Annotated in this window: 47 protein-coding genes; 29 read left to right on the top strand and 18 right to left on the bottom strand. The window is 36.5% G+C overall.

Features of this window, described 5'->3' with window-relative positions:
- The first annotated feature begins 50 nt into the window (after positions 1-50).
- Both A3EE_RS0104190 and A3EE_RS21775 read left to right on the top strand, forming a co-directional pair.
- On the top strand, positions 51-1,034 hold the full coding sequence (locus A3EE_RS0104190) for a hypothetical protein (RefSeq protein WP_018342185.1): 984 nt from the start codon (positions 51-53) through the stop codon (positions 1,032-1,034).
- Between the two features lie 28 nt (positions 1,035-1,062).
- Positions 1,063-1,380 (top strand): hypothetical protein, encoded by a 318-nt coding sequence (locus A3EE_RS21775; RefSeq protein ID WP_018342184.1) that lies wholly within the window; start codon positions 1,063-1,065, stop codon positions 1,378-1,380.
- 40 nt (positions 1,381-1,420) lie between these two features.
- Here A3EE_RS21775 and gndA read toward each other — a convergent pair whose 3' ends face one another.
- From gndA to A3EE_RS0104155, 6 genes are all read right to left on the bottom strand, one after another.
- On the bottom strand, positions 1,421-3,304 hold the full coding sequence (gene gndA, locus A3EE_RS0104180) for an NADP-dependent phosphogluconate dehydrogenase (protein WP_026209586.1): 1,884 nt from the start codon (positions 3,302-3,304) through the stop codon (positions 1,421-1,423).
- A 40-nt stretch (positions 3,305-3,344) separates the two neighbouring features.
- On the bottom strand, positions 3,345-4,670 hold the full coding sequence (locus A3EE_RS0104175; RefSeq protein ID WP_281166435.1) for a GntP family permease: 1,326 nt from the start codon (positions 4,668-4,670) through the stop codon (positions 3,345-3,347).
- A gap of 22 nt (positions 4,671-4,692) precedes the next feature.
- Positions 4,693-5,571 carry a DUF72 domain-containing protein gene (locus A3EE_RS0104170; protein ID WP_018342181.1) on the bottom strand — a complete coding sequence of 293 codons (879 nt, stop codon included), beginning with the start codon at positions 5,569-5,571 and terminating at the stop codon, positions 4,693-4,695.
- 117 nt (positions 5,572-5,688) lie between these two features.
- Positions 5,689-6,741 carry a M42 family metallopeptidase gene (locus A3EE_RS0104165; protein ID WP_018342180.1) on the bottom strand — a complete coding sequence of 351 codons (1,053 nt, stop codon included), beginning with the start codon at positions 6,739-6,741 and terminating at the stop codon, positions 5,689-5,691.
- Between the two features lie 144 nt (positions 6,742-6,885).
- Positions 6,886-8,298 (bottom strand): pyruvate kinase, encoded by a 1,413-nt coding sequence (gene pyk / locus A3EE_RS0104160; protein WP_018342179.1) that lies wholly within the window; start codon positions 8,296-8,298, stop codon positions 6,886-6,888.
- 8 nt (positions 8,299-8,306) lie between these two features.
- Entirely contained in the window at positions 8,307-8,738 is a 432-nt protein-coding gene (locus A3EE_RS0104155) for an IPExxxVDY family protein (protein ID WP_018342178.1), read from the bottom strand.
- A 215-nt stretch (positions 8,739-8,953) separates the two neighbouring features.
- On the opposite strand from A3EE_RS0104155, the gene A3EE_RS0104150 reads away from it, so the two are divergent.
- From A3EE_RS0104150 to A3EE_RS0104135, 4 genes are read left to right on the top strand one after another with little or no spacing between them, the layout of a single operon-like run.
- A complete protein-coding gene (locus A3EE_RS0104150; RefSeq protein WP_011584784.1) occupies positions 8,954-9,190 on the top strand; it encodes an acyl carrier protein in 237 nt (78 codons plus the stop codon).
- A gap of 40 nt (positions 9,191-9,230) precedes the next feature.
- Positions 9,231-10,478 carry a beta-ketoacyl-ACP synthase II gene (fabF, locus tag A3EE_RS0104145; protein WP_018342177.1) on the top strand — a complete coding sequence of 416 codons (1,248 nt, stop codon included), beginning with the start codon at positions 9,231-9,233 and terminating at the stop codon, positions 10,476-10,478.
- 11 nt (positions 10,479-10,489) lie between these two features.
- Positions 10,490-11,227, top strand: coding sequence for a ribonuclease III (gene rnc / locus A3EE_RS0104140; RefSeq protein WP_018342176.1), 738 nt, complete (start codon positions 10,490-10,492; stop codon positions 11,225-11,227).
- A gap of 8 nt (positions 11,228-11,235) precedes the next feature.
- On the top strand, positions 11,236-12,300 hold the full coding sequence (locus A3EE_RS0104135) for a DUF4421 family protein (protein ID WP_018342175.1): 1,065 nt from the start codon (positions 11,236-11,238) through the stop codon (positions 12,298-12,300).
- An 11-nt stretch (positions 12,301-12,311) separates the two neighbouring features.
- On the opposite strand, the gene A3EE_RS0104130 is transcribed toward A3EE_RS0104135, so the two are convergent.
- A complete protein-coding gene (locus A3EE_RS0104130; protein WP_018342174.1) occupies positions 12,312-12,527 on the bottom strand; it encodes a hypothetical protein in 216 nt (71 codons plus the stop codon).
- Between the two features lie 96 nt (positions 12,528-12,623).
- On the opposite strand from A3EE_RS0104130, the gene A3EE_RS0104125 reads away from it, so the two are divergent.
- Both A3EE_RS0104125 and A3EE_RS0104120 read left to right on the top strand, forming a co-directional pair.
- Positions 12,624-13,886 (top strand): M48 family metallopeptidase, encoded by a 1,263-nt coding sequence (locus A3EE_RS0104125; RefSeq protein WP_018342173.1) that lies wholly within the window; start codon positions 12,624-12,626, stop codon positions 13,884-13,886.
- Between the two features lie 313 nt (positions 13,887-14,199).
- Positions 14,200-17,652 (top strand): transglutaminase family protein, encoded by a 3,453-nt coding sequence (locus tag A3EE_RS0104120; RefSeq protein ID WP_018342172.1) that lies wholly within the window; start codon positions 14,200-14,202, stop codon positions 17,650-17,652.
- Between the two features lie 85 nt (positions 17,653-17,737).
- On the opposite strand, the gene lpxB is transcribed toward A3EE_RS0104120, so the two are convergent.
- From lpxB to A3EE_RS0104100, 4 genes are read right to left on the bottom strand one after another with little or no spacing between them, the layout of a single operon-like run.
- Positions 17,738-18,865: a lipid-A-disaccharide synthase gene (gene lpxB / locus A3EE_RS0104115; RefSeq protein ID WP_018342171.1), complete on the bottom strand. Its 1,128-nt coding sequence runs from the start codon at positions 18,863-18,865 to the stop codon at positions 17,738-17,740.
- Between the two features lie 50 nt (positions 18,866-18,915).
- On the bottom strand, positions 18,916-19,338 hold the full coding sequence (locus A3EE_RS0104110; RefSeq protein ID WP_026209585.1) for a 6-pyruvoyl trahydropterin synthase family protein: 423 nt from the start codon (positions 19,336-19,338) through the stop codon (positions 18,916-18,918).
- 51 nt (positions 19,339-19,389) lie between these two features.
- Positions 19,390-20,388: a FecCD family ABC transporter permease gene (locus A3EE_RS0104105; protein ID WP_018342169.1), complete on the bottom strand. Its 999-nt coding sequence runs from the start codon at positions 20,386-20,388 to the stop codon at positions 19,390-19,392.
- A complete protein-coding gene (locus A3EE_RS0104100; protein WP_018342168.1) occupies positions 20,385-21,254 on the bottom strand; it encodes an ABC transporter substrate-binding protein in 870 nt (289 codons plus the stop codon). The genes A3EE_RS0104105 and A3EE_RS0104100 overlap by 4 nt, the downstream gene beginning before the upstream one ends.
- A 58-nt stretch (positions 21,255-21,312) precedes the next feature.
- Between A3EE_RS0104100 and rfaD the strand changes: the two genes are divergently transcribed.
- From rfaD to A3EE_RS0104085, 3 genes are all read left to right on the top strand, one after another.
- Positions 21,313-22,278, top strand: coding sequence for an ADP-glyceromanno-heptose 6-epimerase (rfaD, locus tag A3EE_RS0104095; protein ID WP_026209584.1), 966 nt, complete (start codon positions 21,313-21,315; stop codon positions 22,276-22,278).
- Between the two features lie 72 nt (positions 22,279-22,350).
- Complete coding sequence (locus A3EE_RS0104090) at positions 22,351-22,731, top strand: hypothetical protein (protein ID WP_018342166.1); 381 nt, start codon at positions 22,351-22,353, stop codon at positions 22,729-22,731.
- Positions 22,732-22,792: 61 nt separating this feature from the next.
- Entirely contained in the window at positions 22,793-23,152 is a 360-nt protein-coding gene (locus tag A3EE_RS0104085; protein WP_018342165.1) for a hypothetical protein, read from the top strand.
- A gap of 84 nt (positions 23,153-23,236) precedes the next feature.
- On the opposite strand, the gene A3EE_RS0104080 is transcribed toward A3EE_RS0104085, so the two are convergent.
- Positions 23,237-23,719, bottom strand: coding sequence for a hypothetical protein (locus tag A3EE_RS0104080; RefSeq protein ID WP_018342164.1), 483 nt, complete (start codon positions 23,717-23,719; stop codon positions 23,237-23,239).
- 179 nt (positions 23,720-23,898) lie between these two features.
- Complete coding sequence (locus A3EE_RS0104075) at positions 23,899-25,203, bottom strand: hemolysin family protein (RefSeq protein WP_018342163.1); 1,305 nt, start codon at positions 25,201-25,203, stop codon at positions 23,899-23,901.
- 269 nt (positions 25,204-25,472) lie between these two features.
- On the opposite strand from A3EE_RS0104075, the gene A3EE_RS0104070 reads away from it, so the two are divergent.
- From A3EE_RS0104070 to A3EE_RS0103995, 16 genes are all read left to right on the top strand, one after another.
- Positions 25,473-25,853 carry an NADH-quinone oxidoreductase subunit A gene (locus tag A3EE_RS0104070; protein WP_018342162.1) on the top strand — a complete coding sequence of 127 codons (381 nt, stop codon included), beginning with the start codon at positions 25,473-25,475 and terminating at the stop codon, positions 25,851-25,853.
- A 47-nt stretch (positions 25,854-25,900) separates the two neighbouring features.
- Positions 25,901-26,446, top strand: a complete 546-nt coding sequence (locus A3EE_RS0104065; RefSeq protein WP_018342161.1) for an NADH-quinone oxidoreductase subunit B — start codon at positions 25,901-25,903, stop codon at positions 26,444-26,446.
- A 13-nt stretch (positions 26,447-26,459) separates the two neighbouring features.
- Complete coding sequence (locus tag A3EE_RS0104060; RefSeq protein WP_018342160.1) at positions 26,460-26,963, top strand: NADH-quinone oxidoreductase subunit C; 504 nt, start codon at positions 26,460-26,462, stop codon at positions 26,961-26,963.
- A gap of 11 nt (positions 26,964-26,974) precedes the next feature.
- Positions 26,975-28,195: an NADH-quinone oxidoreductase subunit D gene (locus A3EE_RS0104055; protein ID WP_018342159.1), complete on the top strand. Its 1,221-nt coding sequence runs from the start codon at positions 26,975-26,977 to the stop codon at positions 28,193-28,195.
- 12 nt (positions 28,196-28,207) lie between these two features.
- Entirely contained in the window at positions 28,208-28,741 is a 534-nt protein-coding gene (locus A3EE_RS0104050; protein WP_018342158.1) for an NADH-quinone oxidoreductase subunit NuoE family protein, read from the top strand.
- Positions 28,741-30,087 carry an NADH-quinone oxidoreductase subunit NuoF gene (gene nuoF / locus A3EE_RS0104045; protein ID WP_018342157.1) on the top strand — a complete coding sequence of 449 codons (1,347 nt, stop codon included), beginning with the start codon at positions 28,741-28,743 and terminating at the stop codon, positions 30,085-30,087. The genes A3EE_RS0104050 and nuoF overlap by 1 nt, the downstream gene beginning before the upstream one ends.
- 16 nt (positions 30,088-30,103) lie before the next feature.
- Positions 30,104-31,075 carry an NADH-quinone oxidoreductase subunit G gene (locus tag A3EE_RS0104040; protein WP_018342156.1) on the top strand — a complete coding sequence of 324 codons (972 nt, stop codon included), beginning with the start codon at positions 30,104-30,106 and terminating at the stop codon, positions 31,073-31,075.
- Entirely contained in the window at positions 31,059-32,090 is a 1,032-nt protein-coding gene (gene nuoH, locus A3EE_RS0104035; protein ID WP_018342155.1) for an NADH-quinone oxidoreductase subunit NuoH, read from the top strand. The genes A3EE_RS0104040 and nuoH overlap by 17 nt, the downstream gene beginning before the upstream one ends.
- Before the next feature lie 7 nt (positions 32,091-32,097).
- Complete coding sequence (locus A3EE_RS0104030) at positions 32,098-32,625, top strand: NuoI/complex I 23 kDa subunit family protein (protein WP_018342154.1); 528 nt, start codon at positions 32,098-32,100, stop codon at positions 32,623-32,625.
- Positions 32,626-32,627: 2 nt separating this feature from the next.
- Positions 32,628-33,137: an NADH-quinone oxidoreductase subunit J family protein gene (locus A3EE_RS0104025; protein ID WP_026209582.1), complete on the top strand. Its 510-nt coding sequence runs from the start codon at positions 32,628-32,630 to the stop codon at positions 33,135-33,137.
- Between the two features lie 14 nt (positions 33,138-33,151).
- Positions 33,152-33,445: an NADH-quinone oxidoreductase subunit NuoK gene (gene nuoK / locus A3EE_RS0104020; protein WP_026209581.1), complete on the top strand. Its 294-nt coding sequence runs from the start codon at positions 33,152-33,154 to the stop codon at positions 33,443-33,445.
- 19 nt (positions 33,446-33,464) lie between these two features.
- Positions 33,465-35,372 carry an NADH-quinone oxidoreductase subunit L gene (gene nuoL / locus A3EE_RS0104015; protein ID WP_018342151.1) on the top strand — a complete coding sequence of 636 codons (1,908 nt, stop codon included), beginning with the start codon at positions 33,465-33,467 and terminating at the stop codon, positions 35,370-35,372.
- A gap of 14 nt (positions 35,373-35,386) precedes the next feature.
- Positions 35,387-36,850 (top strand): complex I subunit 4 family protein, encoded by a 1,464-nt coding sequence (locus A3EE_RS0104010; RefSeq protein WP_018342150.1) that lies wholly within the window; start codon positions 35,387-35,389, stop codon positions 36,848-36,850.
- Between the two features lie 18 nt (positions 36,851-36,868).
- Positions 36,869-38,245, top strand: a complete 1,377-nt coding sequence (locus A3EE_RS0104005) for an NADH-quinone oxidoreductase subunit N (protein WP_026209580.1) — start codon at positions 36,869-36,871, stop codon at positions 38,243-38,245.
- Positions 38,245-38,895 (top strand): DedA family protein, encoded by a 651-nt coding sequence (locus tag A3EE_RS0104000; RefSeq protein WP_018342148.1) that lies wholly within the window; start codon positions 38,245-38,247, stop codon positions 38,893-38,895. Before A3EE_RS0104005 ends, A3EE_RS0104000 begins: the two co-directional genes overlap by 1 nt.
- Positions 38,896-39,014: 119 nt before the next feature.
- Positions 39,015-39,950, top strand: a complete 936-nt coding sequence (locus A3EE_RS0103995) for a TerC family protein (protein WP_018342147.1) — start codon at positions 39,015-39,017, stop codon at positions 39,948-39,950.
- Between the two features lie 76 nt (positions 39,951-40,026).
- Here A3EE_RS0103995 and dacB read toward each other — a convergent pair whose 3' ends face one another.
- Positions 40,027-41,502 (bottom strand): D-alanyl-D-alanine carboxypeptidase/D-alanyl-D-alanine endopeptidase, encoded by a 1,476-nt coding sequence (gene dacB / locus A3EE_RS0103990; protein WP_018342146.1) that lies wholly within the window; start codon positions 41,500-41,502, stop codon positions 40,027-40,029.
- Positions 41,503-42,015, bottom strand: coding sequence for a type 1 glutamine amidotransferase domain-containing protein (locus A3EE_RS0103985; RefSeq protein WP_018342145.1), 513 nt, complete (start codon positions 42,013-42,015; stop codon positions 41,503-41,505). It abuts the gene before it with no gap.
- 111 nt (positions 42,016-42,126) lie between these two features.
- On the opposite strand from A3EE_RS0103985, the gene A3EE_RS0103980 reads away from it, so the two are divergent.
- Positions 42,127-42,717 carry a hypothetical protein gene (locus A3EE_RS0103980; protein WP_018342144.1) on the top strand — a complete coding sequence of 197 codons (591 nt, stop codon included), beginning with the start codon at positions 42,127-42,129 and terminating at the stop codon, positions 42,715-42,717.
- A gap of 138 nt (positions 42,718-42,855) precedes the next feature.
- Here A3EE_RS0103980 and A3EE_RS0103975 read toward each other — a convergent pair whose 3' ends face one another.
- The 3 genes from A3EE_RS0103975 to A3EE_RS0103965 are packed head-to-tail and all read right to left on the bottom strand — an operon-like array spanning position 42,856 to position 45,232.
- The gene (locus A3EE_RS0103975) at positions 42,856-43,491 is read right to left on the bottom strand and encodes a bifunctional nuclease family protein (protein ID WP_018342143.1); all 636 of its coding nucleotides are present in this window, start codon (positions 43,489-43,491) and stop codon (positions 42,856-42,858) included.
- Positions 43,492-43,502: 11 nt separating this feature from the next.
- A complete protein-coding gene (locus A3EE_RS0103970) occupies positions 43,503-44,468 on the bottom strand; it encodes an electron transfer flavoprotein subunit alpha/FixB family protein (protein ID WP_018342142.1) in 966 nt (321 codons plus the stop codon).
- 32 nt (positions 44,469-44,500) lie between these two features.
- A complete protein-coding gene (locus tag A3EE_RS0103965; RefSeq protein WP_018342141.1) occupies positions 44,501-45,232 on the bottom strand; it encodes an electron transfer flavoprotein subunit beta/FixA family protein in 732 nt (243 codons plus the stop codon).
- 177 nt (positions 45,233-45,409) lie between these two features.
- Between A3EE_RS0103965 and A3EE_RS0103960 the strand changes: the two genes are divergently transcribed.
- Positions 45,410-45,727, top strand: a complete 318-nt coding sequence (locus A3EE_RS0103960; protein WP_018342140.1) for a tetratricopeptide repeat protein — start codon at positions 45,410-45,412, stop codon at positions 45,725-45,727.
- The last annotated feature ends 180 nt before the right edge of the window (positions 45,728-45,907 follow it).

Genomic DNA, 45,907 nt, shown 5'->3' with positions numbered 1-45,907 from the left:
TTCATAATTCATAATTCATAATTCATAATTCATAATTCATAATTACAAAAGTGAGTTCACTCCAACATATACCTTCTGCCAACAACGAGCAGCAGCCGATCAATCTGAAGATTCAAGAGGTTAAGCTGCTACAGGAAGAATTAAAACACTTACAAAAAGCCATTCCAGAAGCGATCACGCTCTATCAAAAAACTGTATCTCCTATTGCTGAAAGAATCCGTTTGCTACAAAAAGAGAAACTCATTTCCCTTGATATATACATTCATGAAATCAAATTCTCTAAGCGGGAACTTGAAATTGTTGATGTATATATGTATTCAGAGATCGAACAATGGATCTACGAAAACGGAAACGATAAAGAGTTAGAAGACCTTTTCAGTGCATACGCACACATGCCTTTTGAGGAACATGTCAGAAAAACAAACACTCCATTCCAGGATTTTTTTTCAGATGAATCAAATTTTAGTAATGATACTGAACCACAGCCAAATTATAAAAAGAAAAGTGCTGCCGAACGAACAGCTGATAAAGAAAAAGTGCTGCAAGAAGAACATCGAAAAAAATCAATCCGTGCAATATACATTGATTTAATAAAAACCTTCCATCCGGATACCGAGCAAGACGCCGATAAAAAATCAGAGAAAGAAGAAATCAGTAAAAAAATAACGGAAGCTTATGGTAATAATGATTTGTATACATTATTAAATCTTGAGACACAATTTTTAGAGCAACAAACAAATCGTCTGCAAGGCATGAAGACAGAGACACTAAAAAGTTATCTGGCGATGCTCGACAATCAGATCAAGGAATTAAAGCAAAGTATACGGGAATATAAAAGCGACCACGATGCTTTATTTATTGAAATGAGTAAACCTAATGCCAAGCCCGAAAAGCAACTTAGAAAAATAAAAAAAGAACTACAGGAAGGTATTCAGATTTTGAGTCAGCAGATCATCATTCTTCAACATGTAGATCCAGGCATTAAATCGGACCTGTTATTTGAAATGGAACGACAGATTAGCAAAGTGCGATAATTACACTAGTATATTAAACGCCAGACTTATGTTTCGAAAATATAAATGGACAATTTGTTTTATTGTCCTCACTCCTGTTTTAATTATTGCATGTTTTTTCCTGTTAGGTGGAGGCCATGGATGGATAGAACCAACAATTATCCTTTTTCCATTTGCAACCATTCAATTCATTCGATCAAGTACAATAGATTTAGGATTTCTTCTTGCAGGCTTTTTTCAATATCCCTTATATGGATTATTGATCGATTCATTTCAAAAAAAGAATATTACCAAAATACTACTAATAACTCTGCATGTTATACTGATATTGGTATCATACCAATTCATTCCCAAGCATTTCCAATAATTAATTACAAGGCTTTGCTATAAAAAACAAATTAATAAGCCTACCACTCTGTATGATAGTATTTACCTGTCGAGTCACCAATCTTCTGATACGTATGTGCACCAAAATAATCGCGTTGCGCCTGTATGATATTTGCCGTTGCATAATTACCCATAAGCACATTTAAATAATCAAGTGCTGCCAAATGACTTGGAATGGATAGATCGTATTGCAATGCGCTTACTGCAAACATTTTCAATCCGGATTTTGCAATTTTTAGTTGTTTCAAAACAGTAGCATTCTCAAAAATGTTTGAATCTTTTTTCAAAACTAAAACAAGCTCTTCCATAAAAGCGCTTCGTATGATGCAGCCATTTGTCCAGATGCGGGCAATCTCAGCAAGATTAAGATCCCATGAATATTTTTTCGACGCTTCATCTATTAACATAAAACCTTGCTGGTGATTAACAATCCGTGCAAGCCTATAGGCATCTCTAATTTCGGGCAATGAAATCGTTTCTAAATTATGCTCAGTAGCTTGTTCGCCATTCACACGTATATTTTCTTTGATTGTTGAAACATAACGTGCAAGAAGTGCTGAAGTAATCAGTGTTGCAGGCTGACCCAATTCAGATGCCGCAATGGTTGCCCAGTTACCCGTACCTTTATTTCCTGCTTTATCTAAAATCAAATCGATCAACCATGCATCTCCTTCTTTCTTTACTAAAAGTGCTGCAGTGATTCCCAATAGATAGCTATTTAATTCACTCTTGTCCCACTCGGTAAATACCGCTGCAATCTGAGGAGGCTGCATCTTAACAGCATATCGTAAATACACATATACTTCTGCAATCAATTGCATCTCGGCATATTCAATGCCATTGTGAATCATTTTAACAAAATGTCCCGAGCCATCTATTCCAATATACGTACAGCACGGATCACCTGATTTATCTTTTGCAGCAATCAATGTCAAATATCTTTCAACCAGCTTGTACGCCTCAGCAGGACCGGAAGGCATAATAGATGGGCCTGTGAGCGCACCTTGCTCTCCTCCAGAAACGCCTGTTCCAATAAAATGTATACCTTTTAATTTTAGAAATAGGATACGTCTTTGTGTGTCGCCATAGTATGAATTACCACCATCAATGATGACATCTCCGTTATTCAAATATGGCACCAGCTCATCTATAAACGTATCTGTTTCTTCACCTGCTTTGATCATCAGAAAAATCTTTCGTGGTCTTTCCAATGATTCTGCGAATGACTTCAAATCTTCAAAACCAACAGCTGAGTGCAATTCAGGATATTCAGAAATACTTTTTTCGGCAATCTGTTCTTCAGAACCTTTAATAAAACGATTGTATAAAGAGAGGGATATACCTTTGCCCGCAAAGTTTCTGGCCAGGCTTTTCCCCATTACTCCAAGGCCTACCAATCCAAATTCTGATTTTGTTAGTTTTTTCACAATTGTCTGAATAATAGTGTTCGTATCTAATGCTGTATCTATATAAATCGCAGAATCCGGTTCTTCCAGAATGTCAAATTGAGATTGTAAAAGTTCCGGAGACATAAAATGCCCTTTTCTATTTTTTAATCTCAGATGAATTGTATCAACATCTCCTTTTAAGTAAATCCAGACAACAGCATCTCCAATCTGCTGTGCCACAAGTACACGATATGCTTCCTTCAATGCAGAACAGGCAAACACTGCAGACTGTCCGCTACTGAACAACTCACGTGCTTGCTTATTAATATCTACCAACCAATTGTATCTATCGTCATCTGTAAGCGGAATTCCGGCAGCCATTTTTTCAATATTTGATTCGGGATGAAATGTATCGCCGTCATAAAATTTTGCTCCTAATGTTTCAGCAAATAGTTTACCAATGGTTGTTTTGCCACAACCGGAAACCCCCATAAAAATATATATTCTATTTTCCATTGAACACGTATTCAATTTTCAAATTAAACATTGAGACTCATTATATCCATATGCTTAGCAATAATACACCACCAAGCCCCATAACAGATACGATACTCTCCATAACTGTCCAGGATAAGAACGTATCTTTTATAGATACATTAAAATATTCTTTAAACATCCAGAAGCCGGTATCATTCACATGAGAACAAAAGATGCTTCCTGAGCCGATAGCTAAAATCATAAGATTTGGATCTGCATCAATTTGATTCATGAGTGGTGCAATTATACCTGCAGCCGTTAGTCCTGCAACTGTAGCCGACCCTAGGCATAAGCGGATAATCGCGGCAATCAGCCATCCCAATAGTAGTGGATTTATTTCGAGTGTCTGAAAATAGCTGCCGATAGCAACACTTGCTTCACTGTCAATAAGTATCTGTTTCAATCCGCCTGAAGCTCCTATAATTAAAATAATCATGGCAATATCTTTTATGCCCGATTCATACGTATGCATTATATTCTTAATACTAACACCTTGTTTAATACCTAATGTAATACTTACAACAATCAATGAGATTAGCATTAATATAGATGGTTCTTTTATGAATAATAAAATCTGAGTGCCTGTTTGATTCTTAATAAAAAAAGAAAACAAGAAAGTAGCCAGCAATAAAAACACAGGCAGCAACGCAGAGAAAATACTGTTAAAAACTCCAGGCAATTCATGTGCTGCAACAGTATGCTCTACCAAAGGAAGTTCACCTTCCGATTGAATATTTTTCAATGTTCTGGCAAAGAGAGGACCGGCAATAATGATTGCAGGTATGGCAACAACAATTCCATATAAAAATGTTTTGATCATACTTGCATGAAAGGTACCAACCAATGATGCAGGTGACGGGTGCGGTGGCAACAGACTATGCGCTACAGACAATGCAGCCAGCATGGGAATCCCAACATATACTGCAGGAAGCTTATATCGATACACCAGCGTAAAAACAATTGGTATAACCAACACAAATCCTACATTATAAAATAATGGAATACCTATAATTAAACCTGTTAGAAGCAAACCCCATTGTAGATATTTTTCACCGCAGATATCAATGATCTTATCTGCAATGACCGTTGCGGCTCCGCTTTCTGCAACGAGCTTACCGATCATGGCACCGGCAGTTAATGTTATCAGAATACTGCCCAGCATATCGCCTATGCCTTTTTGAAAAGACTTTACAATCTCATTTAAAGGCATGCCGAATAAAATTCCGGCAAGAATTGTTACAAGAATAAAAGATATAAATGGAGATAATTTTAATATAGCCGTTAAAAAAATTAACGTTCCGATAACTAACAGTAAAATAAAAAGTAGGGACATTTTTTCGGTTATGAATGTATATACTATGATTTTATTATTTTTTCTTTACAGTCTCTGGCACTTTCAACTCAAGTTCAAAGGCCTTATTCATCTTTTCAATAAAATAAGCTGACAACAAAGGTGATTCTAATTCAATATTCTGGTGCACAAAAAAGTATAATTCATTCAATCCTTCTTTACGCCATGTTTTAATACGCTTGATCCAATCATCCAGTCTAGAATAATCGCTTTCATGATTCGCGCCTACATAACGAATAAATGCTTTATCAGAAGTCAGCCGCATATGTATAATATCTCTACGTGCTGCAGTATCTACAACAATAAACGTCTTTTTATATTTAACAAGAAGTGCATGCAACTCATCCTGCACCTTTTTATCAGAATACCATTCTTCGTTGCGCAGTTCTACAGCCAATGGTACTGCCTTCGGGAATTTCTTTAGAAATGTTTCAAGTTTATCAATGTCTTTCGGTTTGAAATTATCGTGCATCTGTAAAAAAGTCATTCCTAGATTTTCTTCAAACAGAACAACAGCATCACAGAACTCTTCAACCACAGCATCCACTCCTACCAAACGTTTAAAATGGCTGATGGTATTCGGAATTTTAGGGAAGAATTTAAATCCTTTTGCAGCTTTCTCTTTCCAGGTTTCTACCTGATCTTTAGAGGGGGATTTATAAAACGTTGCATTTAATTCAATGCTGTTAAACTGTGTTGAATAATAGCTCAACTCATCTTTTGTTCCCTTCGGATAAAAATTTTTCAGATCTGTTTTATTCCACTTTGCACAACCAACATACACCTTAAAGTTCTTATTTGGCTTGGATTCGCCTAATACTTTTTTAGTATCTGCATGATCTTTAGGCAAAGTAAAATCAACCTCTTCAGGCGTATCTGTTTTTCCGAATTGCATAAGCTTTATTTTTGAATTGTACCAATATCCATTCTCTATAAAAGATAGAAAAATATTTTATAAAATTCAGCATTATATAAAAACAAAAAAGGGAAGCTCTCACTTCCCTTTTGAATATTAATGATTCCAACTATACTGATCCAGATTCTCTACAGCAACCTGCAGCAATTGTATACTCAACTCAACATCCTGCTTATTCACCATTTCAATTACCTGGTGAATGTGACGTGTAGGAATGGATATAGCACCTGCAATAGAGCCGTTCTTACCATTGCGTTGTAAAGGCGCAGTATCTGTACCACCAGCTACAAGAATTTCCGGCTGCCACATAATATTTTTGTATTGTGCCTGTTGTTTTAAATAAGCAACCATTCTGTAATCGCAAATGGTTGACGAATCTAAAATCTTAATGGCAGTTCCTTTGCCAAGCTCTGTGCATTTTTCATGTGCGCGTGCTCCTGGTACATCGTATGCAATCGTTGTATCCAATGCAATGGCAAAGTCCGGATTAATGCTATGAGCTGCTACACCTGCTCCGCGCAAGCCTACTTCTTCCTGCACCGTAAATACTGCATAGAAATCGTACGGTACTTCCTGATACTGCAATCTTCTTAATGTTTCAATAAGTATGAACACAGAGATACGATTATCTAATGATTTACAGTTAATGCAATCGCCCATCTCAATTAAAGAACGCTCTCTTGTTACCGTATCTCCAATGCTAATGTATTGTTCAACCTCTTCTTTTTTCATTCCAAGATCTATGAAAAAATCTTCGATCTTCGCAGGCTTATTTTTCTCTTCGGGAGACATAACATGAATAGGCTTAGCCCCCATTACACCTACTAAATCTTTCTTACCATGAACAATCACACGTTGTGCTGTCAACGTTTTCGGATCAAAACCCCCCAAGGTTTGAAAACGAAGAAACCCTTGATCATCGATATGAGATACAATGAAGCCTATCTCATCCATGTGAGCAGCCACCATTACTTTTTTGCTTTCCGGATTACGCACACCTTTTTTCAAGGCAAATACATTACCGATATTATCTACCCACACATGATCAACTAAATGTGTTACTTCTTTCAATACCAAAGCACGTACAGCCTGCTCATAGCCAGGTACACCAGGTGTTTCGCAAATATTTTTTAATAAACCGATATCCATTTATGTAATAAATTTTAAGTAAATATATTTAACGAGATAAAATAAATATAACTGTTCGCAAAATGAAGTTCATATTTATTTTCCTATAAAAAAAGCCCTCTGAAAAATATTCAAAGGGCTTTGATTTATTTTAAGAAAGAATCATTATTCAACAATTCCTAATTTCAAACTATTTGCCAACTGGATATCTGCCATGGGCATTGACGCCGTAGTGACATAGATATCTCCTTTCTTCAAAAGACCATTCGACACTAAACTTTTCTTAACGGCTTCAATCGATTCGTCTGTAGTTGTAAACTTTTCGAATTTAAATGCTCTAACCCCCCAAACCAAATTCATTTGATTCATTAATTGCTCATCGTGAGTAGCAATGTAAATATTTGCTTTAGGTCTATGGCTCGCAATTCTGAATGCTGAATAACCAGACTGAGATAAACCAATAATTGCTTTAGCATTTACTTTATCTGCTAATTCACATGCAGAAGCAATTACACTATCGCTATTATTTTCAATATCGTCGCTTGTAGTCTTATTATAGATATCAGCTTCTTTTTCTACTGCTTGACAAATACGTGTCATTGATTTCACTGTAAGTACAGGATAGCTACCTGAAGCTGTTTCAGCTGACAACATGATTGTATCTGCACCATCAATAATTGCATTCGCAACATCACTTGCTTCAGCACGTGTAGGACGCGCATTAGAAATCATGCTTTCCATCATTTGTGTAGCAACGATTACAGGCTTACCCAATTCGTTACATTTTCTAATGATCATTTTCTGGATCATCGGAACGTCTTCCATTTGAAGCTCAACTCCAAGATCACCACGCGCAACCATGATTGCATCAGATGCATCGATAATTGCATCAATATCTTTAACTGCTTCTGGCTTTTCAACTTTTGCAATTACTTTACAAGCTTTTCCATGTTCTTTAACGATTGCTTTTAATTCATTCAAATCAACAGCGCTACGAACAAAAGATAAGGCGATCCAATCTACATCATTCTTAAGACCGAATAATAAATCTTCTTTATCCTTATCTGTTAATGATGGTTCAGAAACAATCGTGTTTGGCAAGTTAATACCTTTACGAGATTTCAAGATACCGCCATAAATAACTACACATGTAACTTCACCGTTACCTGTTTCTAAAACTTTTAATTCAATGTTACCATCATCAATTAAAATAGCATCGCCTTTTTTAACATCTGAAGTAAGCATTTTATATGAAGTACTAATTTTATCTTTAGTACCCAACATTTTTTCTTTTGTAATAACAATCTTAGCACCTTCTACAAGTTCTACTCCGTTGTTCTCAACTTCGTCTGTACGAATTTTAGGACCTTGTAAATCCTGAAGGATTGCAATGTTAACGCCTTGTTCTTTTCTGATTTCACGAATCGCATTAATCACGCTTTGATGTACGTCATGAGTTCCATGAGAAAAATTCAATCTGAAAATGTTCGCACCAGCTTGAACCAACTCCCACAGTTTTTCCTTCGTGTTACATGCCGGACCTACAGTTGCAATAATCTTTGTTTTCTTGTTTACCATGTTAATACTTAAATAAATATTAGATTATCTTTCGATTTTAATTCACTTACGTCAATTACTTTAATGTATTGAATAGCGGCACAATCCTGCAATTGTTCTTTTATCCATTCCTCATCAAAGATACAGCCTTCATCAAGAATATGAATAAAATAATCATAATCCTTTAACTCCGGAATTAGGTAAGGTTTCGCAATATTAGTAAATTCAATTGATTTATTTTTCAAAAGTCGTATCTGACTATACTCGGTTAAATACAGATACGTGCTAACCAATATGTTACAATCATTTTGAAATTGTAAATTTATATCTTCGGCTTTAATTAAATGAATTTTTAACAATTGATTCATGTTCCAGGCCAGCTTATATTCCTTTGCAGACGATATAATACCGAGCATTTTAAAACTGTAATCAAAGTCAACAACCAGCTTGTTTGTTTTCATTTCTGTCAGACTATTTTCTTAAATATTTAATTCTTTGTGGTAGTGTTAATAACTATCCTGAATATTTTAAATTGTAAGAACACGTAAATTTACAATGAAATAGCCGATTTGGGAATCAAAGTTATCAACTATAAAAAAAGAATACTGGAAATAGTTTGACAAACTAGCATAAAATTCATTTCTTTGCCCCGTGTTTTACTAAAAAATGTAAAAAAATGTCAGAAATCGCACAAAAAGTAAAAAGCATCATCGTTGAGAAATTAGGTGTTGAAGAATCAGAAGTTACTACTGAAGCAAGTTTCACTAATGATCTAGGTGCTGATTCACTAGATACTGTTGAACTTATCATGGAATTTGAAAAAGAGTTTAACATTTCTATCCCAGACGAACAAGCTGAAAACATCACAACTGTTGGTCAGGCTATTGCTTACCTAGAGCAACACGTTAAATAATTTCATCTAAATCATTCATTAAATCCGGTAAATTCATATCATGAATTTAAAAAGAGTTGTTGTAACGGGGTTGGGTTCATTAACACCCATTGGAAATACTGTTCCTGAATATTGGGATTCTCTAATAAAGGGGGTTAGTGGCGCTGCGCTCATTACAAAATTCAATCCGGAAAAACACAAAACTAAGTTTGCGTGTGAAGTTAAAAACTTTAATGTTGAAGACTTCATAGAAAAAAAGGAAGCTCGTAAGATGGATCCTTTTACGCAATATGCAGTTGTTGTGGCCGATGAAGCAATCAAAGACGCTGGTATTACACCAGATCTTGATCATGACAGAATCGGGGTGATTTGGGGAGCCGGCATCGGTGGCCTTAAAACGTTTGAAGATGAAGTAAAGGCATTTGCCTTGGGAGACGGAACACCTCGTTTCAATCCTTTCTTTATCCCTAAAATGATTATTGACATCAGTGCTGGCTACATTTCTATCAGAAATGGTTTTCGTGGGCCAAATTTTTCTACTGTTTCTGCTTGCGCGTCTTCTTCCAACGCAATCCTGGACGCATTTAATTACATCCGTTTAAACAAAGCAAACATTATTATTGCCGGTGGTTCTGAAGCTGCAGTTGTAGAATCAGGTATCGGTGGTTTCAATGCATGTAGAGCTTTATCAGAAAGAAACGATGATCCGGCAACGGCTTCCCGTCCATTTGATAAAGACAGAGATGGTTTTGTAATGGGTGAAGGTGCCGGTGCATTGGTATTAGAAGAATATGAGCATGCAAAAGCTCGTGGAGCAAAAATTTATTGTGAAGTTATCGGCGGCGGTATGTCAGCCGATGCTTATCATTTAACTGCACCGCATCCGGAAGGCTTAGGTGCAAAAAATGTAATGCTTAACGCCATCAGCGATTCTGAAATCGTTAAAGAAGACGTTGACTACATCAATGTTCACGGTACATCTACTCCTTTAGGTGATATCGCTGAAGTAACTGCTATTCAGGCTGTTTTTGGTGAACAAGCTTATAAGCTAAATATCAGTTCAACAAAATCAATGACCGGTCACTTATTAGGTGCCGCCGGTGCAATTGAATCCATTGCAACGATACTTGCAATTCAAAACCAAATTGTTCCTCCTACAATTAATAATCACAACAGAGATGAAGCGTTTGATTCAAGATTGAAACTTACGTTAAACAAAGCTGAAAAACGTGAAATTAAAATTGCGATGTGCAATACATTCGGTTTTGGTGGACATAACTGCTCCATTGTATTCCGTAAAATTGACTGATCGCTTTGTCATTGCTAACTAAGCAACTGAACTTTCTCCGAAATCTCTTTAGATCAAAAGAGGATAAAATCCTCGCCCAAAAGATTCGCTACGTTACTGGTATGTGGCCAGGAAACCTGCATCTTTATCAAATGGCAATTGTGCATACATCTGCCGCTGATGAAAATGAATCAGGTGTAAAAGAATCCTATGAACGACTGGAATATCTCGGAGATTCAATTTTAGGTGCTGTTGTTGCAGAATATCTTTTTAAAAGATTCCCATTCAAAGATGAAGGCTTTCTTACTGAAATAAGGAGCCGAATGGTAAACAGAGAAGTTCTAAACCAGGTTGGTAAAGATCTAGGCCTCTCCGATCTTGTTATTTTTAATGGAAGAAAAGGTAAGCAAGGTCACAAATCACTTTATGGAGACGTTGTTGAAGCATTAGTTGGTGCAATCTATCTGGATAAAGGTTTTTTAAATGCAAAGAAATTTGTCATACGAAAAATTGTAAATAATCAGATCGATGTCGAAACCATCATTCAAAATAATAAAAATTTCAAAAGTATTTTATTAGAGTGGTGTCAAAAAGAAAACAAGAAACTGGAGTTTGTAATTCTGGAAGAAAGTGGACACCGACATCAAAAAGTTTTTAAAGCAGAGGTACGCATCGCTGATGAAAGCAAAGGCGAAGGTATAGGCTTTAGTAAGAAAAAAGCTGAGCAAAGCGCAGCAGAAATCGCTTGTAAAGAATTGGATCTAAAATAACTACTGCCATGCGGGTTGTTTTATTTTTTTCCTCTTTCATTTTTTTTATCACACTTGTTCATGCACAGGAACAAGTAGAATATTCAGCAAGAAAAGTAAAACTAAGAGCGGACACAAACTTTGTTAAAAGTTACAAAAACTATTTAACGGTAGGTTTATTTATTGCTGCTCCAATAAATTTTCTTACAATTACCCCAAAAGATTCTGCAATTAAAAAAAGTACATATAAAACCAACCTTGCAAGTATTATTGGTTTTACTGTAGCATACAAAAGTATTTACGCTGCCATTGGCTTCAGAGCTCCTGTAGAAGCCGACAAATCGAGTACCTATGGAAAAACATATTTCAAAGCTTTTGCAATCGGCACACAAAAAACCCGATTTTCTATTCGCTTTGATTACCGGAAAACAAATGGCTTTTATAACAGCGATTCACTCATTTATAATTCATCTACGAATTCTTCTTCCTATTTAAAACGCGGTGATGTAAATACAAAGCAATACATGCTTTCCGGTTTATATAATTTCAGTTGGAAAAAATACTCCTACCTTTCTTCATTCAACTTTTCTGAACACCAACTCAAAACACGTTTTGGTTTTATTCTGAAATCTTCTTTCAGTTCCAACCAATTAAAATCAGATTCAAGTTTAATCAACTTAACAAACACTTCGTCTGTTTCAGATGGTATTCAACAGTTAAATTATACTTCTTTTGTTATTGGACCTGGCATGGGTTTAAATGTTGTTATCGCTAAACGTATTTATTTTTCCATGATGCTTTTTCTATCCTATGATTTTGTAGGATATAAGTTTATTGACAACAACAACAACGTTATTTATAAAAGCTCAAGTATTACGGCATTCTTTGAAGAAAAAATGGCAGTAGGCTATCATTCAAAACGGTTTTATGCAGGCTTGAAATTTACTGCAGATCAAATACAGGTTCAAACCCGGGATTATAAAGTAGGCAATTTATTCGGTGCATTAACGCTTGATGTTGGTTATCGATTTAATGCACCGGGCATTTTAAAAAAGGTATACGCAAAAACATTTACTAAGTATCTGGGAATGTAACCTAATGGATACTATTCAGATATCTTTCCACTTTCTTCTGAGGAATTTTCGGGCAGATCACTACAACAACTCCCAAAATGTACAGAATCCATCCATTCTTCATCTGTAAGTGTCTCTGTTTTCACCTTCGGAATAGCAATTAGCGGTCCACACCATACACATGGCGATCCATCTCCCATAACTTCTGAGCCTCCGCAAGAAGGACATATATAACCGCAGGTTGGCATGATGTAAGAACTAATTAAAGAGTCATTTAGTTTCAATATACAACTAATACTTTTCTAATAGAATTGTGTTAGTTTTACACTTTAATACATATACTTATGGATGCAATTACTATAAAATACCTGATCATTGGAATACTTGTTTTCGATTTTGTTGTAGAACGTATTTTAGATTACTTAAACATTAATAATTTAAATGCGCCACTACCGGCAAATGTAGCAGGTGTATATGAAACTGCTGAATATGAAAAGTCGCAGGCGTATCAAAAAGAAAAGGAAAAGATAGAACAGATTGAATCCTTCTTTCAATTTGGCTTATATTTAGTATTACTTACACAAGGATATTTAGGTGGTTTATACGATGTTGTAACTGCCCATATAAACCAATCCACTAGCTTAAGTAGTATCAGCTTTTACGCATCCAATCTAATCTTCTTCGGCATTTTATTTATTGCAAGCGATCTGCTCTCTACTCCATTTTCATACTACAATACATTTATTGTTGAAGAAAAATTCGGATTCAATAAAAGTACGATCAAGCTTTTTATAACAGATAAATTAAAAGGTTATGTATTGGCTATTATTATCGGCGGATTGGTAATCAGCTTACTGTTATTTTTAATTCAACAATTAGACACATCCTTCTGGTGGATCTTCTGGATCATTATCAGTGCTTTAATTGTTTGCATGAACATGTTCTATACAAGTCTGCTTTTACCTTTATTCAACAAACTAACACCATTAGGTGAAGGAGAATTAAAGGATGCCATTCAAACATATTGTAGAAAAGAGAACTTTCCCGTTGATAATATCTATATCATGGATGGTTCTAAAAGATCGAATAAAGCCAATGCTTTTTTCTCTGGTTTTGGAAAAAAGAAAAAAATTGTCTTGTTTGATACGTTAGTTGACCAACATTCCATACCTGAACTTATCGCAATACTAGCGCACGAAGCCGGTCACTTCAAAAAGAAACACATCATACAGATGATGGTACTTTCTGTATTTCAAATTGGTGTGTATTTGTTTTTATTATCTCTATTAATCAAAAACGAAAACTTATCTATTGCATTGGGTGCAACAGGTAACAGCATTGCATTAAATCTTATCGGATTCGGCTTACTCTTCTCTCCTGTTTCATCTGTAACGGGAATACTTGTAAATCTTCTTTCAAGAAAAAATGAATACGAAGCAGATGCTTTTGCAGCACAAACATCTAGTGCAGCAGACTTAGGCGTTGCACTTAAAAATCTAAGCAAGAAAAATCTGAGTAATCTTACGCCACACCCGGCCTATGTTTTTTTACATTATTCGCATCCGCCGGTAACACAACGTTTGGATGCAATGGGAATTCATAATTAGTGGCCAGCTGTCAGTAGACAGTACTGAATAAGACAAAAGCAGAAGATTTATTCTTCTGCTTTTTCGTTTATACTATTTATTTTTTCTAGAACATCTTTTCCTTTCAACAAGTAAAGGTTAACCTCCACCCACTACTACAGTTTACTGTGCACTGACAACTGACCACTATTTTGTACTTTTTCACTATTCACCTGCTTTAATTCAATATAATTAAAGAATAGATTATAAAATTCTTGTATTGAAACTTAAAAATGCTTTCTTTATAAAAGTAAAACGAACATTTACGAACAACCCTCCTTTACCCTTTTATCATATGGCAATTAAAGTAGCAATCAATCACAAAACGACCTACACCTACGACAGGCTTGTTACCTTATCACCACATGTGTTCAGACTAAGACCTGCGAGTCATTCGCGTACACACATTGAGGCCTATTCGTTCAAGGTAAGTCCAGATAGTCATTTCATCAATTGGCAACAGGATCCCTTTGGTAATTATCAAGCACGAGTTGTTTTCCCCGAACAGACAAAAGAATTGAGTGTTGAAGTGGAAGTTATTGCCAACATGGTTGTCTTAAATCCCTTTGATTTCTTTGTTGAAGAATATTCGAGCAAATTCCCTTTTGCTTATCAAGGTCAATTAATAAAAGAACTTTCGCCCTACCTTGAAGTTAAAGAAGATGGTCCGCTATTAGATAAGTGGATGGAATCTGTAAGCAGAGAATCTGTTGAGATCGTAGACTTTTTAGTTTACATCAATCAAAAAGTTTATAACGACATTAATTACTCCATTCGTATGGAAGCTGGTGTTCAAACGCCAGATACTACACTCCAATTATTATTAGGATCATGCAGAGACTCTGCATGGTTACTTGTACAAGTGCTTCGCAAGTTAGGATTAGCAGCACGTTTTGTTTCAGGTTACTTAGTACAATTAAAAGCCGACGTTGAAGCACTGGACGGCCCATCAGGACCTGTAGCAGATTTTACAGATCTACATGCGTGGACAGAAGTCTATGTTCCTGGTGCAGGATGGATTGGATTGGATCCAACATCCGGCTTATTTGCAGGTGAAGGACATATCCCATTGGCATGCACACCCGATTATGTAAGTGCTGCGCCCGTTGTGGGTGCAACCAGCATTTGTGAAACAACATTTTCATTTTCAAATACCGTAACACGTATCCACGAAGATCCACGTGTTACAAAACCTTATTCAGAGGAACAGTGGGCTGCAATAAATAGTTTGGGCTTATTTGTTGATGATGAATTATTGCAAGGCGACGCCCGCATGACTATGGGTGGTGAGCCTACATTTGTATCGATCGATGATATGGAGTCCGCACAATGGAACACAGATGCAGACGGCGTAGAGAAACGAATCTTATCACACGAATTACTTTTACGTTTGCGCGCATGTTTCGGCCCTAGTGGTATGATACACTACGGACAAGGAAAGTGGTATCCGGGCGAACCTTTACCTCGTTGGCAATACGGCCTCTTCTGGAGAAAAGATGGATTGCCTATGTGGAAGAATGCAAGTTTACTTGCGCTAGAAAGTTCTACTAAAAAATATACGCATATTGATGCAGAAGCATTCATGCTGGAACTTACGAATTTCTTAGCAGTTCCGGAATCCGATGCATCTCCAGTGTATGAAGATACATTTTATTTCCTATGGACAGAAGGTAAAATACCTGTCAATTTAGATCCATTAAAATTCAATTTAAAAGATCCGATTGAACGCAGAACACTTACACAGCTTTTAGATAAAGGGCTGGACAAACCAGCAGGATTTGTATTGCCGCTTGAATGGAGTTATACAAAATCCGCATGGAAAACATGCAAGTGGAGAATGAAACGTGATCAGATTTTCCTTACGCCAGGAAACTCACCCATTGGATTACGATTGCCGCTTGATGCACTATCTAAGCTTGCGGCAGAATACATGCCGTTTGAAGTAGAACGCAGTTTGTTTGAGAATTTGCCAACGATCCAAAACGACTACTCTTCAACAATCCGTTCCAGATATGGCTCCATCACGGAACACGAAGACACTTTTGTAAGAAGAAAGTATGAAAAAACTGAAGACGAAAATAAAGGTTCAAAACATAAAAAAGTTGAGAAAGTTTTAGAAGAGTCTCAGCCTTTATACTACATTCCTCTTATAAAGACAGCATTGTCTGTTGAAGAACGCAATGGAATTATCTATGTATTTCTTCCTCCATTAAAATACGTTGAACATTATTTAGATTTACTAGCTTCTATTGAAGCGACTGCTGAAAAATTACAGATCCCAGTTCGTATTGAAGGATACGAGCCACCTCGGGACAATCGAGTAGAAAAGTTAGTTGTGACACCAGACCCTGGTGTGATTGAAGTAAACATTCATCCATCAAAAGATTGGAAAGAACTTTCTTATAATTTAGAAGTTCTTTATCAGGAAGCATTTAAATCTCGTTTAGGTACAGAGAAATTTATGCAGGATGGTAAACATACTGGAACAGGTGGCGGTAACCACATCACCATTGGCGGTTCAACACCTGCTGATAGTCCTCTTCTTCGCAGACCGGATCTGCTAAGAAGCATTATAACATTCTGGCAACACCACCCGGGCTTATCATATCTATTCTCAGGCGCATTTATTGGCCCTACAAGTCAAGCACCACGCTTTGATGAAGGCCGTGATGAGAAATTGTATGAGATGGAAATTGCATTCGCTCAAATTCCCAAACATGGTGATGTACCTTTCTGGCTTGTAGATCGTTTGTTCCGCCATTTACTAACGGATATAACAGGCAATACACATAGAGCCGAATTGTGCATTGATAAATTATATTCACCGGATTCATCAAGCGGACGATTAGGTATTCTTGAATTCAGAGCATTTGATATGCCACCTCATAAAGAAATGAGTATGGTGCAAATGTTATTGATTCGCACATTGATTGCCTGGTTCTGGAAAACCCCTTACGAGAAAGAGCTTGTGCCTTGGGGTACAGAGCTGCATGACAAATTCATGCTGCCGCATTTTGTTGAGCAGGACATGAAAGATATCGTTCAGGAATTAAACAATGCAGGCTATCCTTTCCAAATGAGTTGGCTGGCACCTTTCTTCGAATTCAGATTCCCGCATTATGGTACCGTGCACATCAAAGATGTAGAGATTCAAATCCGTATGGGTATAGAGCCTTGGCATGTATTGGGCGAAGAGATGTCGAGCTCAGGAACTTCACGTTATGTAGATTCATCTCTTGAACGTTTGCAGGTTAAGTTAACTAACATGAATGACTCCAGATATATTTTAGCATGTAATGGTTTTAAAGTACCGTTAAAGCCCACACCTGTCAAAGGAGAGTTTGTATGTGGGATCAGATATAGAGCCTGGCAGCCACCTTCTGCTTTGCATCCAACGATTGGTATTGATACTCCGCTCACATTCGATTTGATTGATACATGGAACAGCCGATCCATTGGAGGTTGCACCTATCATGTTGCTCACCCGGGCGGAAGAAGCTATGACACCTTCCCTATTAACAGTTATGAAGCGGAGTCAAGAAGGGTTTCAAGATTCTGGGATACTGCTCATACACAAGATCCCGTTCCTGCAGGTTCATACATAACAAATACTCCCATTGGTCGCTATATGGTTGAAGTCAATCCGAATATTCGTAATTTTGACATTACAAATATTGAAACGAACAAAGCATATCCGAACACCTTAGACATGCGTCAATGTTGGAAAGCAAAAAACAAGAACAGATAATCAGAAATTGATTGTATCGAAAAATGAAAAATCCCTTAATTGAATAAATCAATTGAGGGATTTTTTATTAAATAACTATCAGATATTAAATACTTACTTCAGCTTCCGTTGACATATACGCTGTAATCAACTTTGCTGTCTTATGCGAAACGCCTGTTTCTCCAATTCTTCCTGAAACCTCCTGATATCCTGCAATCATATCTTTTCTGTATTGCGTCTCAGGTATCAGCTGTTCAAGTTCTGCATGTATGTTTTTAATAGTACATTCACCCTGTATTAATTCTTTCACAACAGGCTTGTCTACAATTAAATTTACCAATGATATATATTTAACGCTGAGTAATGATTTTGCAATATGATACGAAATGGAATTCAAACGATAACACACTACCTGCGGCACATTAAACAAACAGGTTTCAAGCGTTGCTGTACCTGAAGCGACTACTGCTGCACGCGAATGAAGCAATAAATCATAGGTCTCATCTGTAACAATTTTAACATTATTTCTTTTGTATGGTTCGTATATTTTTGAATCCAGATTTGAAACGGCTGCAATCACAAACTGTACATTGGGAAAGTCAAAAGCTACCTCTACCATTCGATCCAGAAGCATCGTTACCTCCTGATATCTGCTTCCAGGCAGTATTGCCACCAACTTTTTCTCTGAATTCAATTGATGCTTTTGTAAAAAATTTCCGTTCGGAACAAAATTTGAAATAGCATCCCGAAGAGGATTACCAACATAATCTACTTTGTATTCAAACTGTTCGTAAAACTCTTTTTCAAAAGGAAGAATCACAAACATATGATCAACCAAACGTTTTATTTTATAAGCACGTTTTGTATTCCACGCCCATACTTTGGGAGAGATATAATAAAATACTTTAATATTATTTTCTTTGCAGAAAGAAGCAATCTTCATATTGAATCCTGAAAAATCTACAAGAATAATTGCGTCCGGTTTATACGTCAGTATATCCTTTTTAGTCTCACGAAGGACTTTAGCAATGGTAATTAAATTCATAAACACCTCTACAAATCCCATAAATGCAATGTCTTTATAGTGTGCATACAATTTCATTCCCGCATTTTTTGAAAGATCGCCCCCAATCCCTCTTATTTTAAGTTCTGAATCATTTGCTTTTAATGCTTTAATTAAATTAGAAGCATGCAAATCACCTGAACGTTCACCACATATTAAATAATACTTCATTCTATCGATTTAAAAATTTAAATATTATTTTATTAACCTTATCCGGCAAATTATTCACCAAAATATTCTACATAATTACGAGGAGTTTCATACAATTTAATGCAATGCAACACACCTCTACCATTTGAAAGCTCAGCAATTTCAGGTGCCAATATCTTCCAGAATTCATATGCCAAAATTTCAGTACTTGCCATTTTACCAATCATAAAATCCACATCCAGATTCAAATTTTTATGATCGACCTTATCTGTAATTTCTGTTCTTATTAATTTACTTAATTTTTTCAAATCTATCACAAATCCTGTATCCGGACTTGGTTCGCCTTTTACGGTTACGATCAAATCAAAATTATGTCCATGCCAATTTGCATTCGCACAAGGTCCAAACATCTCAGCATTTTTCTCCTCCGACCAATTCGGATTGTATAATTTATGCGCAGCATTAAAATGCTCTTGTCGTGATACGTATACGATCATACCAGTATTAATTTCGTTGTTACAAATGTAATCATTGAGCCGTTAAGTTTAATAATTATTATCTGCGGTCTTTAATAATAAATACAGGAAAAAAGGTACCCCAACCAACGACATTAATATGCCTGCTGGCACCCCTTGTGGTGGAAAAAGCTGCGTTGAAAGCATTTCACAAAGCATTAAAAACAAGCCGGACAAATAGCACAACCAAAGTATAAATGACTTCGATAATTGAAAATTAAATAACATTCGCGTTATATGTGGCATAACCAATCCAATAAAACCAATAGGGCCAACCATACTTACAGCAACGGCTGTTAAAATGGAAGATAAAAGCAATACAATCACTCTATACCGTTGCACAAATACTCCAAGCCTGTTTGCATTTTCTTCTCCTAGCTCCATTATTTGAAATGGATTAAACATCAGAAAGGTCAACACTGCAATTGGAATTACAATACATGCCATATATACAACCTTACTCCATGAAGCTGTTTGAAACGAGCCGAACGTCCAGAAGATGATATTTTTCCATGATTGATCTTCTCCGGCAACATAGAGCAATAAAGAAAGTAATGAAATTGCTAAACTCGAAATTGCAATACCAACTAAGATCATTCGGTAAGGCACTATTTTACCTTTAACAGTTGCAAGTAACAAAGAGACAATATTTGTACCCAATGCACCGCAAAAAGTCAATGTCAATAACAATCCAAGACTTGAATGATTCGGTGCCAACCATACAAAAAACAATGCTGCAAATAAGGACGCACCTGAAGAACTACCCAGTACATATGGGTCTGCAAGCGGATTACGCACCAACACCTGCATCAAATAACCAGACAAGCCCAAGGCTGCGCCAGTAATAAATGCAAGAAGCAAGCGTGGTAAACGGATCTCAACCCAAACAAGCTGATCCATAGCATCTGAATTATATTGAATTAATGCATCCGGCAAGAGATGTATTTGAGTAATATTCTGAGTTGTTCCTATAGCAATCAACAGGATCAACAATAAACTAGCAGCTATGTATATATATAACTTTTTCATTTACGCATAATTGACTCGAGAGAATCCTTCAACACGGGTAATCGTACACCAGGCCTGCTTAATACCGAATCATCAATTACAAATAATTGATCGTTCTTATATCCCAATGTCTTTTTAAGTATCGGATAGGATTCAAAAAAGAGTTTTTTTTGTTCTTCGGAACTGAATATATACAACTCCGGATTCGCCAGTAAAATATATTCGACATCAACAGTTGGATAAGCGTTCTGGACATCATGAATAATATTTTCACCACCAAGTGATTCACACAGTTCAGACACAAAAGTCAAATTCCCAAATACATAAATAGGGGCTGCTGAAACAACCGCCAAATACTTTTTCTTCTTAATTGTATTAAGAGTATCTATATGTAATTGAGAGAACCATGTTTCCATCTTAACAGAATCGCCCTTTGTAATATCAACCATGGTGCGTAAACTTGATTCAATCTTTTTCAATAGATCATACTCCTGCACAAAAACGGTTTGATGCAGCTGCTCCAGTTTATTAATATCCTGAACGGAAATCATTCCTTTTTTCACTAAAATCAAATCAGGCTTTAAACGAACAATAGCTTCTATATCCAGCGGATAACTGTTCACTGCTGGTTTCTTTTTAACAGATTCAGGATAATCGCACCAAATAGAACGTCCCACTATTTTTGTTGTATCAACAAAGGTATATACCAACTCTGTTATTGAAGGAGTTAAACTAAGTATTCGATTTGGATTAACCGGCACAGAAACATTCCTTCCTAAGTCATCTTTAACGATTCTCGTTTTTATTTCATGTGTTTCAACTACAGTCGAATTGCAGGCAAAACAGAAAATCAGCAACGACAAAAACAAGTACTTGGAATATCTCATAGATTCGGAAATTATTAGTAAATTTAAACCAAATATTTGAATAAAATCGCTAAGTCTTATGATGGTTGTTACCGGTGCTGCAGGATTTGTTGGAAGCTGCTTGATCCAACGATTAAATGAATTAAACTTCAATTTTATTATTGCTGTCGATCATTTTGATAATCCAGAAAAAAAGAAAAATCTCGAGAATAAAAAAATACAGGAATACGTTGACAGAGACCATTTCTTTGAATGGTTAGATAAAAATAACAAACACGTTGAATTTATTTTCCACATTGGTGCACGTACAGATACGACTGAATTTGACAAAGCTATTTTTGACAAGTTAAATGTTGAGTATTCTAAAAAAATATGGAATGCATGCATTGCTTATCAAATCCCATTGATCTACGCATCCTCTGCTGCAACATACGGTAATGGTGAGTTTGGATATGATGACAACGAAGAAATCATACCGAAATTAAAACCGTTGAATCCATATGGTGATTCTAAAAATGATTTTGATATCTGGGCATTACAACAGGAAAAGCAACCGTTTTTCTGGGCAGGTTTAAAATTCTTCAATGTATATGGCCCAAATGAATTCCATAAAGGAAGAATGGCTTCTGTTATTTTTCATGCATACAATCAAATTAAAACTTCAGGTAAAATGAAGTTGTTCCGTTCGCATAACCCAAACTACACGGATGGCGGGCAAATGCGCGACTTTGTATATGTCAAAGACTTATGTAATGTGATCATATTTTTGATGCACCACAGAAAGAATAGCGGCATTTACAACTTAGGTAGCGGCCAAGCCCGTACGTTCTTAGATCTGGTTAAAAATACATTTAAAAATATGAATGTATCTGAAGACATTTCTTTCATTGATACACCGATTGACATTAGAGATAAGTATCAATATTTCACTGAAGCCAATATGAATAAACTTAAAAGTATTGGCTACACAGAAAAATTCCATACACTTGAAGAAGGTATTGAAGACTATGTTAAAAACTATTTAATTGCTGAAAAATATTGGTAATCATATACGACTGGAATGGAAATTAATTCCATTCCAGTAATTTTTTATTATAGTGCTCCCCTTTTCACTTTCATGAAATTAGAATTCTTATACAAAATAAATGAATTTGATGAACACGCTGTTCGGCTCTCAGATTTTGATTCCAGACAAGCAAAAGCATTTAAAGATATACTTTATGATGTTGTCATTAGAAAAAAAACGGCATTAGAAGTTCATGATTTAGAATTTATAGAACCGATAAATTGCTCGTTAACACTGCGTTTATCATTAGAAGATATAGGCATTGAAGAAGTAGTTGGCAAGCATTTTTATTGTGATTTAACCTTAGAAAGCTATAAAAAGATGCATACCTTACTTGAACCATTTTGTAAAAAAGAATCAAAAGGATATCAATGGCTGTATGATGTTGACACGCCAATTGATTTATTATTTTCTGCTGGTGGCGGCATGTGACAATTAATCGTTCGTACTATACATTACTAAATTCCGAACACATTTTGATTAAAAATATACTATGAATAAACTGTTAGCAGGAATTTGTATTGGTATCATATTCGGTTCTTTAGGTGGATACTTTATTGCCAAATCTGAAATATATTCTACTGATTATGTTCGTGTGAAAATAATAAATTCATCAGGAAAGACCGTTAATAAGGTTGTATTGACACATGGAAATGGGACATATGAAATAGTCAACCTATTAGATAAAACAGATACAAAGATTGTTTTTAAAAATCCTGGAGAAGGTACTTATAGCTTGACTGCAACCTTAGAAAATGATTCAACTGTATTATTTAAAGAAGAATATATTGAAGGGGGCTATGAAAGAACGGAAACAATAACAGCAAAAGAAATAAGAACAACTTATAATTAAGAATAGCTTACAATCCTGTAAATTAAAAAGTCTTTCCGTGATGCACGAAAAGACTTTTTATACGGTTAACTTTTTAAAAATATTTTATTGTTTATATACAATAGGAATTTCATTTAATCTACCTTCTGATATTTTAATATTTTTAATTGTGCCATCATTCATAACAACGCGCACACTCATTTCAAAAGTTCCTGAAACAACTTTGTTGTTTTCATCAATTTTCTGAAGCAATACATAACCCGCATCCGGCTTACCAACTATACTTGTTGAAGGATCTTCATAACGAATAAATGCTGCTCTGCTTTGTTGAGTTAAATCAATTTTAGATTCCTGAATCGGATTCATAAAAGTGAATTTTATAAAACGATCATTGCTAAATGACAGTTGGGATTCCCCACCAGTGATTTTTCTGTAGCTTCCTGTAAGGCCTTCAATAACAAATGGCTTTCCATTAATAAAATAAGTAAAAGTACCTTTTTTATTAATCGTAGGATTCTCAGAAATAAATGAACTTGATGTTAAAAATACACTTAATAGTATTCCGATTGCAACAAAATTCTTTACCATTGATTCTTCTGTTTTAAATACTTGCCCTTTGTTATTACGAATATAATAAAAAGAAGTTTAACTATAACAATAATAACAGTACTATTTTTTAATGAAAAAGTACAATATTTTACAAGTAAATAAAAAAGAGATAGTTAACAACTATCTCATAAAGTAATAATTAAGCATTTAAACGGTATTTATTGTTCAGAATCTTCTAGTCTATACAATCTAACCAGTAAAATGCTTTGTTTGGTCTTTTTTAGAATGGTACATTGATACCCTTCAAAAGTTATTTTTTCACTTATATCCGGAATGCGGGAAAATGTTGTAATCAATAAACCAGCAACGGTATCGTATTCTGCCCCTTCCGGCAAAGCAACAGGAAGCAATTCATTTACATCCTGAATACTTGCCTGTGCATTGACAATATATTCGTTTGCTGAAAGTTGTTCAACAACCGGAGCCTCGTCATCATGTTCATCCTGGATCTCACCAACAAGCTCTTCAATAATATCTTCAATTGTTGCAATACCTGAAACGCCGCCGAATTCATCTACAATAATGGCCATATGCAAATGTTTTGCCTGAAGATTTTTCAATAATTCATTTATCTTTTTGGTTTCAGGAACAAAATATGCAGGACGCATTGCCGCCTCAAGATTTATGGCAGTCCCCTTATTCATGATCTTGAGCAAATCTTTTGTATACAATACCCCAATGATGTTATCAATATTGTCTTTATATACAGGAAGCCTGGAATATCCTTCATTAACAATCTTATTTAAGATATATTCCAGAGGCAGATCAATATCAACGGCATTGATACTTGTGCGCGGCGTCATGATCTGTCGAACCGTAACATCAATAAAGCCGAATACATTTTTAATCAGCTGATGTTCACTGGGATTTAATGCACCCGTGTTTTTTCCCTGATCAATTAATAATTCCAATTCGGCAGCAGAATACAATTCCTTCTCACCTACTTGTGAAAAACCACTTATTTTCAGAATAATTGTAGCAAAGCCATTTAATACATATATAAAAGGTCTGAATACAATATAGAATACACGCAACGGATATGCGATACCCAATGTAACGCTTTCTGCACGCTGAATAGCAATGGATTTGGGCGCTAATTCACCAAACACAATATGCATAATTGTGATCAGGGTAAATGAGATACCAAAAGAAATTTCATGGATGTATATTTCGGGAATGCTAATCGAATAAAATGAAAAAAAGCTCATTACCAATGGCATTACAACCCGCTCACCAGCCCAACCAAGCCCGAGACTAGCTAACGTAATACCAAACTGAGTAGCAGAAAGGTACGCATCAAGACTTTTCAAAATCACAAGAGAAACCTGTGCTCTGGAATTTCCAGCTGCTGCTTTAAGCTCTAATTGGGAAGAACGTACTTTAACGATTGCAAATTCAGCCGCAACGAAAAAACCGTTTAATGCAACAAGAAAAAGGGTAATGAAAATGTAGAATAATATCATTTGAAATTCAATAGGATGTTATGTTACACCCTATTAAGAATATTTATATACAAATATACAATTTTATAGATTAATCTGAACGAAATATACAATAGAAAAAAGTCTGGAGAAGCACTTAAGTATAATTCCCATATTATAATTATTATAAATTAGGTGTTGAAAAAAACGGTGTTTAGAACTATTATAAATAAAGTGAAAACCTTTTTTTTTGACTGTTTTTGCATATTTTTGAAAGAATTAACAGAAGTATAGAATAAGGCCAACTTCTTATGAGCGATACATACTACGAATATCTTCCCATTATTCTTCAATTCTTGGTTGCATTAGGTTTTGTAGCCATTACAATTTTATCAAGCTGGATTTTAGGTCCAAAAGTAAAATCAAAACACAAGTTAGATGCATTTGAATCCGGTTTAGATCCAGTTGGAAATGCACGTGTTCAATTCTCTATCAAATATTTTTTAGTTGCAACTTTGTTTGTACTATTTGATGTTGAAGTTATTTTCTTCTATCCATGGGCTGTAAACTTCAATCACTTTGCTGAAGCAGCAAACAAATGGGAAGGATTTATAAAAATGTTATTATTCATGTCTTCTCTACTGATCGGCTTCGTTTACGTTATAAAGAAAAAAGCGTTAGATTGGGAATAAGCGTATCTTAAGAAAAGAATCATAAGCCTCTAAATACCGCATTCGATATGAGTGATATAAAAATAGAAGAAAAGCCAGACGGACTTGAAGGTCCAGGTTTTTTTGCTACATCTTTAGATTCAGTAGTTGGTTTAGCAAGAAAAAACTCTTTGTGGCCATTACCATTCGCAACTTCTTGTTGTGGAATTGAATTCATGGCTACCATGGCTTCAACATATGACATTGCACGTTTCGGTGCTGAGCGTCCAAGCTTCTCTCCACGTCAAGCAGACGTGTTGATGGTTATGGGTACGATCGCAAAAAAAATGGGACCTGTACTACGTCACGTATACGAACAAATGGCAGAGCCTAAATGGGTAATTGCTGTTGGTGCATGCGCATCAAGTGGTGGTATATTTGATACATACAGCGTACTTCAAGGTATTGATAGAATTATACCTGTTGATGTATACGTTCCGGGTTGCCCGCCACGTCCTGAACAAATCATTCAAGGCTTAATGCGTGTACAGGATTTAGCTGCAACAGAATCTCTTCGCAGACGTGAATCACCTGAATACAAAGCATTGCTTGCTAAATACGAGATTGGAGAATAATTCGAACGCGTTTATGGGAACCTTAACAAATCAACACATCATAGACTCTTTGCAAAATCGTTTTGGCGACAAGATCGAAGCAACGGAAGAGTCTTATGGTATGCTTACCATTACTGTAGAAAGAACATACAACATGAATGTGTTGAACTTTCTATACAACGAACCTTCTTTAGGATTCACATTTTTAACTGACCTAACAGGTGTACATTACAATCAGGGAGCAGATTTGCTTGGTGTTGTTTATCACCTTCACAATCTTCCTGAAAATGTTCGTATCCGCGTAAAAGCATTCTTCCCTAAAGCTGATCCGGTAATTGATTCTGCAACTACATTGTTTCAGTCAGCAAACTGGATGGAAAGAGAAACATACGATTTCTTTGGAATTATATTCACGGGACATCCTAACCTGATCCGCATTTTAAATGTAGACGATCTGGGATATCACCCGATGAGAAAAGAATATGCATTGGAAGATCCAACGCGTCACGATAAAGATGATTCTTTCTTTGGTAGATAATTGATATACACATGATCACTACAAACGGAAACAAGCAAGAAATCGACCACATGGATACAGACCATTTAACTACGTTAAATCTTGGTCCTACCCACCCTGCAACACACGGCGTATTTCAGAATATCTTAAAGATGGATGGTGAACGCATCATGGATGCCGTACCAACCGTAGGATATATACATAGAGCATTTGAGAAAATTGCTGAGCGTAGAGCATTCTACCAAATCACAACACTTACCGATCGTATGAACTACTGTTCATCTCCATTGAATAACATGGGATGGCACATGACAGTAGAAAAACTTGCAGGCATTGAATTACCTAAGCGTGTTGAATACATGCGTGTGGTAATTATGGAACTGTCTCGTATTTCAGATCACTTAATCTGTAACTCTATTCTTGGTGTAGATACTGGAGCCTTCACAGGTTTCTTATACATCATGCAAGCACGTGAACAGATCTATGAGATCTATGAAGAAATTTGTGGTGCGCGTTTAACTACCAATATGGGTAGAATCGGCGGTTTTGAAAGAGATTTCAATGACATCGCAATGCGTAAAATCGATAAATTCTTAGCGGAATATCCAGCTGTATTAACTGAGTTTGAAAACCTATTTAACAGAAATAGAATTTTCATGGACAGAACAATCGGCACAGGTGGTATCACTGCTGAGCGTGCATTAAACTATGGCTTCACAGGTCCTAACCTGAGAGCAGCCGGTGTTGATTACGATGTTCGTGTTACATCACCTTACAGTTCTTACCAGGATTTTGATTTTAATATTCCAATCGGAATTAACGGAGATACATACGACCGTTTCATGGTTCGTAATAAAGAAATGTGGGAAAGCTTAAGCATCATCCGTCAAGCGATGGAAAAGATCAAAGCTCTACCTAAAGGTGTATTCCATGCTGAAGTTCCTGACTTCTATCTTCCTCCAAAAGAAGATGTGTATTCTCAAATGGAAGCATTGATTTACCACTTTAAAATTGTAATGGGTGAAACTGAGATCCCTAAAGGTGAAGTATATCATTCAATTGAAGGCGGTAACGGAGAGTTAGGTTTTTACCTTGTAAGCGATGGCTCTAGAGCTCCATACCGTTTACACTTCCGTAGACCTTGCTTTATTTACTATCAGGCATTCCCTGAAATGATCAAAGGTCAGTTAATCTCTGATGCAGTAGTTACAATGAGTAGTCTGAACCTGATTGCAGGTGAAATGGACGCTTAATTATATAAACGGATGGAACAAACACAACATCAATTCCAGTTTTCTGAAAAAAGCCTGAAAAAAGTTCAGGAAATGAAAACACGTTATCCGGAAGGTAAACAAAAATCTGCTTTACTACCTGTCTTGCACATGGCGCAAGACGAATTTGGTGGTTGGCTGAGTGCTCCATTAATGGACTATGTTGCTTCCTTATTAGACATTACTCCTATTGAAGTATATGAAGTAGCATCGTTCTACTCTATGTACAACTTGAAGCCAGTAGGCAAATGCATGTTTGAATTTTGTCAAACAGGTCCATGCTGCTTAAATGGTGTTGAAGAATTAATTGAATACACAGAAGGCAAACTTGGCATCAAAGTAAACCAAACTACTGCCGATGGTAAATATACAATCAAAGCGGTTGAATGTATGGGATCTTGCGGCTCAGCACCAATGGCGCAGATTGGAACGTACTATTATGAAAATTTGACGAAAGAAAAGATCGACAAGATCATCGAAGTATTTGGTCAGCCAGATTTTGATCCATTTAAAAAATACTCTATCTAATGGCTACAAAATTATTACTTGAACACATCAACGTTCCAGGAATTGAAACCTATGATGTTTACCGTTCAAAAGGTGGTTACAGAGCAGTTGAAAAGGCTTTAAAGACAATGTCTCCAGACGATGTGATGGAGGAAGTTAAAAAGTCTGGTCTTCGTGGTCGTGGTGGTGCAGGCTTCCCTACAGGTATGAAGTGGAGTTTCTTAGATCGCAAATCTTCGAACCCGAGATATCTTGTATGTAATGCGGATGAAAGCGAGCCGGGTACGTTCAAAGACAGATACCTGATGGAAAAAAATCCTCATATTTTAATTGAAGGTTTAATTCTATCAAGCTATTCACTTGGTTCAAACAGCACATATATCTACATCCGTGGAGAGTATAAATGGATCGTTGGTATTCTTGAAAAAGCAATTGCTGAAGCAAAGAATGCTGGCTTCCTTGGTAAAAATATTTTAGGTTCAGGATTCAATCTTGAGATCTATGTAAATAATGGTGCAGGTGCTTACATCTGTGGTGAAGAAACTGCACTTATCGAATCATTAGAAGGCAAACGTGGCAACCCGCGTATCAAGCCTCCCTTCCCTGCTATCTCAGGTCTTTACAACTGCCCTACAGTTGTAAACAATGTAGAGACACTTGCTACTGTTACACCGATTATCAATATGGGTGGTGATGAATATGCTAAGTTGGGTATTGGAAAAAGTACAGGTACTAAATTAATCTCTGCATGTGGTCACATCAACAGACCGGGTGTATATGAGATTGATCTTGGCTTACCGGTTGATGAGTTCTTAAACTCGGATGAGTATTGTGGCGGTATCAGAAAAGGTCATGAATTGAAAGCAGTTATTGCAGGAGGTTCATCTGTTCCGATTCTTCCGGCAGAATTGTTCATGAAAAACGCAGCTGGAGAAGCTCGTTTAATGAGTTACGAATCTTTATCAGATGGTGGTTTTGCAACAGGTACCATGTTGGGTTCAGGTGGTTTTATCGCAATGGACGAAACTACATGTATCGTACACAACACTTGGACGCTTGCTCGTTTCTATCACCACGAATCTTGTGGACAATGCAGCCCTTGCCGTGAAGGTACAGGCTGGATGGAAAAAGTATTGCACCGTTTGGAATTCGGTCATGGTCACATGCACGATATTGACCTATTGGTTGAAATTGCAGGCAAGATTGAAGGTAATACAATCTGTCCGTTAGGTGATGCTGCTGCATGGCCAGTAGCTGCTGCTATCCGTCACTTCCGTGATGAATTTGAATACCATGTAACACATGCTTCTAAAGTAAAAGATAGCCGTAAGGCGCATCTTCCTAATTATAAAACTGCAACAGTTTAATTCGAGGCTCACATATATGTCACAACTGTTCAAAATAACAATAGACGGCGAAACAACCGAAGTAGCACCAGGAACAACGATCCTGAATGCTGCCAGACAAATCGGCGGTTCGTTAGTCCCACCTGCAATGTGCTACTACTCGAAGTTAAAAGGTAGTGGTGGTAAATGCAGAACATGTTTGGTTGAAGTTTCTCAAGGATCTGAAAAAGATCCTCGTCCGATGCCTAAGTTGGTTGCTTCCTGCTCTACTCCTATTATGGATGGTATGGTAGTTAAAAACTTAACTTCTCCGAAAGTACTTGAAGCACGTAAAGGTGTTGTAGAATTCTTATTGATCAACCACCCTCTTGATTGCCCGGTGTGTGATCAGGCCGGTGAATGTCATTTACAGGATCTATCCTACGAACATGGTGCTGCACGTTCACGTTACGAAGAAGAGCGTAGGAAATTTGATCGTATTGACATCGGCGACAAAATCCAGTTACATATGACGCGTTGCATTCTTTGCTACCGTTGTGTATTCACTGCAGATCAGATCACGGATAAACGTGTACACGGTATTATGTTCCGTGGCGACAAAGCTGAGATCTCAACGTATATTGAAAATGTAATTGATAATGATTTCTCAGGAAACGTTATTGATGTATGTCCGGTTGGTGCATTAACAGACAAAACATTCCGATTTAAATCGCGTGTATGGTTTGTTAAACCGATGGAAGCACACAGAGATTGTCCAAAGTGCAGCGGTAAAACTGTGGCATGGTTAAGCGGCGATGAAGTGTATCGTATAACAGGTCGCAAAGATAAATATGGTGAGTTGGAAGAATGGATCTGTAACGATTGTCGTTTTGAACACAAAAAGATCAGTGATTGGGTAATTGACGGGCCAAGAGCAATCGAGCGTCATTCAGTTATTTCATTGAATAAATATGAAAAAGGTATTAAAGTTGAAACACCGAAGAAAATAGGATATGGAAATACCCGTTGAGTTTTTACTTGAAAAGACAATCATTGTAGTTGCGGTATTTACAGTATCGTTGGTAATAGCAATGTATAGTACGTATGCAGAACGTAAAGTATCTGCGTTACTTCAGGATCGTATCGGTCCAAACAGAGCTGGTCCGCTTGGTTTATTACAACCCGTAGCGGATGGTGTAAAATTCTTCATGAAAGAAGAAATTATTCCTTCTTCAGCCAATAAATTCCTCTTCGTTTTAGGTCCTTCCTTAGCGATGATGACAGCCTGCTTAACCGGTGCGGTTATTCCTTGGGGAAGTACTCTTGAGATTAATGGTTCAATCGTTCCACTACAAGTTACAGACCTTAATATTGGTGTACTATATATTTTCGCAGTAGTATCCATTGGTGTATACGGTGTAATGATCGGTGGTTGGGCGTCGAACAATAAATTCTCGTTAATGGGTGCTATACGTGCATCTTCACAAATGATCAGTTATGAAATTGCAATGGGTTTATCCATCATTGCGTTGATTATGACTACTGGCTCATTGAGCATTCGTGATATTGTTGAGCAACAAGTTGACGGCCATTGGAATATCATTTACCAACCTTTAGGCTTCTTCATCTTTATGGTTTGTGCATTTGCTGAATGCAACAGAACACCATTTGACTTACCAGAATGTGAAGCGGAGCTTGTAGGCGGTTATCACACAGAATATTCATCGATGAAATTAGGATTGTATTTATTCTCCGAATACATCAACATGTTTATTTCTTCTGCAGTAATGAGTGCATTCTTCTTTGGAGGTTATGACATCCCATACATTGAAAAATTAGGATTGGATCACAATCTTGTAACCATATTAGGTACAGGTTTCTTCTTCTTCAAAATTGTCTTATTCATCTTCTTATTCATGTGGGTAAGATGGACATTGCCGCGTTTCCGCTATGATCAGTTAATGAACTTAGGCTGGAAAATTATGATACCATTGGCAATCATAAATATTATTCTTACTGGTTCAGGTATATTGTTATTTAAGTAATAGGGCCATGCAATTAACAAACAGATCAAAAGTAGTAGTAGATAAAAACATGACCCTCATGGAGCGGATGTATGTTCCGGCCATAGTGAGTGGTATGCTTATTACTTTATCTCACCTTTTTAAAAAGAAGGCTACAATACAGTATCCGGAACAACAGCGTGAATTCTCTTTTGTATACAGAGGTAAACACATCCTTAAAAGAGATGAACAAGGTAGAGAAAACTGCACTGCCTGTGGACTATGTGCTGTATCCTGCCCTGCTGAAGCAATTACAATCATTGCAGACGAGCGCAAAAAAGGAGAAGAACATTTGTATAAAGAAGAAAAATATGCTTCTCTATATGAGATCAACATGTTAAGATGTATCTTCTGCGGTCTATGCGAAGAAGCATGTCCAAAAGATGCCGTTTATCTTACGGAAGAATTGGTGCCTGCTTCGTATAATCGCAAAGACTTTATTTACGGTAAAGATAAATTGGTTCAGCCACTAGGTACAAGTGCTCACCCAAAGACGTATAAGCCTTACAAAAAATAACAATGGGGAATATTATATTTTACATCTTATCAGGAATTACGTTGTGCAGTGCATTTTTCGTAATACTTTCTAAAAATCCTGTCTATAGTATCTTATCCTTAGTAATAACATTCTGTTGCATTACTGCACACATGTTGTTATTATCTGCAGATTTCTTAGCGGTAGTTAACATCATCGTTTATGCCGGTGCAATCATGGTATTGTTCCTGTTTGTGATTATGATGCTAAACTTAAATGAAGCTGTAACGCAAGGAACGAAATCATTCATCAGTAAATTGGCAGCCTTTATATCCGGTGGTCTTTTATTAGTTGCACTCGTATTCCTTCTTAAAGGACAGCAAATTGGTGCGGTAGATTTATCAAAACTTGATCCGAATTTCGGAAGTGCTCAGGAATTAGGTAAGATTCTTTTCAACCAATTTATTCTTCCATTTGAAATAACATCTGTATTATTCTTGTCAGCAATGATCGGTGCAGTTATGTTAGGGAAGAAAGATTTGAAAGATAATTAATAACGAAAGAAGTTATGTCTGAATATTTAGTGCTTTGCTTAATACTATTTTCTTTGGGCGCTTTTGGCGTATTGTACCGAAGAAACATCTTAGTAATGTTCATGTCTATTGAGTTAATGTTGAATGCAGTAAACTTATTAATGGTTTATTTTTCAGCCTTACATAATGATCAATCCGGACAAGTGTTTGTGTTCTTTATCATGGCCGTAGCAGCTGCTGAAATCACGATTGGTTTGGCAATACTGGTTATGATATTCAGACACCTTGGTTCTATCAATATTGATAGTTTAAAGAATCTCAAGTGGTAATTAAAAGTATAATTGTATCATGATGGAATTTGTTTGGCTAATACCGGCGCTACCTCTACTTGGTTTTCTGATATTAAGCTTATTTAATAAGTACATACCTAAATCTGCATCCGGCTATATTGCCAGTGCAATGCTTTTAGGTTCATTCTTAATTGTCTTAAACTTGTTGTTCTCTGCAATTTCAGGTCAGTTAATTGAACAACCACCTGTGGTTTTATTTCACTGGGTACATGCAGGGAATTTAAATTTGTCACTGTCATTCCAAATAGACAACCTTTCTGTTTGGTTCATGTCGATCATTACCGGTGTAGGTTTTCTGATCCACGTATATTCGATCAGTTACATGCACGATGATGAAGGTGTAACAAGATACTTCTCATATCTAAACTTGTTCATTTTCTCCATGCTCTTGTTGGTAATGGGTTCGAACTATGTAGTAATGTTTATGGGCTGGGAAGGCGTTGGTCTTTGCTCCTATTTACTTATTGGTTTCTGGTTTAAAAATCAAAACTACAATGATGCTGCAAAGAAAGCATTCATCATGAACCGTATTGGTGACCTAGGTTTTCTATTGGGCATGTTATTAATTTACAACCAATTTGGCACATTAGAATATAGAGAAGTTTTTGATCAGGCGTCGAAAATCATTAACCCCAATGAAGTTTCAACAATTATCACAGTAATTACCTTATTGTTGTTTGTAGGTGCAATGGGTAAAAGTGCTCAGATACCATTATACACTTGGCTACCGGATGCGATGGCAGGTCCTACTCCTGTTTCAGCATTGATACACGCTGCTACCATGGTTACTGCAGGTATCTATATGATTGCCCGTTCAAATGTATTATACAGCATGGCTCCTTGCACCTTAGATGTTATTTACATCATCGGTACAGGTACTGCGATCTTAGCTGCACTAATCGGTTTAACGCAAACAGATATCAAGAAAGTATTGGCATATTCAACAGTGAGCCAGCTTGGTTTTATGTTTATGGCAATTGGTTTAGGCGGATATTCTGCAGGTGTATTCCATGTAACAACACATGCATTCTTTAAAGCTCTCCTATTCTTAGGCGCGGGTAGTGTAATTCACGCAATGGGTGGCGAACAGGATATTCGTAAGATGGGTGGCTTGATGAAAAAACTTCCGATTACCTTTATCACATTCATCATTGCAACCTTAGCAATTGCTGGTATTCCTCCATTAGCAGGTTTCTTCTCTAAAGATGCGATCCTTGCACTAGCTTTCGAAGCAAATCCGATCAAATGGGGTTTAGGAGTTTTTGCTGCATTGCTAACAACCTTCTATATGTTTAGAATGTTATACTTAACATTCTTTGGCGAATTCCGAGGAACGCAGCATCAAAAAGAACATTTACATGAATCTCCTCTATTGATGACAATTCCATTAATGATTCTTGCTGCATTAACCGTATTTAGTGGTTTCATAGAAGTACCACACGTATTGGGAGGACACAATTGGTTCAGCCATTATTTAGCGGCTGCAAACATTGCATTGCCTGAAGCATCTCACCTTTCTAATTCTACAGAATACCTATTAATGGGAACAGCTTTAGCATTAGTTGTATCCGTAATCTTTATTACGTATTTCTTATATGTTTCTAAGAAGACACAACCGGCTTCATCCGAATCTGAAATGTCATTCTTAGACAAACTTTCATATAACAAATTTTATGTTGATGAACTATATGATTTTGTAATTGTAAAACCTCTTGGCTTCCTTTCGGATTTCAACAGCAACATCATTGAAAAACATTTCATAGACCGAATTGTAAACGTATCCGGAAAATCCATTCAATGGAGTGGCAAAACCATCCGATACATTCAATCCGGAGATGTAAATACATATGCCATATTTATGGTTATAGGTATTGTAGTTATCTTATTTCTTAACCTGGTACTGTAATACATACGTTAGACATGATTACGACGCTTTTAATAATCTTACCTCTTGTTGCAGCATTATTAGTATATCTTGCTGGTCAACGTTTGGCACCTACAGTTGCAATAGCTGCTACCGTTCTTGAATTTGCTGTTGCTTTATATGCATACTTCACATTTGACGTTGCGGCAGGATGGAATTTTGCAGTGAATCAGGAATGGATTCCTTCTTTAGGTATCAGTTTTAATATTGGCATGGACGGAATAAGTATGGCATTGGTCTTATTGACTACATTCTTATTACCCATCATTTTGCTTTCATCTTTATTAAGTCCTCTAAAAGATAAAGCTTCCTTCTATTCACTTGCACTCATCATGCAATCTGCTTTGATCGGAGTTTTTGTAGCGAAAGACTTATTCCTGTTCTACATCTTCTGGGAATTGGCATTAATTCCAATTTACTTTATATGTTTATTATGGGGAGATGAAAACCGCAGACCGGTTACGTTTAAGTTTTTCATATATACTTTATTTGGTAGCTTATTGATGTTAGCAGCAATCATATATCTGTATACAGTTACTCCTGAAAAATCATTTGCTCTGGAAAATATTTACAACACGGACCTTTCTGCATTAGAGCAAACATGGGTCTTCGCAGCATTGTTCTTAGCATTCGGTATTAAGATGCCTATATTTCCATTGCATACATGGCAACCTTCAACATACACCAGTGCTCCGATTGCAGGTACAATGTTATTAAGCGGTATCATGTTAAAGATGGGTATCTATGGAGTAATCAGATGGGTATTGCCAGTAGTTCCAACAGCTCTTATGAACTGGGGCTGGTTAGCAGCATTGTTATCTGTAATAGGTATTGTATATGCATCGATCATTGCAATCAGACAATCAAATTACAAAACGTTGATTGCTTATGTTTCAATTGCCCACGTTGGCTTAATTGCAGCAGGTTTATTCTCGAATTCAGTTGAAGGTTTACAAGGTGTGATCGCACAGATGTTGGCACACGGTGTGAACGTTGTTGGAATCTTATTTGTGATCGAAATTCTTTTAAATAGAACCGGAACATTAGAGATTTCTAAATTGGGTGGTTTGAGAAATCAAATGCCACAATTTGCAGTATTCTTTGTTGTTATTATGATGGCCAGTATTGCATTGCCTTCTACAAATGGTTTTATTGGTGAATTCTTATTATTTGTGGGTATTTTCAATTACAATCCATACTTGGCTGCTGTTGCAGGTTTAACCATCATATTAGGCGCAGTATACATGCTTAGCTCGTATCAGAAAATCATGTTGGGCGAAGCGAAGTCTGCATACAACAATGTATTGGACTTAACCCTTATTGAAAAAAGTATTTTAATTCCGATTGTGATTGTAATTTTCGTGTTTGGTTTGTTCCCGAATCTAGTTTTAGATTTAACTGAACCTGCAGTAAATGAAATTTTACATACAGTAAATAATTCAATCCCGGTTGCAAACTAAGAGAACGTTAGAAGCAGTATGAACGCAATAATTCTTATATCAATTTTAGGTATTTTCACAATGATGTCTGAGTTTATCGGACTAAAGAAATTTATCTATCCAATTATTCTTTTATCCTTAGTTGGTATCCTTGGTTACAACATCTGTTCTTTCTGGAATACCCCGGAAGTTCATTACGGCATGTTGCTGCATGATAATTATTCTGTTGCCTTTGGATCATTACTCATTACAATAACTCTATTATGGTTCCTGCTTTCACGCGAATCGTATAGTGCAGGAGAATTCAATCAAGGGGATCACTATGCATTGATTTTATTTTCAACTGTTGGTGGTTTATTATTGGTATCCTTTACTAATATGTCTACCCTATTCTTAGGTGTTGAAATTTTATCTATTCCGCTTTACATCTTAGCAGGTAGTAGAAAAAAAGACATACGTTCAGTTGAAGCCTCTATAAAATATTTCATCCTTGGTTCGTTTGCTACAGGTATCATGTTATTGGGCATTGCATTGATCTATGGAGCAACCGGAACGTTTGATCTTGCTGCAATTAAAATAGCAGCATCTCAACAATCGTTATTTTATGTTGGAATCACCTTATTAAGTATTTCCTTCGCATTTAAAATATCTGCTGTACCTTTTCATTTCTGGGTACCTGATGTATATGGCGGTGCACCCACATTCATCACTGCGTTTATGTCTACATTTGTAAAAGTTGCCGCTTTTGGCGCATTCTATCATTTATTAGACAGTATATTTACTCAAGTACCATCTTATTTAAGCTATACACTAATTGGTCTTTCTGCGTTAACTATACTGATTGGTAATCTAGCAGCTTCGTATCAAAACAATGTGAAGCGTCTATTAGCATTTTCAGGGGTATCTCAAGCCGGTTATATGTTAATGGTTTTCCCAATGTTAAGTGTAGGTTCTAAATCTTCTTTATTTGTTTACTTAGCAGGTTATGCGGTTGCAAATTTAATTGCGATCTATGTGGTACATTCAATTGAAAAGTTGAAAGATGAAGCTACAGTTGAGAATTTTGGAGGCTTAGCGAAGTCAAATCCTTTTTTAGCATTCGTTATGACATTGGCTTTAATTTCGTTGGCAGGTATTCCACCAGCAGCCGGCTTCTTTGGTAAATTCTATTTGTTCACAGAAGTAATTAAAGGCGGAAATATTTATCTGGTACTGATTGCTATTTTAGGTTCATTAATAAGTGTTTATTATTATTTTAAAACCATTATTGCAATGTATAGTGAACCAGAAAATACATCATCTGCTGTCAGATATGAATTCGGATTCGCAAAAATTATTCTGGTTATAATGTCAGTACTTGTTGTATTGATTGGTTTATTTCCAGATATTTTATTGCAAATCGGGAAACAAATCTAATGGAATCAATTTTAGAGTTTTATCATTTAATAACACATCCAGAAGTAATTATAAAAACAGGAGGATTATTCTTAATCCTCCTGATCATTTTTGCAGAGAATGGTGTGTTCTTCGGATTTTTTCTACCTGGTGACACCTTACTTTTCACTACAGGTTTGCTATCGTCTACCGGAAAGTTTGATGTCCCCATTACTACTCTATTAATAACCATATGTATCGCAGCTTATTTAGGTAGTTTGTTTGGATATTTCTTTGGTGAAAAGGCCGGTAGTAAACTATTTACCAAAGACGATTCAGTGTTCTTTAAAAAGAAATACATGTTTGCTGCTGAAGCATTCTTTGTTCGATATGGTGCAGTAGCCTTGATAATGGCCCGTTTTTTACCCATTATCAGAACATTTGCTCCTATTTTCTCAGGAATAATCCGATACCCTTATGGTAAATTCCTACTATACAATATCATAGGTGGTACATTATGGGTAGTAAGTTTGGTGTATGGAGGCTATTTACTTGGTCAGATTTTCCCCAAATCAAAAGATTATTTAGAATATATTATCCTTGGAATCGTTATTGTCACGTGGATTCCGGTAGTTGTTACGTATATCAAAGAACGTAATAGAGCAAAAAAGAATACAGATATGACAACTTAATGTAAGCCATTAAGTTGTATCTTTTTATCGATTTAATCCGTAATTAAGTATTGTTGGTAAGGAATAATGCAGTAATATTGTAGTTCGCTTATCGAAATTATACAGTCTTTAAAAATTATATGAATAACGAAGCTATATTCTGGATCATTTTTAACATTAGTATCCTTACACTACTAGTACTAGACTTATTCGTATTTAATAAAGGCAACAAGGTTGTAACTACAAAATCAGCTCTTGTATGGAGTGCCTTTTGGGTTGGGTTGGCATTAGCATTTAACATATTTGTATACATCTGGAGAGGTCAGGAAGCTGCCGAATTATTTTTCACCGGATATGTTATCGAAGAGTCTCTTAGCGTTGACAATCTGTTTGTCTTCATGCTTATCTTTAGCTATTTCAGAGTTCCTGCAGAATACCAGCGCAAAGTATTGTTCTGGGGAATCATTGGTGCTTTAATATTAAGAGGATTATTCATTGTATTAGGAATTGAATTAATTCAACGATTTGATTGGTTGTTATATGTATTAGGATTCTTCTTAATGTATACAGGGATCAAGATGTTATTTTCAAGTGATGATGAAGAGATCGATCCGGAAAACAACATCATATTAAAGTTGACTAATAAGTTCATTCGGGTAACAAAAACGTATGAAGAAGATAAATTCTTTATTCGTAAAGAAGGTATCCTGTATGCTACGCCTTTATTCATTGTTGTTTTAATTGTTGAAAGTACAGATGTGGTATTTGCTGTAGATTCAATACCTACCATCTTAGGTATCACTACAGATACATTCATTGTATATACATCCAATGTGTTTGCCTTATTGGGTTTACGCTCCTTATACTTTGCGCTGTCAAGTGTAATGAAGCTGTTCCACTATATCAATTATGGCTTAGCTGTAATCTTATCGTTTGTGGGTGTAAAATTACTTATACATCATTGGTATGAAATCAATCATCAGTTTGCCTTGTTATTCGTTGTTTCAACATTAGCTATTTCTATTTTGGCTTCATGGCTGTTCCCCAAAAAAAATAACGAAGAACTGGATTTCTAATTCCATTTTCATTCATATAAAAAAAGAGTGATGCCAGTTGGTATCACTCTTTTTTTTATGGATTACTTGAAGAACATTATCCGTTATTCATTACTCCCATCAGTATTTTCTCCAGCACACGCTGAATTTTTCTATTCTGAGCTTCATGTTTATTAACCATTAAAGACACGGCATATGTTTTACCGGATTTTGCTATAACATAACCACTGTAGCACGTAGTGCCATTCATAGTGCCACTTTTAACACGGATCTTACCGCCAGACTCTCTGCAAATATGAGAAACAGTACCTTCTCGTCCTGCAACAGGAATACAATTCACAAAAATTGTTGAAGTAACCTGAGTACCTAAAAACTGAGTATATTGATTTGGAGCAACCGAATTAAATGGTGACATACCCGATCCATCCCGCAAGACCATTCCCAATGTATCTACTCCAATGCTCTTCAAATAACGCTTCACCTGATTCACTCCAATAGCAGTAGTACCTTGTCCGGTTTCCTTAAATGCAACCTCTTTCAATAAACATTCGGCATACAGGTTATTGCTTACAAGGTTGGTATATTGTGCAATCTCTTTTAATGAGGGTGAAGTATGTTCAAGAAGAGTTTTGAACGAAGATAGCCCTACAATATTCTCACCGGGCTTTACGATAAAAACGGATCCGTTCCAAACAATACCTTGTACGTTCATTTCAGCAATGATCAATTTTGCCAAAAGTGCTGAAGGATTCGATATACTTCCTTTTACTAAAAATGTATTTCCGATGGGTATCGTGCCTTCTGCAAATACAAAATTATTATAAGGTGAAGAGTAGATAACGGATTCGTCCCCTGAACCTGCAGGACCCGTATAGACATGATTTACGAACGTACACGCAGAATCCCATGGAGTAATGGATTGTACAGATGTTGCAGCACCTATGCGATTACCTGGCTTAAACAGAACATTCGTTTGATTTTCATTTACATTCAATCCAAAACTACCCGCACCATAGTAATTGCCTATATCTCCCCAGGTATAGTCCATTGGAATGGCATTGTATTCAAAATGTGTGGGATCAACAACCAATCTTCCGTCGAATCGGGTTACACCTTTAGACTTAAAAGCTGCAACCCAATTTTTAATCAACGCTTGATACGATAGCTGTCCATTCATCCGATCAGAGCCTAAGGTTGGATCTCCGCTGCCTTTAACAAGTAGCGTACCACCAAATGCACCGTTTTGTATAGAGTCTGAATAGAGTACTTTCGTTGTAAAGCGGTAATCGGCCCCAAGTACGTTTATTGCAGCAGCAGTTGTAAGCAGTTTCAGATTAGAGGCCGGGGTAAAAGATTGGTTTGCATTTTTTTCAAACACAATGGCATTTGTTTGAATGTTGCGAATCGAAACTCCTACTTGGGCCCTGGACAATAATGTATCAGCCAATATAGATTGCAGATGTGTAGTCAAATTTGTCTGAGCTGGCAATTCAAATGCACCAAAACACCCCAATACCACGAATAAAGGGGCGACAGGCCTCAGCAGTATACGATTTATTGAAAGAGCAAACATTTACTTTTGCGCATTTAATGTTTGAATAAAGAGCTTCATGTATTCCGGAAGATCCGGTGGACGCTGGGCAGAAACGATATTTCTGTCAACCATCGCAGGGGTATCATACCAGATACTTCCTGCATTTTCCATATCATCTTTAATACCTGGAGTACTTGTAACCTTATAACCTGACAATATCTTAGCAGAAATCAATACCCAACCAGCATGACAGATCTGACCGATCACTTTATTTGCTGCATGCATCTCCTGAACAATCTGAATGACTTTAGCAGATCTACGAATCTTATCTGGAGCCCAACCACCTGGCACCAGCAATGCATCATAGTCTGCTGAATTGACGTCTGCATATGAAACATCGCTATTGGCGGGCACTCCATACTTTCCTGCGTAGGTCACTCCTTTCTCCGGACCTGCAATTACAACGGTATGTCCGTCTTCACGCAGTCTTAAAATAGGATACCAAAACTCTAAATCTTCAAATTCGTGATCGATAAAGGATAATACTTTCATTTATTTTTTAAAATATTTTGCTCAACAAATTTTAATATAAAACATTTTTTTTATTTTAGGGTATTAAATAACTTTAGTCACAAGAGAATATTTTTATATCACTGACGTACCATGGCAAAAAAAGTAAAAAAAGCAGAGAAATCTTCAGTTAAGAAGACTCTAAAAAAAGCTGAAAAAGCTGTAAAAAAAGTAGCTGCGAAAGTAGCGAAAAAAGTAAAACAAGTAGCTAAAAAAGTTACTAAAAAAGCAGCCCCTGCAAAAAAAGCAGCTCCTAAAAAAGCGGTTAAGAAAGCAGTTAAAAAAGCTGTAAAAAAAGTTGCTAAGAAAGTAGCTAAGAAAGCGGCACCTGCTAAGAAGGCTGTTAAAAAAGCGGTAAAGAAAGTTGCTAAAAAAGCAGCGCCTGCTAAAAAAACAGCTAAGAAAGCAGTTGTTAAAAAAGCAGCAGCTAAAAAATCTGCAGCTCCTAAGAAAGCAGTAGCAAAGAAGGCTACAGCTCCTAAGAAAGCAGCAGCAGCTCCTAAAAAGGCAGCAGCTCCAAAGAAAAAATCAGCACCTAAAAAAGCAGCTAAACCAGCAGCACCAAAAGCAGAAGAAGTAGAAATACTTACTTACACTGCACCAGCTGAACCTGCAAAAAACGATGATGATGATGAAAAATCATTAGGAGATTTATTCTCTCCAAATGATAATTCTATTTTCTAATCGTAAGGTTATCATACAGAAAAATCCCGCTGATGGCGGGATTTTTTTTTGTATTTCGTTTATACATACAAACAGGTATAAATAAAAAAATCCATCCCGCTTATCAGCAAGATGGATTTTTATTTTATGTACTTTTCATTAGTTCCGCTTATTCATTTCATCTCTTACACGGGCAGCCTTCTCATAATCTTCTTTGTCGATAGCATCATCAAGCATTGCCTGTAATTGATCTAAGGACATATTCTTGATCTGATCTTCCTTACCTGTAAAGCCTGAATCAGGCTTATTGGAAGTTACTGAAGCTTCTTCCAGGTTATCCTCATCTTCGTCCTCTTCGTCTTCATCCATTTCGTCTTCCATATCGTCATTTAAGACAATACCTGCTTCAGACATGATGGTTTCATAGGAATAGATGGGAACATCGAAACGTAAACCTATAGCAATTGCATCAGACGGACGTGCATCTATTTCAATGTTCTTAATACCATCTGAACAAATGATCTTAGCAAAGAACACTCCTTCCTTCAAATCAGAAATAACAATTTCTTCAACGATGAAATGAAACGATAATGCAAATGATTTGAACAGATCATGTGTCATCGGACGATTCGGTATTACCTTTTCAATCTCAATAGCAATGGCCTGCGCCTCAAACATTCCAATAATGATTGGTAATCGTCTATTACCATTAACCTCGCCTAATACCAATGCAAACGAACCTGTTTGAGATTGACTCGACGATAAGCCTATAATTTCTAATCTGATTTTCTCCACTCTACTGATGCTTATTTAAGCAATTTAGCAGCTTCTGTCAATTTAGGTAATACTTCAAACAAGTCTCCTACAATGCCGTAGTCTGCAGCTTTAAAGAACGGTGCTTCAGGATCTTTATTGATAACAACAATGCACTTTGATGAATTCACTCCAGCCAAGTGTTGAATCGCTCCTGAAATTCCGACTGCAATATATAAATTTGGTGCTACTTTTACACCTGTTTGACCAACGTGTTCGTGGTGAGGTCTCCAATCCATATCCGAAACGGGTTTAGAACAACCTGTTGCAGCGCCCAAAGCTTTCGCTAAATCAAGTAAAAGTCCCCAGTTTTCAGGGCCTTTAAAGCCTCTGCCACCTGATACAACAATCTCCGCTTCGGTCAATAAAAGCTCACCGGACATTTTTTCCACATTCGTAGTTTTTACTTTCGTATCGCCTTCTGACAAGGAAACCGTCAGACTTTCTACTGCAGCAGTACCACCTGTTTCAGTACCTTGATAAGCATTTTTAGCAAGTGTGATTACTTTAATATTGGAATTGATTGCAACAGTAGCAAAAGCTTTGCCTGTGAATATAGAACGCTTCACTGAAAAACCATTGCTCGTATCCGGCAAGTCCGTAACGTTGGTAACAATACCTGCCTTCAATTGTGCTGCAACTTTCGCTGCGAATGAATCAACAAGTGTTGATTTAGGCAAAACCACAACCTTCGCTCCCACCTTATTTGCAGCTGCAATAACAGCCGCTGCAGAGGCTGCAGGAGAATTCTGATTGAATGAATCACCTGTCACATTCAAAATACTTGCTGCACCAAAATTACCTAAGGCTGTTAATTGTTCCTGAGGAAATGTACCAACAGCAATTACATTAGCTGCACCGCCTACCTTTGATGCAACCTGTGCACCATAAGAAACAGCATCTAAAGAAGATTTTTTTATTTCTGAGCCATTAGACTCAACATATATTAATACTGACATAATTTTTCGATCTAAATAAAACAAAGAATCAATTAAAGTACTTTTGCTTCGTTGCGTAACAAGGTCAACAACTCACCTGGATTTGCAGCATCTACCATTTTACATGCACCTTTAGGAGCAGGCAATGAGAATGTGCCATATAACACAGCATCATTTACAGCAACGGGCTCAACTACATTCAATGTTTTTGTTCTTGCCGACATGATACCACGCATGTTTGGAATTTTCCATTCAGCGATCGGCTCCTGACAGCCAGCTACAAATGGCAATGCACATTCAACAGATTCTTTCCCACCTTCAATCTCACGTGTCATTTTTGCAACACCACCTTCGATATCCAACTTCATGATCGGTGTAATAGATGGTATACCCAATGCATCTGCTACAAGACCATGAACCAATCCACCGTTATAATCAATAGACTCTCGTCCCATTAAAATAAGATCATATCCTCCTGTTTTAGCAACAGCAGCTATTTGAGCAGCAACAAAACCGGAATCTTTAGGAACTGCATTGATGCGAATGGCATCATCTGCACCGATCGCTAGAGCTTTACGAATCGTAGGTTCCGTTTCTGCATCTCCAACATTCAACACAGTAACAGTACCACCATGTTGTTCTTTTAACTCCACGGCTCTGGACAAAGCATATTCGTCATAAGGTCCGATGATAAACTGAACGCCTGCAGCATTGAAAGCGTTATTGGCAAAGGTAATTTTGGAAGTAGTATCCGGAACGTGTGTGATACAAACTAAAATCTTCATCGGTTATATGTATATTTAGTTACAACTGAATCGGCTACCGTCATTCACCGAGACTTGAATAATTTTACTTAAATTGACGGAAATATTGAATTGATAAAAAACACTATTCAATATATTATATTTAACTGATTATATGCTTAAAAGTTACATTTTTTATAGAAAAATGACAATTAATTAATGAATCGATTAGAGTATTTACTACAACTGCATAAAGAACAACCCAATGACCCATTTTTAGTCTATGGAATAGCTCTTGAACATAAGAAAATCGATTCTGATGAAACGGCAGTATATTTCAATTTACTATTAAATTCTTTCCCCGATTACCTGGCAACGTATTACCAGGCTGCAGAATATTTTGCCGAAAAAGGTATTTATGAAAAGGCGTTAGAGATATACGACAAAGGTATTCAGTTGGCAACGGATTTAAACGAAATGAAAACATTGGCTGAATTAAAAAATGCGAAGCAAAATCTGGAGATCGATTTGATGTAAATCAAATTTCAGTCACCATCAGGCCCTCCTTCTAATGAATAATCATCGCCAAACACCTTCCTTTTATATTGATGAGAACCTTGTATGGGCTTTGATAACTGCTTCAATACAGCTATCCAGATAAAGGGCACCAACCAGATACCAATATTGTGAAGCAGTTTCAGTCTTCCGAAAAAAAAG

The sequence above is a fragment of the Cytophaga aurantiaca DSM 3654 genome, assembly GCF_000379725.1.
In the GTDB taxonomy this organism is placed as follows: Bacteria; Bacteroidota; Bacteroidia; order Cytophagales; family Cytophagaceae; genus Cytophaga; species Cytophaga aurantiaca.
This window is presented reverse-complemented; position numbering and strand designations above follow the sequence as displayed.

Bases quoted from the DNA above. Each gene is read 5' to 3' on its own strand.
- A3EE_RS21775 (WP_018342184.1), top strand. From the start codon at position 1,063: ATGTTTCGAAAATATAAATGGACAATTTGTTTTATTGTCCTCACTCCT.
- gndA (WP_026209586.1), bottom strand. From the start codon at position 3,304: ATGGAAAATAGAATATATATTTTTATGGGGGTTTCCGGTTGTGGCAAA.
- A3EE_RS0104170 (WP_018342181.1), bottom strand. From the start codon at position 5,571: ATGCAATTCGGAAAAACAGATACGCCTGAAGAGGTTGATTTTACTTTG.
- A3EE_RS0104165 (WP_018342180.1), bottom strand. From the start codon at position 6,741: ATGGATATCGGTTTATTAAAAAATATTTGCGAAACACCTGGTGTACCT.
- pyk (WP_018342179.1), bottom strand. From the start codon at position 8,298: ATGGTAAACAAGAAAACAAAGATTATTGCAACTGTAGGTCCGGCATGT.
- A3EE_RS0104155 (WP_018342178.1), bottom strand. From the start codon at position 8,738: ATGAAAACAAACAAGCTGGTTGTTGACTTTGATTACAGTTTTAAAATG.
- A3EE_RS0104150 (WP_011584784.1), top strand. From the start codon at position 8,954: ATGTCAGAAATCGCACAAAAAGTAAAAAGCATCATCGTTGAGAAATTA.
- fabF (WP_018342177.1), top strand. From the start codon at position 9,231: ATGAATTTAAAAAGAGTTGTTGTAACGGGGTTGGGTTCATTAACACCC.
- A3EE_RS0104135 (WP_018342175.1), top strand. From the start codon at position 11,236: ATGCGGGTTGTTTTATTTTTTTCCTCTTTCATTTTTTTTATCACACTT.
- A3EE_RS0104130 (WP_018342174.1), bottom strand. From the start codon at position 12,527: ATGCCAACCTGCGGTTATATATGTCCTTCTTGCGGAGGCTCAGAAGTT.
- A3EE_RS0104125 (WP_018342173.1), top strand. From the start codon at position 12,624: ATGGATGCAATTACTATAAAATACCTGATCATTGGAATACTTGTTTTC.
- A3EE_RS0104120 (WP_018342172.1), top strand. From the start codon at position 14,200: ATGGCAATTAAAGTAGCAATCAATCACAAAACGACCTACACCTACGAC.
- lpxB (WP_018342171.1), bottom strand. From the start codon at position 18,865: ATGAAGTATTATTTAATATGTGGTGAACGTTCAGGTGATTTGCATGCT.
- A3EE_RS0104105 (WP_018342169.1), bottom strand. From the start codon at position 20,388: ATGAAAAAGTTATATATATACATAGCTGCTAGTTTATTGTTGATCCTG.
- A3EE_RS0104100 (WP_018342168.1), bottom strand. From the start codon at position 21,254: ATGAGATATTCCAAGTACTTGTTTTTGTCGTTGCTGATTTTCTGTTTT.
- rfaD (WP_026209584.1), top strand. From the start codon at position 21,313: ATGATGGTTGTTACCGGTGCTGCAGGATTTGTTGGAAGCTGCTTGATC.
- A3EE_RS0104090 (WP_018342166.1), top strand. From the start codon at position 22,351: ATGAAATTAGAATTCTTATACAAAATAAATGAATTTGATGAACACGCT.
- A3EE_RS0104085 (WP_018342165.1), top strand. From the start codon at position 22,793: ATGAATAAACTGTTAGCAGGAATTTGTATTGGTATCATATTCGGTTCT.
- A3EE_RS0104080 (WP_018342164.1), bottom strand. From the start codon at position 23,719: ATGGTAAAGAATTTTGTTGCAATCGGAATACTATTAAGTGTATTTTTA.
- A3EE_RS0104075 (WP_018342163.1), bottom strand. From the start codon at position 25,203: ATGATATTATTCTACATTTTCATTACCCTTTTTCTTGTTGCATTAAAC.
- A3EE_RS0104070 (WP_018342162.1), top strand. From the start codon at position 25,473: ATGAGCGATACATACTACGAATATCTTCCCATTATTCTTCAATTCTTG.
- A3EE_RS0104065 (WP_018342161.1), top strand. From the start codon at position 25,901: ATGAGTGATATAAAAATAGAAGAAAAGCCAGACGGACTTGAAGGTCCA.
- A3EE_RS0104060 (WP_018342160.1), top strand. From the start codon at position 26,460: ATGGGAACCTTAACAAATCAACACATCATAGACTCTTTGCAAAATCGT.
- A3EE_RS0104055 (WP_018342159.1), top strand. From the start codon at position 26,975: ATGATCACTACAAACGGAAACAAGCAAGAAATCGACCACATGGATACA.
- A3EE_RS0104050 (WP_018342158.1), top strand. From the start codon at position 28,208: ATGGAACAAACACAACATCAATTCCAGTTTTCTGAAAAAAGCCTGAAA.
- nuoF (WP_018342157.1), top strand. From the start codon at position 28,741: ATGGCTACAAAATTATTACTTGAACACATCAACGTTCCAGGAATTGAA.
- A3EE_RS0104040 (WP_018342156.1), top strand. From the start codon at position 30,104: ATGTCACAACTGTTCAAAATAACAATAGACGGCGAAACAACCGAAGTA.
- nuoH (WP_018342155.1), top strand. From the start codon at position 31,059: ATGGAAATACCCGTTGAGTTTTTACTTGAAAAGACAATCATTGTAGTT.
- A3EE_RS0104030 (WP_018342154.1), top strand. From the start codon at position 32,098: ATGCAATTAACAAACAGATCAAAAGTAGTAGTAGATAAAAACATGACC.
- A3EE_RS0104025 (WP_026209582.1), top strand. From the start codon at position 32,628: ATGGGGAATATTATATTTTACATCTTATCAGGAATTACGTTGTGCAGT.
- nuoK (WP_026209581.1), top strand. From the start codon at position 33,152: ATGTCTGAATATTTAGTGCTTTGCTTAATACTATTTTCTTTGGGCGCT.
- nuoL (WP_018342151.1), top strand. From the start codon at position 33,465: ATGATGGAATTTGTTTGGCTAATACCGGCGCTACCTCTACTTGGTTTT.
- A3EE_RS0104010 (WP_018342150.1), top strand. From the start codon at position 35,387: ATGATTACGACGCTTTTAATAATCTTACCTCTTGTTGCAGCATTATTA.
- A3EE_RS0104005 (WP_026209580.1), top strand. From the start codon at position 36,869: ATGAACGCAATAATTCTTATATCAATTTTAGGTATTTTCACAATGATG.
- A3EE_RS0104000 (WP_018342148.1), top strand. From the start codon at position 38,245: ATGGAATCAATTTTAGAGTTTTATCATTTAATAACACATCCAGAAGTA.
- A3EE_RS0103995 (WP_018342147.1), top strand. From the start codon at position 39,015: ATGAATAACGAAGCTATATTCTGGATCATTTTTAACATTAGTATCCTT.
- dacB (WP_018342146.1), bottom strand. From the start codon at position 41,502: ATGTTTGCTCTTTCAATAAATCGTATACTGCTGAGGCCTGTCGCCCCT.
- A3EE_RS0103985 (WP_018342145.1), bottom strand. From the start codon at position 42,015: ATGAAAGTATTATCCTTTATCGATCACGAATTTGAAGATTTAGAGTTT.
- A3EE_RS0103980 (WP_018342144.1), top strand. From the start codon at position 42,127: ATGGCAAAAAAAGTAAAAAAAGCAGAGAAATCTTCAGTTAAGAAGACT.
- A3EE_RS0103970 (WP_018342142.1), bottom strand. From the start codon at position 44,468: ATGTCAGTATTAATATATGTTGAGTCTAATGGCTCAGAAATAAAAAAA.
- A3EE_RS0103965 (WP_018342141.1), bottom strand. From the start codon at position 45,232: ATGAAGATTTTAGTTTGTATCACACACGTTCCGGATACTACTTCCAAA.
- A3EE_RS0103960 (WP_018342140.1), top strand. From the start codon at position 45,410: ATGAATCGATTAGAGTATTTACTACAACTGCATAAAGAACAACCCAAT.